The sequence below is a fragment of the Collinsella sp. TF08-11AT genome, from assembly GCF_003437035.1.
Classification (GTDB): Bacteria; Actinomycetota; Coriobacteriia; order Coriobacteriales; family Coriobacteriaceae; genus Collinsella.
This window is the reverse complement of the sequence record NZ_QSRL01000014.1, coordinates 429-55,690: the sequence shown is the minus strand read 5'-3', so window position 1 is coordinate 55,690 and position 55,262 is coordinate 429. Positions and strand designations below refer to the sequence as shown.

Sequence of the window (55,262 nt, the reverse complement as noted above, 5' to 3'; positions counted from 1 at the left end):
CGCACGGAGAGCACATTAAGTGCTCTCCGGCTCGTGCGGAACTCGCGATCGACCTTATATGTCTGCCGCCCGGCGGCGGGGCTCCTCGCACATCTCAACCTTGGCTGGGTTCTGGCTCAGTGGCAGTCGCTTCGCTTCTGCCCGCCTTGGTTGGTGTGGCGGTTTGGCGTTGGAGCGGTTCTTTTTCTGATATATGCTTGTTGCGGCTCTTCTTTTGGGAGGAGTCGCTTTTTTGTTGCTAGGAGGTTGGCCCGTGGCTGATGGTGTAATTCAATCTGAGCTGCTTTCTGCGGATTGGAATGAGGAATGGATGCGCTTGCAGGCTGGTCGGCGGCGGGCTGATGATTCTTTTGAATGGGATAAGCGGGCTCGGCATTTTCGGCCGTTGGAGACTGCCCCGTATGCCCGGGACTTTATGAAGCTGTTGGCGTTAAAGCCTGGTGAATCGGTGCTTGATATGGGGTGTGGGGCTGGGTCGATTGCTATTCCGCTTGCTCAGGCTGGGCATCCTGTGATTGCAGCCGACTTCTCCCCCGCTATGTTGGGCACCCTTGATGCCGGCATTGAGTATTACGGGCTCGAGGGGCGCATAACGCCGCTTGAGCTTGCTTGGGATGATGATTGGGATTTGGTTGGGCCGGTCGCGAAAGCGGTGGATGTTGCCTTTGCCAGTCGGTCGGTTACGACGACCAATCTAAAAGATGCGCTTGCCAAGCTCGACCGCACGGCTCGTCGGCGTTGTGCTGTCACGATGGTCGCCAACTCCAGCCCGCGCTATGATCTGCACTTGATGAACGCTATCGGCGCCTCGGTTACCTGCAGCAATGGCTTTGTGTACGCCTTCAACATCCTCATTCAGATGGGTGCGTTGCCGCAGGTTACATACTTTGAATCGCCTCGTCGCGATACCTTCGATAGCCTTGAGGCAGGCGTGGCGGATTTTTCCCGTATGCTCGAGCATGGCAACGAGGATAAGATCGACCGCCTGCGCGACTATATCGCTCAGCACATGATCGAAAACCCCCATGCCGGCGAGCCGGGCTCCAAGGGCGTGCCGCAGGGGCGCTATATGCTCGACCATATCCGTAAGGTTCGCTGGGCGTTTATTGCATGGGAACCGGTCTCTGCGCCCAGCTCATAGCCTGTTCGCAGCCCGCACCGCCCACTCACTCGGCATCCGCATTCTTTTTGAACTGGGCAAACGCGCTCCACACCGCGCCGTTCCTGCGCTATCGTGGGACAGCTCACGTAGATTAAGGCCCCGTCGCGGGGCGCCCCATACATAGAAAGCGAGAACCCATGGCACTGACAGGAGCCCAGGTCAAGCAGCTTCGCAGCATGGCCCATCACCTCAACCCCGCCATCATCATCGGTAAGTCCGATGTCAACGAGGGCACCGTCGAGCAGACGGTCGCCTACCTGGAGAAGCATGAGCTCGTTAAGTGCTCCGTGCTCGATGGCTCCAGTCTTTCCGCCCGCGAGGCCGCCGAAGAGCTCGCTGAGCGTTGCCACGCCGAGGTCGTCCAGGTCATCGGCCGCAAGTTCTCGCTGTATCGCGAGTCCTCGCGCAAGGACATCGAGAAGATCAAGCTCGTCTAAGAGTCAATGATCCGGCGAACCAACACATAGCAAGCTTACGGGTGCCCAAGTACTTCGGGCGCCCGTTTTTTATCGCTCGACCAGCACGCGATTGAGCCGCCCCTCCACCAAGCGCTCGTATAGACGCCGCGTCTCGGGCTCGGGCACGCCATTGACCTGCTCCCTCAGATGGTGCATATGCCCACTGTATAGCTCGACGATATCGCGCCTCCGCCCCGCCGCACTGTAGACACGCATGGCGCAGCGCACCATATCCTCACGCGCCGTTTCCTGTCGAAGACCCGACTCCGCCAGCCAAATCGCCGACTGCAGATCGTTTTCTTCTAGAGCGGCATTTGCTCCCTTAATCATGCAATCGATGTACTTTGACTGCATAATGCGTCGCATACGCAAAAAGTAGGTGGGATTACAGCCATTGGGAACATACAGCGGTCCGGCATAAAGCTGCTCAATCTTAAGGCACAGCTCAACTAAATGGGGCCCGCGCGCACCCGTGCGATTTCCCAAAACCTCGCGGCTTATCTGGTCAAACAGCCGTACATCGGTCTTGACGTAGTCGCCGTTGAGTCCGATGCATTCATTTTGGATGAGCACACACGACTTGCCATCCGGCGTCGGTCCCAAAGCCGACCGCAAGCGCGATATCGTCGAGTACAGGTTGTTGCGGGCGCTATTGAACTCGGCATGGGGCCACAACTCCATGGCCAGCGTCTCACGATCGACGAGCGCATCCATGCCCAGCGCAAGCCGCTCGGCAAGTGTCGCCGCCTTCTTGCGGCGCCACATTTTGTCCGTGATGGGAAACCCGTCGCGCTCGGCGCGGAACGCACCAAACATGCGAATCTCGATATGGTCGATGGTATCAACGGCTTCAACCTCGCCGGCCTGGAACAGGCGCTCGCCCTCCCCTTCCAGATCATCGCGCAGCGAGTACCGCGACAGCTCGCGCACGGGAAGCTTCTTGCGAATCCTGGTCGCCGGCTCGCCCAGACAATGCATGGCAAGGCGCGCAAAGAGCCGATACGATGGCTCCAGAATCCCCGCACGATTCATGGACATCCAGGCCGCAAGATCGCTGTCTCGGCCCGCACAGGCCAAATGCAGCGCCACCATCCAGGCCTCCGCTCCACCAACCTGCGTCTGGCTTATATCGAGTAGCTCCGCTTCCTCGCGCACCGAAACCATCGAGGTGTTACGCAGATACGCCGCGCGCTCCAACAGCAATGCGTTATCGCGCATGTACGCAATCGACTCCTCGGCAAGTTTGAGCACTTGGACCGCACGGAACTTTGCATTAACCGGCCGTCCCTCTGCCAGCGACTGCCAGCCTTCTAGCAACAGGCCAAACAGCTGAATCTGGTTGTCGCGCATGCGCACGGCAAAACGATCGAGCTCGTTGAATGCCGCGTCGTCGGTTACCGGCAAGCCGGAAAGGAGCCGCCGTGCCGCCAACACCATGCGCACCCAGATAGCCATCGCCTTAAGCCCACGTACGTCGAGCGCCTCCCGCACCACCGTCATCTCGTCGTCGCGCTCGTCGGTTCCCGTAAACGACCCGTCAAAGAGCTCCACCAGCATGCTATCGGCCCGTATAACAATCCCCGCGATGTCGAGCTCACAGTCGTAGGCCTTGCTCGTTTTGAGCTGCTGTAGAACGCCGCCGTCATCTCCCCGCTCGGTCAGGCAGCGCTTGACCTCGATATGCGCAGACAACATATCGAGTGCGGTATGGGATGTCTCGATTTCTGGCACGGCCAGGTTCGCAGGAAGCCCAAGCCCGTTGTCCCCATAGCAAACAGCCGTCAGTGTCCGGGCCACCGTCCATGAAACAGGGTCTATTTCACAGGCCGCCCGTTCGCCCCCGCGCTCGATGACCGATGCCATATAGCGAGCGAGCTTTGTATTGGACACGCTGACCGCTGCCAAATACACGCCAAGCGCCTCGGCAGGCGTTGGCTCTGGAGCCGGATCCTCGGCATCGATCGTGCCCAGCGCTGCTCGGCAGATATCGGCCCCGTGCCCCGTCAGAGCCAGATCGACCCCATACTGCCCAGCAAGTTCAAGGACCGCATCACGGTCCAAAAAGGCGTCCGCCAGGCCCATCGCCGCATCGCATCGGCCCGCCTTAAGCAAAATCCGGGCCGCCCTCGGAACAAGTTCGGGGCGAACCTCGGCCACCAACTTACGCAAGCGCAAGCGTCCGTTATCCTCCGTGCCCAGACACGTAAAACTCCGCTCGGCGGGGTCCAAGCCAAAGATCGGGTAGTCGCGTACGAAGTAGGACTGGTCGACCATCGATAGTCTCACCCCGCAAGCCTCGAGTTCTGCGATATTGCCCTCGCCCATCAAAATCATGAGACATGCCACGCAAAACAGCGCATTATTGTCGAGCGAAGCCAGATCGACAAGTGCCTCGCCATATACGTTGACAATCTCGTTTTCGAGCAGACCGGCTACGTCGCCTTGGCCATACAGACCCGTCTGCAATGCCGAAACGAGCTCGGGCACGCCCTGCGTGAGCTGATAAAAGTCGAGCGATGTGCTGATCGAAAACGCCGATGCCCACGCCGAATACTCATAGGCATGCACCTTGAGCATCTGCGCATTGATCTTAACCGAATCGCCCAGCCCATGAATCAGTTGACGATTTGAAGGACGGCAGGAGATAAAGACCCCTACCCCCATAGCGCGCAGGCCGCGAATCCTGTCGATGAGGTCTTCGGTATCGTGCTGATCGAGGTTTGGCACATTATCAATCGCGATAAGGGAGTGCGGTTTGTCTTTGAGTTCTTCGGTAACCACCTCGAGCTGCATAAACACCTCGCGCCCAGTGGCGCGATCGGCCTCGATAATCCGCACGGGGCCTCGCGTCGGGTCGCATTTAACCTCATGGGTGTACTGCAGCAGCACCGAGGTCTTCCCAAACCCGTCGGGCGCATAAAGAACCACGATGCCAGCCTTTCGGCCCTTGGCGATAAGCTCATTCATCAAGCGTTCGCGTCGCACCATATAGCCTCCGCCCAGCGGCATCAGCTCGAGGTCGTCTATACTGTCCAAATCGTTTACCATGCCCGCTCCTCAACTCGACCGTATGGACACTGTAACCGCAAGACCATACAAGCCGCGCTATGAATAGAGCGACCTTGTGTTCTAGGTTGTCTTTTGGTACGCAAGCGGCAAGTTTTTGTACAGCGAGGGCCGATTGTTATTAATCCCCCGACTAATCGGTCTTTAAGCAGGTAAATGAGCTTGTCAGCTTGTCCCATCTAAACGGCAGTGTAACGCAGATGAACAAGGTTCAGCTATGTCATTCAACTCGCCTAGCACCCGCTACCGTCTACGACCTTTTAGTGGCATTTTTGCATAGAATCTGGTATGGAATGAATCAAACTGTTGGGCATCCGGCATTCGTCAAGCTTGCGGCAAGATTTTGGTCAAGTGGGCGGAAAGGGATAGCAAAAAGGCCCCCGCAAAGCGGAGGCCTTAGGCAAGGCTATGTCGAGGTGCAGGATTCGCGCTACTCGCAGAGCGAAAGGGCGGCCTCGTCGGCAACGACAACGCAGTTGGTGTGCAGCTGCAGGATCGAAGCCGGGCACGCGGGCGTAACCGGACCATAGCACATGTCATGCACGGCCTGAGCCTTGGCCTCGCCGTTGGCGACGACCAGGATCATGCGGGCATACATGATGGTCTGGGTACCCATGGTGTAGGCCTGACGGGGAACGTCGTCGATGCTGTCGAACAGGCGGCTGTTGGCCTGAATGGTGCTCTCGGTGAGGTCGACACAGTGCGTGCCCTTGGAGAAGTGGTCATCGGGCTCGTTGAAGCCGATGTGGCCGTTGTTGCCAATGCCGAGCAGCTGCAGATCCGGGTAACCGGCGGCGGCGACGATCTTGTCGTACTCGGAGCAGGCAGCGGCGGCATCGGGGTTGGAACCGTCGGGCACATGCGTGTTGTTCAGGTCGATGTTGATGTGATCGAAGAAGTTCTCACGCATGAAGTAGTGATAGCTCTGGGGATCGTCGTGCGAAAGGCCGCGATACTCGTCCAGGTTGTAGGTGCTGACCTCGGCAAAGTCGACGTCGCCCTTCTCGTACCAAGCAGCGAGCTGCTTGTAGGCACCGATCGGGGTGGAGCCGGTGGCAAGGCCCAGCACACAGTCGGGCTTGAGGATAACCTGCGCCGAGATGATATTGGCGGCCTTGCGGCTCATATCCTCGTAGTCTTTAGCTTTAATGATCTTCATTACGCGTCCTTTCTCGTACAAGAGAGGCAAGGCTCCCCTTACAAGCACTTGCCCGCGGCCCGCGTCGGCCGCAACCAACGTGTGCGGCCACCAGGGCGAGGTCGCGTAATGTATGTGTCTCGTGTCTAGCCGCGTCGAGGCCCCTGCCCGTCCACGGTGACCCGAAGCCTTTTAGCTTCGGACAAATCCCATCTTGCCACGGAGGGCGTCCTCTTTCAAGGGCGCCCTCCATAAACGTGTTTGAATTGTAGGCTAATGGCCACGTGCACTTGCTAGCGCTCGCGAGCAACGATGAGCTGGTCCATCTCTTCGACATGCACGCCAACGGAGCCCTTGATGCTCGAGAACTCAACGGAGTTGCACACCAAGATGGGAACCGTCACATCGTAGCCCTCGGCAGCAATTGCCTCGCGATCGAACTCAATGAGCACATCGCCCTTATGGACGATGTCACCCACTTGCGCATGTACAGTAAAGTGCTTGCCCTCAAGCCGAACAGTGTCCAAACCAACGTGGATGAGCACGTCCAAGCCATCGACCGTGTTAAGCGCAACAGCGTGTCCCGTGGGAAAAATGGCCTCGACCTTGGCATCAGCCGGTGCAATCACACGCGTGCCGGTAGGCTGAATCGCCACGCCCTGGCCCAAAAGGCCGGTGGCAAATGTCTGGTCGTTTACCTCGGAAAGCGGAATGACGTCGCCCGAGATGGGAGCATCCAGCGTAAGGACTCGACCACGCATACCAAAAGACCTTAGGACTTTAGTGAACATGCTCCCCCTCGGACATACCAATCGACCAAAATAGCCTTAACAGTTTACCACTTGGCACTCGTTTTTGACCATTAGGGAAGTTCGCGCTTGACAACCTCGACGATGTCGTCGACAACGCGCTGGGTCAGCTCGTGCGTCTCGGCCTCGGCCATAACGCGGACCAGCGGCTCGGTACCGCTCGGACGCACCAGAATGCGGCCACGGCCGTCAAGCTCCTTCTCGGCAGCAGCGACGGCATCCCAGATGGGCTGGCAATCGTCCAGGCCGGCCTTGTTGTCCGAATGCACGTTGACGAGCACCTGCGGATACTTCTTCATGATGCCGGCAAGATCGGTGAGGGTACGACCGGTGCGCTTGAGCGCGGCCAGCAGCTGCAGAGCCGTCACCAGACCGTCGCCGGTGGTGTTGTGCTCCAGGAAGATGATGTGGCCGGACTGCTCGCCGCCGATGACGGCGCCATCCGCGAGCATACGCTCCAGAACGTAGCGGTCGCCCACGGCGGTCTGAACCATCTCGAAGCCCTGCTCCTTCATAGCGATGGAGAAGCCCAGGTTGCACATGACGGTCGAGACGATCTCGGAGTTGGCGAGCTTGCCGCGAGCGGCCAGATCGGAGCCGCAGATAGCCAGGATGTAGTCGCCGTCGATCTCGTTGCCCTCACTGTCCACGAACAGTACGCGGTCGGCGTCGCCGTCGTGGGCCAGACCGATGTCAGCATGGGTGCGCAGCACGAGCTCGCGCAGAGGCTCGAGGTGCGTAGAGCCGCACTCGACATTGATGTCGGTGCCGCAGTAATCGGTGTTGATGGCATGGACCGTGGCACCCAGGCGCTGCAGCGCGGCGGGCGTAGTCTGGCAGGAAGCACCGTGACCGCAGTCGACGGCAACGACCAGGCCATCGAGCCTCAGGCCATCAAGCGTATCGATGGCGTGGTCGACGTATGCCTTGCGAGCGTCCTTCATCTTGATAATGTGGCCCACGCCGGCGCCAGTCGGCAGCGTATCGGCAGCCATGGCTTCCTCGGACATGACCCAGGCGCTGATCTCCTCCTCGACCGCATCGGGAAGCTTCATGCCCTTGCGGCTAAAGAACTTGATGCCGTTGAACTCCGGAGGATTGTGCGAAGCAGAGATGACGATGCCGCCGTCGAGCTCATTTTGGACAGTGAGCAGCGCCACGGCCGGCGTAGGGATAACGCCGCAGCAATGCGGGCGGCCGCCCTCGGCCATAATGCCGGCGGTCAGAGCACTCTCGAGCATAGTGCCCGAAAGACGCGTGTCGCGACCGATGCAAATGTCCGGACCAAGGAACTTGGTCGCCGCACGGCCAAGGCGAAACGCGAGGTCACACGAGAGGTCGGCGTTGGCGACGCCACGGACGCCGTCGGTACCGAAGATGTTCTGGGGCATAGGATCGCTCCTTCCCAAGTAGGCAAAACACAGTCGCCCACTCTAGTCGAAAATGAAAAGCGGGACCCGCCGAGCAATCGGCAGGCCCCGCTTGTACATTGTATCTCGTAAGGAGATAAAACCTTAGCGCTTGGAGAACTGGGGAGCGCGGCGGGCCTTCTTGAGGCCGTACTTCTTGCGCTCGACCACGCGAGCATCGCGCGTAAGGAAACCGGCCTTCTTAAGGTCGGCACGGTAGTCGCCAGCGTTCAGAAGAGCGCGAGCGATGCCCAGGCGCAGAGCGCCGGACTGACCGGAGATGCCGCCGCCATCGCACAGAGCGATAACGTCGAACTGACCGGCGGTGTCGGTCACCTTGAAGGGAGCAAGGGCGTTCTCAACGAGCTGATGACGGCCGAAATACTGCTCGGCGTCACGCTTGTTGATGGTCACCTTGCCGGTGCCGGGGACGAGACGGACGCGGGCGACGGCGTTCTTACGACGGCCGGTACCCTGGTAGACAACGGTGTTCTCAGCCATCTTTAAGCCTCCAGCTCAATCTTCGTGGGGTTCTGGGCAGCGTGCGGATGCTCGGCACCAGCGTAGACCTTAAGCTTGGTCATCTGGGCACGGCCGAGGGTGGTCTTGGGCAGCATACCGCGAACGGCGCGCTCGATGACCTTCTCCGGGTGCTTCTCCATAGCCTGGCGGAAGCTCTCAGCCTTGAGGCCGCCGTTGTAGCCGCTGTGGCGATAATAGGTCTTCGTGTCGGCCTTGTTACCGGTAAGCTGGACCTTATCGGCGTTGATGACGACAACGAAGTCGCCGCAGTCGCTGTTGGGCGTGAACTGGGGCTTGTTCTTACCGCGCAGGATCATTGCGATCTGGGTGGCAAGACGGCCCAGGACAGCACCATCGGCGTCGACGAGAACCCAGTTGCGCTGGACCTCGCCCTGCTTGGCGTAGTGAGTCGATTTCGAAATCACTTAGACTCCTCCATGTACAGTACGTGTTGTTACAGAGATTCACGGGGCTCTGCAAGTAACCCGTCCATATTACCCCGCTCGCCGTACGAGTCAACAGGTATTTTGGCTCCGACCAGAGTTTCTGCACATGTCATCCACGAGCCGTGATTTTTCCAACTCTTTAGCTGTTGTCATTTTTTGAGGGTTCGCCGTCGCTAGCGCTCAACGAACTCTTGGATTTCCGCGAGCAGGCGCTTTGCCTCCTGACGGCCCTGGATATACAGGTCCAAAAGCTTTGCCGGATCGTGCTCGACATGGCCGACCTCGACCGGCTTTTGCGGAGCAACGACCAGCGCGCGGCCCTCACGCTCATACTTCCATAGATGCATGCGCTGGATGTTATAGCGGTCATGGCGCGTCTCGATAGCCTCGAGCAGGTAGGGGTAGTCGGCATAGCGAGCGCGTGCGGCGGGCATAAACTCGTAGGGCTTTTTCTCGTACGAGCGGTCCTGCGTGACAATGACAACCGCGCGATCGAAGCCCGCCTCCTCCAGCACGTGCTCGACGGGGACCGAATCGGCTACGCCGCCGTCGACGTATTTGTGCCCATCGATCTCGACCGGCGGCGTCACCAGCGGCAACGAGGTCGAGGCGCGCACGGCGTCGAGGTCAAGTACGGCGCTTTTGACCGGGAGGTACGCGGCGGTTCCAAAGAGCATGTCCGTCGCGACGGCGTACATCTCGATGGGGCTCGCGTCGAACGTCTCGTTGTCAAAGGGGTCCAGGCGGTCCTGGACATCGTTGAAGATAAAGTCGTAACCCACGATGGAGCCCGTGGACGCAAACGATGCGGCGCCCATGAAGCGGTTGTCGTTGCAGAAAGCCAGGTTGATGCGGTTGGCACGGCCGATCTGGTGCGACTTGTAGTTCACGCCGTTGAGGGCGCCGGCCGATACGCCATATACCGCCGGAATCTCGACGCCGGCCTCCATGAGAACGTCGAGTACGCCTGCGGTAAATTGCCCGCGGAAGCTGCCGCCCTCCAAAACGAGCGCGACCTTGCCGGCGTTCTTTGCCTTATCTTCTGCAGTCATGTTGACCTCCTGCGATTGCGTTTTGGCCTTCTTCTACCCAGTTTTGGGATGGAGGGCGCGCAGGTTTTTCGAGGCGGCAGGTGAAGCGGAAAGTGCGTCCCAGTTTGAGGCGGGATTCCGGGATGGACTTTCCGCTTGGACCGCCGTTAGGAAAGCGTGTCCCGTTCTGAGCGCGGATTCCGGGATATACTTTCCGCTAGCCATTCATTTGGAAATTGCATCCCATTCCGAATGAAGATTCCGGGATGCAGTTTCCGCTTGAGGCGTCATCCGGAAACTGCACCCCAGTCTGAGCCGGAATTCCGGGATGGATTTTCCGCCTGGGCCGCCGTTAGGAAAGCGTGTCCCACCCTGCGTTGCCGTAGCGTTTGCTTAACGTCCGCGCCCTAAACAGAGTTCGATTCTCCGCGGATGAAGGGGATCTGTCGGCGCGGGGCACAGCCAGCAGAAATGCCGTCGGCAGCACATCTGTTTTGGCTGGGGCTTTGCGCGGAGAATCCGCGTATTTGCTTCGCAAATCCGCACCGGCTTCGGCCGCCTGCCGGCGTCCTCGCCCGCGGGCTAAAAACGCTTACGCGTTTTCTTTACGCCCGCGCCCTGCACAGAGTTCGATTCTCCGCGGTGCGGACAAGAAATAAAAAGGCAGGTAGATATGAGTATCTACCTGCCTGTTACTTATGGTGGAGGCGCGGAGAATCGAACTCCGGTCCACGAAAGCCCCCTGATTGGCATCTCCAAGCTCAGTCGCTGGTTTTGTCTCGGACGCTTTGCGCGCAGCGACACGCTCGCGGCGTCCCAACCGGTTCGGTCTTAGCCCGCGCCATACCGATTACGTGCGCAGGAGCATTCCCCTAAAATGACGTCGCGCCGGTGTCGGGGAAATCACCGGGTTGACGCGCCGCTATAAATTAAGCAGCGAGAGCCATAGGCTCAAAAGAAGAGTTGTTGTCAATTCAATTTGACGGTACCCCTGTTTAACGAGGCGAGGAGACCTCGGCTTGCTTCCTCTCTCAGAGCTATCGCGTCGAAACCAGTCGCCCCCGAATGTTGGGAAAGTCTGGATGGCATTGGGCACGAGCACCCAACACCCGTCGACTTTTCAAGGAACATGCGGGGCGAGCCCCGCTTGTGGAGTGTTATCTTACCACGTTCTGAAAGCGGACAGCTGTTCTATGCACGAGCTGTGAAGACCCCAATGTGCGCCGCACTTCACACTTTTGCTACCGATCGCGTCACGTATATTTTCGCCAAGCAAAATTGACCCGTCGAAAGGACCGTTATGGATACCAAGCAGCAACTCGTCAATGCCCTCGCAGGCCTGGGCTCAACCATTACCGAAGCTATGGATGTCATCGAAGGCTTTGTCCCCTGCGGACATCCCGCCCTCACGGTATCGAACGCACTCGTCGCGCTGGACGTTGACGATGATGCAGCTCTCGCCCAGCAGCTTCAGACCGTCGAGGGCTTTATCGACCACGTGAGTGAGAACCGCGGCGTGGTCGCCTACCACGGCATCGAGGTCGAGCTCGCGGGTCCCAAAGCCGATCTGCTCGCAGCAATCCGCGAGGTAGGTGCCCTTATGCAGACCGCAGGCGTCAAGAACACCCAGGTCAACGAGTGGGTCTACCGCAGCCTGGCAGCACTCGACAGCTCCGACGAAAAGGCAGCCGAGCAGCTCGCAGAAAGTCCCGCCATTAAGGCCGAGCTTTTGTAAATAGCAGACGCGGGCCCCTTGGCGCATCGTCGTCCAAGAGGCCCGCAAACAGTTCGTGTCAACCGATAGCCGCGCCGCCGCGTTCGGCCAAAGCAAGAATCGGCATCATTTGACGAGGTGTCTTTGCTGCAAGATCGGCATGTTCGAGCGGCTTGCGATCGTTAGTTACCAAGTAATCGACCTGCGCGCGCTTGCACGCGGCGAGCACCAAGTTGTCTTCGTAATCGCGATGGAGCGCTAAGTATTTGTCGGCCAGCCAAAGGTCCGACGCATCTGCGCCCACGGCCGTGGCGTTTTCGGTCATGTTCCGAACAAACGCCGGCGCCGCATCGCCAATTGCACGGGCAGATGCCTCGTCGAGCGCTCCCCCACTGGCAAGAACGCTTCGCTTCAGCTCGTGTTGGACAACGTACAGCACGTCCTTGACGATATGCACCGGAAAGAACAGCAATGCCCCCGTCTCCGTCGCCTGTCCAATAAACGCACGCGCGGCAAGCGACTCGGCATGGTCGACGCAAAACGAATCAACCCATACGTTGGCATCCAAACGCAAAAGGCCTGCGCCCGGACGACACCGATGCCGTCTGGGCGCAGGCCAGATAACGTGGGCGAACACGTCTGCTAATGCAGGTAAGCCTTCGCGTTGCTCAGGCTGTAGGCAATCGTCGAGCCATTGTGCAGCAGCGACGACGTCTGCGGCGTAATCGTGCCGGTAATGCCGAGCGCCAGCAGCGCCGAGTTGGTGAGCATTACCTTGGAATACGAGCTTGTCAGACGGTCGATGAGACCCTGACTCATACGGCGCAGGCGTACGATCGCGGCGAGATCCGTGTCGGTCAGGATGATGTCGGCGACCTCCTTGGCAATGTCGCTTCCGCCACCCATCGCCAGGCCCACGTCAGCCAAACCGAGTGCCGGCGAATCGTTAACGCCGTCGCCCACCATGGCAACGTGGCGCCCCTCGCCCTTAATGCGCTCTACATACGCGTACTTGTCCTCGGGCAGCAGCTCGGCCTTAAACTCGTCGACTCCTGCCTCTCGCGCAATACGCTCGGCCGTGCGCTCGGAATCGCCCGTGAGCATAACGACATGCTTGACGCCCAGCGCATGCAGGTCGGCGATGGCCTCGCGCACGCCGGGTTTGAGCGGGTCCTCGATACCGAGCACGCCAACGACCGTGCCGTCGACCGCCAGGTACAGCGGCGACAAGCCCTGCATCTGGGACTCGATTTGCTCCTTAATGTCGGACTCAAGCTGCGCACCCTCGTCCTCGAATACAAAGTGCGCGGAACCGATGATGGCGCGACGCTCTTCAATGGACGAAGCGATACCGTGCGCCACGATGTACTCGACGGCAGCATGGCGCTCGCGGTGCTCGAGTCCGCGCTCACGTGCCGCATTGACCACGGCACGCGCCACCGGATGCGGAAAATGCTCCTCCAGGCAAGCGGAAAGGCGCAGAATCTCGTCCTCACTCCAGCCATCGGTGGTAAGCACGCAAGCCAGGCGCGGCTGTGCCTCGGTCAGCGTGCCGGTCTTATCAAACACAATGGTGTCGGCCTTGGCAAACGACTCAAAATACTTCGCGCCCTTGACCATAACACCCATCTTGGCAGCGTCGCTCATGGCAGTCATGACGGCGACGGAACCCGTGAGCTTGAGTGCGCACGAGTAGTCGACCATCAGCGCCGCCGAGGTCTTGATGAGGCTTCGCGTGGTGAACGCAACCAAGCCCGCAAGCAGAAAGTTCCACGGGACGATCTTGTTGGCGAGGTCTTCCATATGCGACTGGCCCTCGGACTTGAGCGAGTCGGCCGCCTGCACGAGCGAGACGATCGAGCGGAGCTTGGTCTGGGCCGTATTGGCGCGCACGCGCACCAAGATGTTGCCGTCTTCCACGACGGTACCGGCGAACACGTCGTCGCCCACGCTGCGCTCGACGGCCAGCGGCTCGCCGGTCAGGGTCGCCTGGTTGACCATAGCGCTCCCCTGCTCGACAACACCGTCGATGCAAATGGACATGCCAGTGCGCACGGCGACCAGATCGCCAGACTCAAGCTCGGTGGCGGCAACGCTTACCTCGATGTCGCCGACCACTTTTTGTGCCTTATCGGGTACGTCGAGCAGCGAGTTGATGAGCTCGTTTTCGCTCATGGCGCGGGTGTAGTCCTCGAGCAGCTCGCCCACGTTGAGCAGGAACATCGTCTGGCCTGCGGTGTCGACATCACGTTTGACGAACGAAATGCCGATGGCCGAAGCGTCGAGCACGGGAACGGTCAGGCGCGGCTGCGCGAGCTCACGGAGGGCGGCGCGCAAAAAGGTCATGTAACCGGCCACGACAAACACCGCACGCAGGGGCGTGGGCAAAAACCATCGGCGCGCATAGTGGGCGCCGATAAGTGTGGCAAGATCCATGACGAGCTTGTGCTTGCGTGGCTCGAGCTGCATCACGTAACCCGTCTTTGCGTCGGCAATGGCCTGAGCGTCGAGCGCACCGACGGCGGCCAGCACGGCATCGCGGTGCGGCTCGTCGTATTCGAGCGCCATCTGGCCAATACGGCCGTAGACGCGCACCTTGCGCACGCCGTCGATGTCGCCGCTGAGCTTAAGAAGCGCATCGAGATCGCTCTCTGGCACAGGACCCGCCAACTGAAGACGGGTCCTGCCGGGGATCTCGCTGATAATCGAGAATCTCATAGTTTGTACCTGGGAGCGTTACTCGGCTGCCTCGTCAGCAGCGGCCTCGCTCTGGGTGATGTAAGCAGCCTCGGCAACCATGTCGTCGACATTAGCCTTGGCCTGCTCGACCATGTCCTGGTAGCCGTTCTTGATGCGCATGCCGCACGCGATACCCTGCACGCAGGCATTCTTGACCGGAGCGCTGGTAAGCAGCTTGATGCCGGCCGTGCCAAGCAGAAAACCGCCACCAACAAGCAGGGTGTTAAACGTCGACTTTTTCATGTTGCTTCTCCCTTTTGCCGCATTGGACGCGGCATGGTGCTTCAGCACCCGAGTAAACAAGTTTGCTCGAGCACGCTTTTGAAATATCTCAATTTTATCTAACTATCTAGGTCAGCCATGGCTAACCTTTTGAAAATTAACGATGCGGAGTAACCGATTGTCAATGTGAGAAAGGGACTGTCCCTTTGCCCCTTCTTACAACTGCCAGGTAGCTGCTTCCTTTTGCAGCGCCACCATGCGGGCGAATTCTCCACCTGCCGCCTTGAGCTGCGCCGGAGTGCCCTGCTCGGCAACCACACCATCCTTGAGTACAACGATTTTGTCGGCATTTTCCACCGTACGCATACGGTGGGCAATAACGATAACCGTCTTACCCGCAAGCAGACGGGAGAGCGCCTGCTGAACCACGGTCTCGTTCTCCACATCCAAGCTCGCCGTCGCCTCGTCCAACAGCACGATAGGCGCGTCTTTGAGCAGCGCACGGGCGATAGAGATGCGCTGGCGCTCACCGCCGGACAGCTTGGAGCCGTTCTCGCCGATCATAGTGTCATAGCCCTGCGGCATGCGGCTCACAAACTCGTCGCAGTTGGCGGCACGCGCGGCAGCAAGCACTTCCTCATCGGTGGCATCGCGACGACCAAGACGGATGTTTCCCATCACCGTGTCGTCAAAGAGCAGCACGTCTTGGAACACAATGGCGTAGTCGCGCAGCAGCACCTCGGGATCCACGCTCGCAACATCCACGCCGCCCACGGTGACCGTGCCCGCAGTGGCATCCCAAAAGCGCGCGGCCAGGCGGCTCACCGTGGACTTACCGGAGCCCGAAGGACCGACCAGTGCCGTGACCTCGCCTTCCTTGGCGGTAAAGCTCACATCGGTAAGAACTTTCTCGCCGGCGCGGCCGTCCTCGCCCGCACCATAGCCAAATGCCACGTGATCGAACACCACATCGTGGCCTACGGGCTCAAACTGCTCGCTGCCCCGCGCCACGGGCTCTTCCATGATGGAACGCATGCGCTTGGCCGACGACTCGGCGGCAAACAGCTCGGACATCAGCATCAGCGCCTGATCAAAGGGCGCATAGATGCGGCTCACCATAAGCAGGAAGGCAAACATCACCAAAAAGTCGACCTGGCCGGAGGCGACCATCGCAGCGCCCGTGACCAACGTGGTGGCAATCCCCAGGCGCAGGATGGCAAAGGCGGAGTTGACCAAAAGCCCATTGGCGAGCTCGCCTTTGGTGGTCTCGCGCTCCTCGGCATCGATCACGGCGTTGAGCCCCTCAAGATAATGAGCCTCCTGGTTGGTGGCGCGGATCTCGCACACGCAGTCGAGCGTCTCCTGGATCGCCTCGGTAACCTTGACCTTCTCGGCGCGCACATGGTCGAACACCGGGGTCATGGGGCCGCGTGTCAGATACAGCACGGCAAAGGCCACGGGCACGCTCCAAAACGCCGCGATCGCCAGCTGCCAGCAAAAGAACAGCGACGCCACGAACACAATGGCGCTTGCGATGATGGCACCCCAAAGCTCTCCCAGCACGTGGCTGTAGGCGTGCTCCATGGCCTGGACGTCGCCCATGATGGTCTCGGTTAAATCGGCCAGATCACGACGGCCAAAAAACGACAGCGACAGCTTGCGCAAGCGCTCGGCGATCTCCATACGCTGCTTGCCGCACTCCTCGTAAAAGATGCAGTAGGTGTAGTAATACTGCTGCCAGTTAGAGGCAAAGAGCAACACGAAAAAGACCAGGAGGCCGCCCACAATCGGCAGGGCATCCGGCAGGTCAGCCCCGCTGGCGAGATGTTCGACAAAACCGCCCATGACCAGGAACAAAAAGCCCATGCCGGCCATAGTGATGAGATTGGTGAGCGTGGTCCAGAAAATGCCGCGCCTAACGCCGGCGATGCCTTTATCGGATAGGAAATACTTCTTTTGGAATGAGGCGAACATTTAGGCCTCGCCTCCCTTCGCGGCGGCGACATCAGCGGCCGCAGCAGTGATCTTCCAGCTCGCGGCCTGTTCGTATTCGGCCCACATCTTGGCGTACAGGCCGTTTTGGGACAGCAGCTCGGCATGGGTGCCAGTCTCCTGCACGCTACCTTGGTTGAGCACCACGATCTTGTCGGCCCCCACCACGGTCGAAAGCCGGTGCGCGATCATAATGACTGTGCGACCCGCCGCCAGCTTGCTAAAGGCACGCTGGATGAGCGCCTCGTTCTCGGGGTCGGCAAAGGCTGTGGCCTCGTCGAGCACCACGATGGGCGCGTCCTTAAGAATTGCGCGGGCGAGCGACACGCGCTGGACCTCACCGCCCGAAAGGTACGCCCCGCCGGCGCCGAGCATGGTGTCGATGCCCTGCGGGAGCTTGGCCACGATATCGTCGCACTGGGCCGCGGAGAGGGCCGCGCGCACTTCGTCGTCAGTGGCCCCAGGCTTGGAAGCGCGCACGTTATCGGCAAGTGTTTGGCGGAACAGCTGGTTGGTCTGAAACACAAAGGCGACCTGGCCCATGAGCTCATGCGGATCCATGTCGCGAACGTCTACGCCGCCCACAAGCACGCGACCCGAGGAAACATCCCAAAAACGCGGGATCAGGCTTGCGCAGGTTGACTTACCGCCGCCCGAGGGACCAACCAACGCAAGGGTGCTGCCTGCGGGAACGCTAAAGCTCACATGATCGACGGCAGGTGCTTCGGCACCCTCGTACGTAAAGCTCACGTCCTCAAATCGCACGTCGCCGCCGGCAGGGTGCTTGGGTTGCGCGGGCACGGAGAGCCGCTTGGAATCCATGACGCTTCGAATGCGAGCCAGCGAATCGGCACTCATCTGAGAGGCCTCGCCCACAAACATGAGCTTGGTCATGGCCGTCGGTACCACGGCCGAAAATATCGCGTAAAACGTGAAGTTGGCCATAAAATGCGCGAAGTCCGTCTCTCCCGGCGCCAACAGCAACGCCACGGGCAACAGGAATGTCACAAGACCATTGAGCGCGGTAAGGTTGAGTACCTGCGGACCTCGGCAAAACGTGCCCGCATAGCTTTGTGCCATGTCGGCGTATTCGGCGATCGCGTCGTGGAACGCCTTAAAGGAATAGACCGTCTGCTGAAACACCTTGACCACGGGAATGCCGCGTACGTATTCGGTACCGGTCTTGTTCATCTTGACCAGCGCGCCCATGTAGGCCTTCATGAACTCGGCGCCCTTGCCGCTCATCATGGTGGCCATGGCGCCAAGCGAAACGGCGACCGAGATAAGGCATGCCACGCCCAAGCGCCAATCGAGGGCGAAAAGCAGCACGAGCAGACCTGCGACCATGGCGGTGGCGCCGGCGATATCGGGTAGCATGTGCGCGAGCAGGGTCTCGGTGGAGGCGGCGCATCCGTCTACGATACGGCGCAGCTCACCGGTGGCGTGTGTGTCAAAGTAGCCAAGCGGCAGCTTAAGCAGGTGCTCGCTCGTAGCCTTGCGGATATTGGACGCGCAACGAAACGCGGATAGGTGTGTGCACATGAGCCCCACGAAATAAATCACGATGCTCACCAGGGCAAAACCGACGGCCCACCAACCATACATCGCGATGTCGGTGGCCTCGCTCCAGTTAGGTGCCACGGCGATCAGATCGCGCGCGACAAGCCAAATGCACACGTACGGGCCAAAGCTCAGCAGCTGCGAGAACGCCGAGAGGGCCATACCCAAATATGTTAGGAATTTACGGTCGCCGGCATATGCAAGCAGCTCGCCGATACCGCCGCCTTCCTTTTTTGATCCCTTTGCCATGAGATTCCTTTCTAACGGCTTGAGAGTTAACCGTAAGAAACTTATCATGGGCGTGTTAGCCAAGGCACACAATTGGGCCAGGCGTGGACGTTTTCGCAAATGAAGGGGACGCTTTTGCAAATACGGCGGGCAGCGACCGACATAACCGAGCTCTACGCACCGCAGTTTGAGCAGTTTGGCCTGGAGCTTACCGGCAAGGGCGCCGTCTTTACCGGCGAGGTGGCAAACGATCGGGCGCACGGACGCGCATGGATCATGCCCCTCTCCCCTGCCTGCATCGTCATGGAGCATTACATTACCCCGACGCACGATATGTACCTGGCCGAATACACACCCGAACCGTACGCGTGCGTGAGCGAGGTCAGCGCGCCCACGCTCATGTGCATGCCCGAAGCCGGCATAACGCCTGCGAACCTTAAACCCCTGCATGGACCGTGGCCAAACAATGCCGTGTGCAGCTTTATCCAAGATAACTGTGGCGAGGAGTTAAGCCCACTGTTTGCAGGGCGGCTCTATCACTCGCGCTCGGTGCTCTTTTTGCCTGGATATTTTGACGAGCTGGAGCACCGCTATCCCACCGAGTTCGCAGGGGTCTTTGAGGCGTTTGCCGAACCATGGCACGAGGAGGCGACGTCTGCCATCTGCCACACGTTGCGCCGGATTAACGAGGACCGCGCCCGCACCGCAGGCGGACACGTCTATATGCAGGGCATCGTGGAGACCATGGTCGCGGAGCTCGCCTGTTCGCGCGCGGCCCACAAGCAGGCGCAGCAGGCGGCAGACACACGCGCCAGCGTGACCATTGCCGAGGAAGCGACGAGCCTTGTAGAACACTCGCTCGACAAGGGCAAACATGTGGGTATCAACGAGGTGGCCGAGAGGCTCTACACAAGCCGCTCCAAGCTATGCGCCACCTTTAAGGCCCAAACTGGCGAGTCCCTGGGCGCCTACATCCGCAGACGCCGTATGGAGCGAGCACAGGACCTTTTGGCCGATAGCTCGCTCACGATAGCGCAGGTCGCAGAGCGTCTAGGCTACCCTCAGCAGGCCGCCTTCGCCCAAGCCTTCAAGCAACACACCGGCACCACCCCCACCGCTTGGCGCTCCCAACATATATAAAGAATGAGGGCGCCAACGGCGCCCTCATTCACCAAATTCCATTCAGCCTACCTGACCCGAACGGCCGAGTCGTTGCAGAACCCGGGAGCCCCGGCAGGGCGGGTGCTTGCTCAAAATGAGTTCCGCACGCAAAGAAGGCCACTTAATGTGGCCTTCGTCTTGCGCAGGACTGTTCGAAATTTTGAGGAAGCGCCCGCCCTGCCGGGGCTCCCGGGTTCCCGTTTACGAGAGCGACGTTCTCAGCAACTCGTTGAAGAGCTTCGGGTTGCCCTTGCCGCGGCTCGCCTTCATGCACTGACCCACCAAAAAGCCGATGACCTTCTGGTTGCCGTCGCGGTACTGCTGCGCCTGCTCGGCACAGTTTGCCAACACCTCGTCCACAATCGGCTGCAGCGCGCCGGCATCGCTCACCTGACGCATACCGCGCTCGTCGACGATCTTGTTGGGGTCGTCACCGGTCTGGGCCATAGCCTCAAAGACCCCGTGCGCTTGGTTGGAGCTGATGGCATCGGTCGCCAGCAGCTTGGCAAGAGCGGCCACCTGAGTCGGCGCGATGCCGGACTCGGCGAGCGACACGCCCGCGCCCTTAAGGTAGGCGATCATCTCGTTGACCAGCAGGTTTGCGACCGTCTGGGCCTCCTTGCCAGCCATACCAGCAGCAGCGGCCTCAAAGAACTCGGCAAACTCGGGGTCGCCGGCGATCTGCTCGGCGTCGGCCGCCTTAATGCCAAAGTCGGCCTCAAAACGGGCGCGCTTGGCATCGGGCAGCTCAGGAATCTCGCCACGGCAGCGGTCGATGAACTCATCGTCCAGATCGAACGGTGCCAGGTCGGGATCGGGGAACAGACGATAGTCGTCGGCCGTCTCCTTCACACGCATAACCACGGTGCGCTTACGGCTGGGCTCCCAGTGGCGGGTCTCCTGATAGATGATGCCGCCCTCCTCGAGCACCTCGGCCTGACGGCAAATCTCGTAGGCAAGGCCGTCGTGTAGGCTCTTAAACGAGTTGAGGTTCTTGAGCTCGGTCTTGGTACCCAGCTTGGTCTCGCCGCGGCGGCGCAGCGACACGTTGCCGTCGCAGCGCATGGAACCCTTCTCCATGGAGCAGTCCGAAATGCCCAGCGTCACAAAGATGCGACGGAGCTTCTCCATAAACAGGCGCGCTTCCTCGGGCGTGCGCAAGTCGGGCTCAGTCACGAGCTCAATCAAAGGCGTGCCGCAGCGGTTGTAGTCGACGAGTGACTCGGCCGCGGCGGTAATGCGGCCCTCGGCACCGCCCACGTGGACCATCTTGGCGGCGTCCTCCTCCATGTGGATGCGCAGGATGCGGATGGGCACCGTGTAGGAACCGTCATCGCGGCGCTCGGGCATCTGCAGGCTGGACGCATCATAGCTGGCCAGGTGACCGGCGCGCTGGTTGCCCTCGCGCATGGTCGACGTCATGGACGTGGACAGGCCCTCGGCGTTGGCCGAGGCGCTCGCCAGGCTCTGAGCCTCGGCCTCGCCAAACGCGCAGTCGGGGCGCTCGGCGGCACCGCGACCGGTCACATCCAGGTCCAGGTGACCGTACATGGCAAAGGCGACTGGACCCTGCGTGGTCTGGAAGTTCTTGGCCATGTCGGGATAGAAGTAGTGCTTGCGGTAGAACATCGAGTGGCGCTGGATCTCGCAGTTGGTGGCCAGACCCGCCTTGACGATGCTCTCGATGGCGCGCTTGTTGGGCACCGGCAGCGCACCGGGCAGGCCCAGGCACACCGGGCACACGTTGGCGTTGGGCTCGTCATCGTGGCTGAGCTTGCAGTTGCAGAACATCTTGGTATCGAGTGCGGTGAGCTCGGTATGGATCTCCAGACCGATCACGGCCTCCCAATCCTGCAGGACCTCGGAAAGCTCCTTCATTACAGCTCGCCTCCCTTCCCGGCAAAATCGGGCGCGACAGAAAGCGCGGGCGCACCCGTGGCGGTATCGGCAAAGCCGCGCTCCAAGGCGCGGGCAAACGTGAGCAGCTGACGGTCCTTAAAGGCGGGTCCCACCAGCTGGGCAGAAACGGGCAACTGAGTATCCTCGCCCAGGCCCAGCGGCACCGAGATGCCACCGTTGCCGCAAATGTTGAGCGAGATGGTGTACAGATCGGAGAGGTACATCTGCGTGGGGTCGCTGATCTCGCCAAACTTAAAGGCCGTGCGCGGCGAGGCGGGCATGAGGATGGTGTCCACCTTGGCATACGCGGCGTCGTAGTCCTGCGTGATGAGCGTGCGGGCCTTTTGCGCGGCATAGTAGTACTTGTCGTACACGCCCGAGGAGAGCAGGTAGGCGCCGAGCATCTGGCGGCGCTTGGCCTCGGCACCAAAGCCGTGGGCGCGCGAAAGCGAGCTCTGGTCGGACAGGTTGGCGCAGCCCTCCTCCTGATAGCCGTAGCGAATGCCGTCGAAGCGGGCCAGGTTGGAGAACGCCTCGGCCGGGCCGATGACGTAGTAGGCGGCGATGGCGGCGTCCAGGTGCGGCAGGTCGACCTCGACCAGCTCGGCGCCCTGGTTCTGCAGCTCCTGGGCGGCGCGCTGAACAGCGGCCTTGACCTCGGGCGTCAGGCCCTCGGCCTCCATAAACGCGGGGATAATACCCACGCGCTTGCCCTCGATGCTGTCGTTGAGATGCTCGGTAAAGTCGACGGCGCAATCCTGGCTGGTGCAGTCGTACGGATCGTGGCCCGCGCCGGTAAGCGCGTTCATGGCCAGCGCGACATCCTCGACCGTGCGGCCAAAGGGGCCCACCTGGTCGAGCGACGAGCCAAAGGCAACCACGCCGTAACGGCTCACTGCGCCATACGTGGGCTTAAAGCCCACCACGCCGCACAGCGACGCCGGCTGGCGAATGGAGCCACCGGTGTCCGAGCCCAGCGAGAGCGCGACCTCGCCCGCGGCGACGGCTGCAGCGGAGCCGCCCGAAGAGCCGCCGGGCACGCGCTCGGTATCCCAGGGGTTGTTGGTGCGGTGGAACGCCGAGCTCTCGGTGGAGCTGCCAAAGGCAAACTCGTCCATGTTGGCCTTACCCATGGGCAGGCAGCCGGCGTCGAGCATGCGCTGGACGCAGGTGGCGGTGTAGACGCTCTGGTAGTTCTCGAGCATGCGGGAAGCGCAGGTGGTGCGCGTGCCCACGAGGTTCATGTTGTCCTTGATGGCCAGCGGCACGCCCGCGAGCGGGGGCAGCGGCTTGCCTGCGGCACGGTCGGCATCCACGCGCGCGGCGGCCTCGAGCGCAAGCTCGGGCGACACCTGCAGGAATGCCTGGACCCCGCCCTCGCGCGCCTCAATGGCGGCGAGAGAGGCCTGGGCCACCTCGGTAGCGGTAAAGTCGCCGGCGGCAACGCCCGCGGCGATCTGGGCGGCGGTAAGGGAATCGAAGCTCTGCGCCATTACTCGCTCTCCCCCTCTCCCAAAATGGACGGCACACGGAAGTAACGGTCGCGCGCGCTGCCGGCGTTTTCGAGCGCAACGTCGAGCGGCAGGTCACGCTCGGGCTCGCGCAGGTCGTCGCCCATCACGTTGGACAGGCTTCCGATGGGATGGAACGTGGGCTCCACGTCGGGCAAGTCATATTGCAAGACGGGCTCGAGCATCTGGACGGCGTCGTTCATGTAGGACGTCATCTGGGTGAGCTCGTCATCGGTCAGTGCGATCTTTGCGTACTCGGCGATGCCGCGCACGTCTTTCTCGCTGAGTGCCATAGGCGCTCCCTTCCGCATAACAGATAAACCGCTCTAGTATACAAGGCAACGCCGCTTGGAGCAGGTGCTTTACCCAAATGCAGCGAAAACGTAACGAGGACGGCGGTTGGCAGGCTGCGGGCCGGCGGTTCTTCAGCGAAACCGCACCGTCCATAGCGAAAACCGTCTCGCCCACAACGAAAACCATCACAACATTCGACGCCTTTCGTCAAAATCGAAATTTTCATCGAATGTTGTGATGGTCTGGAAGCCCCGACCACCACAAAAATGCCTGTCCCCATTGTGGTGGTTCTGGAGAATGTCTTATGCCGAGGCCTTGGCCTTGCGGCGTTTGCGGACCGCGTGGATCACGATGTCCAGCAGCAACAGCACAATGGCTACGACCACGATGAGCACGGCAAACTCACGCTTGCCCCAGTGGCGGCCGGCCAGCGACTTTTGCTTGTCGACGTCCTTCTTGCTGTACTTGGTGCGCACGCAATGCACCAGCAGGCGATGGTCGTTCACGCCGTAGGGCGTGCAGGTAACGAGCGTCACCTTGTCGGCGCCGGGCTCGATGGTCAGCGACTCCATCTCCTCGGGCAGCACGACCTCGGAGTCCACCATCTTGTAGGCGAGCGTCTTGTTCATGGTGTGCAGCAGCACCAGGTCGCCGGGCTCCAGCGAGTGGATGTCGTCGAACATGCTCAGGTTGCGCATGCCCGAGTGCGCGGTGAGCACGCAATGCGTCGAGGTGCCGCCCACCGGCAGGCTCGTGCCCTCCAGGTGGCCGACGCCCGCCATGAGGACTTCCTCACTCGTGCCGTGGTAGATGGGCATGCTCACGTCGATGGAGGGGATTTCGACCCAACTCATCATGGGGTCGCGGTCAAAGATGAGCTGCTGGGCGTAGGGCTCGATCTGGTCGGCGGGAAGCTCGGTGGCCTCGCCCGCCAGCTGCTCGTTAAAGGAGCGCGCCTGGAGCAGGATGCGCTCGCGCTCCTCGGCAGATAGCGCGTCCACGGTGCTGGACACGGTGCTGATCTGGTTGAACACGCCCGAGGCCTCGAGCCGGTCCAAGATCCACGGCCAGGTCATTAGGCCCACGCCAATAAGGATGATGACGATGGTGATGAGCCGGTCGGCCCAGCGCGGCAGCCGCTTGCGACGGCGCTTGGGCTTTGGTTGAGGTTTGGGCTGAGGGCTTGAGCCGCCGTTGTCCGCGGCGTTATTGCTCTTCATATGTTTGGCGCCCTGCACCATCGCCGGTCACTCCTTTACAACTCATGTTGTCTAAACAAATAATAGCCGATTAGCGAGCTTCTACGGCGGGCAACGCAACCTGGCAGCATTGCGCAGCGCGAGCATGGGCCCGCATTTGCGTTTTAAAAATGTCCCGAATCGGCGGGGCGATTCGGGATACAATAGCTACAGGAAACGACGCACCCCGCGTAAGTACTTAGGAGCGCGGGCGACCAGTTTCCGACGTTGTTAAATGCCCGGGCCTCTAACCCCGGGCATTCTTATTTGCGCTTGTTACGGCGCAAATGCCTTCTACCGTCCGCACCGCGCGTGCGCCTACGGACCTTAAACCGAACCTCATACGAGTCAAGAAACGCGATGACGAACGTGCCCACCGCCGCGAGGGCGGCGAGCGCGTTAAGGAATTTCAGCATTTGGGGACCTCCGATCGAGTCGTCGGCCGCCCGCGCACGGGATGCGTCGCAAGGCTATTTTACTGCGAGTGCATGCACCCGCAGCTGGTAAACGCAATAATTGCAAACATCTGTTCGATATTCATACGCTTGATCCATCGGGCAATGGAGCCTGGCTGCGTTGTCCAATCAAAACCACCCCTAAAAGGGGCGGTTTGCTCTTAGGGTATAACCCTTGGATTTCCGGCACGCGTCTAAAGGCGCCGGCCCTCACGGGGTTCGGGCCGCACTGCAGGTTGACCCGTGGCGGGCCGGTCAAACCGGCGCTATTTGCGCCCCGGCCCCCTATCGAAGGGGTCCTCGTACTCCTTGACGCTCAGCCGGTCGAGCGCGATGTCGGCCTTCTCCTGCTCCCGGATGTACTTCTCGATCGCGGCCTCGTTCAGGCCGACGGTGGACACGCAGTGGCCCTCGGCCCAGAACTTCCTGTTGCCGAACTTGTACTTCATGTTCGCGTGCCTGTCGAATACCATCAGCGAGCTCTTCCCCTTCAGGCAGCCCATCACGCTGGACACGCTGTACTTCGGCGGTATCGCCAGCAGCATGTGGACGTGGTCGGGCATCAGGTGCCCCTCGATGACCTCTATCCCCTTGTACTGGCAGAGCTTCCTGAAGATCTCCCCAAGGTCGGACCTTATTTGGTTGTAGATGACTTTGCGCCTATACTTCGGCGTGAACACGACGTGGTGCCTGCACGTCCACTTCGTGTGCGACAGGCTGTAGGCCTTCTGGGCCATACGCCACCACCGCCCTCTCGACTCGGATTCCTTGCGGCCTGAACAATCGCAAGTGTCCGGCGAGGGGGCGGCTTTGTAAAGCCGGTTGTCCCCACCCGCATAGCGGGTGGTTTCTGATGCGGCGCGCTGCGCGCCCCGCACAGGCTAAAGCCTTTAAAAAGAACGGGGCAGACTCCAGTGCGGAGTCTGCCCCGAAAAGAGAATGGCAAAGCAAGGACGTAGATGGACAAGAAAAGTGTCCGCAAGTCTCATGGCCATCACATCCCACCTGCCAAGGAGATGGGTAAACGAGCGCTACTCCTGCTCGGACTCCTCAGCCTGCTTCCGGCTGCGGATGAGGTGCGCCACGCCGATGCACAGCACCGCGCCGCCAGCGATCCAAGTGAAGGTCACGCCATTGAGACCGGTCAGCGGGAGGCCGGAGCCCTTCTCATTCTCAATAGTAATGGGCATGACTGAACCATTTGCAGCACCAGGAGTGACCTCTTCAACTTTTTCACTGACGGCCAGCTTCGTCAATTTGCCGTTCTCATCGTAAGTCGGCGTCACGCTAATCTGGAAGGGGGCGATGGTGTTGTAGCCCGAAGGAGTGGTCGTTTCGGCAATCTCGTACGTACCCTCAACGAGACCGGGGATAAAGACCTTGCCGTTCGCGTTATCGGTCAAAAACTCAGAAGCCTCTTCCTTAGTCCCGACAAGGGTTCCGTCATTTTTCAACCATTTGCCAGCAGATTTAGAATCTCCGATATTAACGACCTTGACCTTAAAGCCGGCGACAAGTTTTTTATCCTGATTGCCTTGCTCAACTTTGGTAATATCCAGGCCAAAAACGTAGTCGGTGACTTCCTTTGGCGTAGAGGTGCCAGTGCCACTAGCCATGGGATTGTTGGAGTAGACAAGCTCGACCTTGTTGGTGTTGCCGGTGGTCGTGTATTCAGCATCGCTAGTAAGCTCGGCCTTGTAGGTCACAACGACCTTGGAAGTCTTGGTCAAGGTCACGTTCGAAGCCTTTGCAGCGGCCTTGAGGTCGTCAAAGGAAATCGTCAGGTCATGGCCTGCAACATTGTTGGACTCATCATAAGTATCCTCAACCTGCACACTGTAGTTACCTGCAGGCTTGACAGTCTTGTCGTCAATAGTCACAGCAACGGAATCTTTGTCGGCCTTCAGTCCAACGGAAAGGTGATCCTGGAACTTATATTTGTACGTGGCAAAGGTGTCGATGTTATCGGCAACGGTGCCGATCAGCTTATATTCGATCTTCTCGCCAATCTGCGAGTCGCTCACCTTTCCCCAGACATCGCCCTCACGAACCTGTTTGTCGACAGTGGGAATACTGGTCTTCTCGGTAATTGAAACCGCTTCATCTCCGATGACAGCGAAGATAGGGGCGGTGGCGGTTTTGGTGTCTGCGACAGTATGGGCGTCAGTCACAAAGAGCCAATAGCCGTGTGAAAGGTTGTTGGCAACACCATTCGAAGTGGCCGCGAGATCACTTGGATCATTCAGGTCGGTCACCTTAGCCACAGCAGCCGCAATCTTATATGCAGCAGAGTCAGATGCTACGCTAGTCGTTTTACCGGTGTGCATCACGTTCTTGCTAATCCAATCTGCAGCATCCTGGGCGGTTGCGATATTGGTGTCCTTATCGAATTCCCTAATCGCTTCCTTAACAGCAGCTTCAACCTTGTCATTGGCCCATGCGATATTGCTCACAAGCGTCTGACCGTTCTCATCCTTTGCCACATCAGCGTCAAAGATCTTGTAACCCTTGAATTCGGTATCGTTCCCCAACGCTTTTCCGATGGTCACTGAGCCGTTCGCGTCGCCCTCAGCAAACGCCATCGTGACGGGCGCCATAACTCCGCCGAAGCTCAGCGCTGCTGTGAGGCCGGCGGTTACTGCCAGGCGTGCGATGTTCTTGCTCATGCTCATCTTCTTTTCCTCTGCTTTCTGCCTGAATTCCATTTGACCTAAATCTGTCTGTCTGTGTCTTAGCATTTACTTCGCTACGTCTCGCCCCGCTCTCTGTGGGGCTGCCAGCTACTCTTTATGGCTGCCACCTCCCCGCTTGACCAGGAGCGCGACCACGATGAGCGCAGCTCCAGCGACCGCTGCGGCGGCCACGGCGTACATTGCCATATCGCCAGTCGAGGGCATAAAGCCTCCGGTGAAGATGCTAGGGGGCGTGCCGGCGGGCGTGTTGATGAGCGACGCCTCCAGGCTGCCCGTCGACCCGTCCGCGCTGTCGGCGCGCAGGGGCGACTCGGCCGTAATGGTGAGCTTGGGCTTGGCGGCCGCCACCTGGTCGACGTCCAGGCCCTCGGCCTTGACCGTCACGCAGCACGTGCCCTCAAAGGCGGTGTAGCCCTTGGGCGCCTTGAGCTCGCGGACCTCCAGCTTGCCCGAGTCCACGCCCGAGACGGTCACGCGGCCGTCCTCGCCCGTGGCGACGGTGGCCTTGCCCTCCGCATCCCACGTGCCATCGGCCGCTAGCGTGCGGCCGCGGTCGTCGGCGATGCTCAGGACCGCCCCGGCAAGCGGCTTGTCGCCGTCGCTGCCGCGCTTGGTGAGCGCGAGATCCCAGGTGTAGGCGCACGCATCATCGCTCGGCGTGCAGGTGAAGCCGGCATCGCTGAACGGGTCGGCAAAGGGAGAGCGCGGGTAACGCAGGTAGACCTCGTTGGGGTTGCCCTTCGCGATGCCGTGGTTGCACGCGCTGTTGAGCGGCGCATTGTACACGGCGACCACGCGGGCGCCCGCGGCGAAGGCGTCGGCCCCGCCGAGCGCGGCGATGAGGTCGCCGGTGCGCACGGTGAAGGTCTTGCCGTCGGCCGCTACCTTGGTGGCGCACTGGGCCGTGATGTCGGTCCAGCCCTTCGCGGGGTCGGTGCCGGCGCGGCCGTCCTTGCCGGTCTGGACCGCGTCAAAGCCGCCGTCCGCCCCCGCCGCCACGTACACGTGCATGCTCGCGGCCACCTTGGAGGGGTCGAGTCCCGCGCTCATGGTGTCGACGAACCGCACCGTATAGGTGTCGTAGGCGGCAAGGCCCGCCGGGACCGTGGCAGAGAGGCGCCAGTACAGGTCGTCGGCGACCGTGGCGTCGGCGGCCTTCTGCCAGGCGGCGGTGCTGTCCTCCAGCACGTGCTTGGCGACCTTGGGCGTCGCCGCCTTGGGCTTGACGGTGACGACGCCGCCGCCGACCAGGGCCATGATCGGCGCGGTGCCGGCCTCGCCCTGGGCGATGGCGTCGTCCTTAGCGACGATGAGCCAGTAGCCGCAGGGCAGCTCGGCCGTCGTGCCCGCGTTAAGGGCCACGGACACGGCGTCAGAGCTCTGGAGGGAACGAGCAAGCTGTGCGCTCAGCGCGCTCGTAAGGTGGGAATCGGTGTTGAGCCACTCGGCAGCTTCCTGCGCGGTGGTCTGGGAATTGGGCATACCGGCGCTGTGCAGCACAGGCAACACGGCATCGCGCGCGGCGTCGCTTGCCCAGGCGAGGTCGGTGGCGATCTTGGCGTCGCTGTCGCCGTCGACGACGTTGGCGCTAAAGATCTGGTAGGCGTCGTAGCTGCTCGCCACGGTGCCGCTCACCGTGATGGAACCGGTCGAGGTCGGCGCGGCCTGCGCGGATGCGGGGAACACAACCGCGCAGGTGCCGATCAGGAGGGCAAGCAGCGCAAACAAGATCGGGAAGGAGCAAACTTTCTTATTCACGACGCTCGCCTCCCTTCGCATTCGCCTTGCGACGAATGTGCATCCAGGCCGCAGCAGCGCAAAGCACCGCCGCGCCGGCAAGGTACGTCAGAGTGACGCCCGACATACCAGAAAGGGGCAAAGAGGTGGAGTAGGTGTTGGTGAAGGTGGGGTCATCGGTCTTGCGTACCGCGTCGTTGGCGTCGACCTCGTAGTAGGTCGGCGTGCAGTTCAGCGTGCCATGACCGTTGTCCGTTGCCGTCACCACGACCTTGAAAGTCTTGGTGTCGTTCTTGTAGCCTTCGTACTCGGTGCCTTCGTTCTCGTCGGCGGGGCATTCACGGATGTAGTAGGTGAACTTCGCCTGCTGATTGCTATCGAGCTCATCAACGCCTAGTGGGCCGATTTCTACCGGATCGAACGTTACTGTCTGAGGGTTTTCCGATCCAGAAGTATATGTATATATGGGCTGAAAAGTTTTCTCCGTGTTGTCGGAATTCTCAGCATACAGCTCGAACTTGAACTTCTTCATCTCGCCGCCGTCGACCTTCTTGGTCACCTGAGGTGTCCAAGAGCCCGTGGCTTTGTATGTATTAGTAAAGGTGTTGCCTTCGGTGATATCAATAGAGACATCGCTACCGTTAGGCGGAGTAAACGTATTCGGCTTATTATTCTTGAGATTAGTGACCGTTACATTCGTAACTAAATAGTAGATGTAATTAATATCCAGCACCGGCCGCGTTACGGTCGTAGTTGTAAGCTCAATCTTGTAGATGGTCTTGTCGTAGTACACGCCATCGACGCCATCGACGTGATTGCCGGGGTCCTCAACGAGGTAGTAAACGCTCGTTCCATCGGAGTTGAGCCTGCCCAAATCATAGACAAAGTTGCCCCTATCGTCGTTCCTGACCCCATCGCCAACTTTTGGACAGTTATTGAACTGCAAATTGTCATCTTGATCAAAGTAAGGGCCCTTACCACTCTCGTTCTGCTCCAAGAGCTGGAACTTGAATTCTCCCGCAGTAAGCGCGCGGCCCTCCAGTGCCTTAGTGCCGTTGAGCTTCATCTTGGGATACACGCTCACCTGCGTGGTGGAGCCGGCGACAACGTCGCCGTTGGTCATGATGCCGCCACCGTGAATGTTGGAGCTATTGCCCGTGATGAAAAGAGTCGCAGCTGCGGTAGCTGCATCCTTATCTTCCTGAGTCGGCGCCGAAGCAAGGCCAATCATGTACTTAGCCTGTGCGCCCTCGTACTTGCCGATAGACGTTTGCGTATTGTCGATCGTGCCCGACCAGTTGGCGGCTCCACCACCAAGCATCTGGCCAGTTACGGCTGCGACGTAGTCGTTGCTGGTACGTGCACGAATTAGGAATAGATCCTTATGGCCATACTGCTTGAACTTATCGGTTATTTCGCCACCCTGAACGCTTGTGGGCTGGTCTTCATTCTTACCATTGGTGCCGCCCGAGAGACAGGTGCCGTTCTCATCGCTATTGTCGAAAATCGCGATGCCCTCAGTATCGGTAATAGCGGTCTTGCCACTCGGGCAGGCAGCGAAGCCGCCACCGTAACCCTGGGCAGAATTATTGCTAATCTGCGTCTTGTATATCTTGAGCTTTGCGGAGGCAACGGGAGTAGAGCTGTTTCCTTCTTTCCAATCACCACCACCCTGCACGAAGATGCCGCCGCCACCCCAGTCGTTAGTGGTATTGGTCGTATTGTTGGTGATGTAGGCCGGCGAATTGGTTACCTTGAACTCAGCTTCGGTCGGCGCTGCAATGCGCACGCCACCGCCCTCAGAGTTTTGTGCAACATTGCTCGCGATCGTACCGCCCGAGAAGGTAAAGGAATCGAGCGGTTGGTGGAAAAAGCCAGCGTAAACGCCGCCGCCAGCCTCGGCGGAGTAGTTGCCCGTGATGTAACCGCCACTGATCTGCAGGCTACCCCCGTTATAAGCAGCGATACCACCGCCGCCGTGACAACCGAAGCCCTTGTGTTCGTCCTGCCCCTTTGTTATGTAATTGAACTGGCAATTGTTATTGGTCACATAGCCATCCGAGACGGTCACATCAGAGTCCTGCGCACAGATGCCCGCGCCATAACCCGGCAAATTCTCGAACGTACCGTTACCGGAAATCGTACCACCAGTACCGCCAGTCATGTTGATTGTAGAGCCGTAAGCGTTCACACCGCCGCCATTGGGAGCGTAGTTGCCCGCGATCACGCCACCGGTGAGGTTAAGAGTCGCGCCGCTGTTGTTCTTGGTGTCAAGTTCGATGCCTGCGCCATGGTTCATAGAGGTTGCACCGCAAACGTAGCCGCCGCTCATATTGACGATAGAACCTTCCTCGGCATAGATCAGGTGACCGACCTTCGCGTCCTGAGTCGTGGTCAGCACGCCGCTCTGAAGGTTAAACGTACCGCCCGCATAGACGTTGATGAGCTTCATCGCGGAGTCAGCTTTAGTGCCCACGATGGCGCCATTGATGTCAACCTCGTGCTTGTAGGTGGTCTCGGTTGTACGAGTTTTGTTTTCAGCATTCACGCTGGATTCGGTCACGTAATAAGTGAGTCTGAGGGGCAGGCCGTCTTGACCGTTACGTTCCACGGTAGCGAGCTTGCCCTGTCCGGCAGATTGCGCTGATTTTTTGTCCTCTGCCTGCCCCGAATCCTTGATAGTAAGGTTCGCACCATTGCTGACGCTAAAGAGCGGCAAACCGCTGTCCTCGCCCGAGTGCTTTATCTTGCAGCCATTAAGATCAAGGGTGATATTGCTACCGCTCTTATCGAGAAAAATCTCGTCGTTGCAGTCTAGGTCCTGCATCAATTTAAAACTGCCGGACTGATTTTCCGCAACGCTCTGAAGTTTCCCGCTAAGCTCAGCTCCATTGTTAATTTCCACAGCAGCCGTTCCGGCTTGCTCACCTTCCGCAGCCGCAACAACGGTTTTGTCATCCGAAGTCGCTGCACCCTCGTACTGCTGTTCTTCCTCGTTCTGCTGCTCTTCCTCGGACTGCTGTTCTTCCTCGGACTGCCCCTCAAGCTGGGCTTCGTCGCCAGTCTCGTCGCCCTCGGTCTCGTCACTATTCTGGTTTTCGGTATCCCCGTTGTTGGTGTTGTCTACATCAGTAGGCTTACTTGAGGAACCCCCCCCATCACAGCTTCCTCAGCAGAACCCGTCTGGGAATCGTTGGCAATGGCCTGCGAGATCGGAGGCATGACGAGCGACAGTACCAGGCTCAAAACGGAGGCTCCGCACAAAACGCCTGCCAGTACACGGCGCGTCGCTTTATTACTTTGCTTAGATTTGTCTGAATTTGCTTTCATCGATGTCTCCTCCCCAAGAGACCGCGATCCTGCTCTTTCACCATCAAACTTGGGCGCGCAACCTATAATTGCTCGCGCTCGATATGCATATTATTATTCTTTGTTTAAACAACGCAAGGCTAACAATGTCAATTTTACTTCGCGTTGCCTTAACTTCTTGACAATTATTCAAACTATGCGTTGTTTTTCGAGGGTTAAATTTCGGAAAGACGCTGGTAAACTCGTTAGCAAATCTAGATAAATGACACTTTACCATTGTTTGTACAACATTTTGTTTTAACCCGCTCAATCTGTGAACGGTCAAAATTGCGCCGTGAATGGCAGTATATCTACCTGCAAATATTAGTTTTGAGCTAATTGGTCAATTACTGCACAACCAGCGTGTGCCGACATGTTCATACATCGACACTTGAATGACATCGTATGTTACCGGCTGCAAATCTCCTCGCTACAAAAAAGCGTTCCAACAATCGACTGTTGGAACGCTTGGAAAACCACCACAAAGGCGCTCTGCCCTCTTTGTGGCTGCCCCCAGGCGCTACAGCAGATGTTCCTCGATAAAGATCGCGATGCCGTCTTTGTCGTTGCTCGCGGTTACAAAGTCGGCAGCGGAGCGGGTGGCATCGCTGCCATTTGCCATGGCCACACCCACGCCGGCGTCGGCCACCATGCAGGTATCGTTATCGGCATCGCCAAACACGCAGATGTTCTGAAGCTCCATGCCGTTGAGCTCCGCCACGCGCACAAGGCCGCGCGTCTTGGACACGCGCGGATCCATGAACTCGTAGAGCCGCTGCGTGGTTTGCAGAGCTGCCGCCTTAACAGTGTCATCGGCAAACGTCGACGCCCGCTCAATCACCCGCGGCATTACTTCGGGCGCCATGGTAAACATCACCTTGGGCTGCGGCTCGCGCAAAAACTCGGCAAAATCGACCACCTGGTAGGGTACGCCGTCGACACGCGACAGGTGCTCGACGCACGCATTGCTCTCGGGCGCATAGAGCACGCCGTTCCGGGGGCAAACGGGCGTTGCCGGCAAGCCTGCCATGTGCTCGCAGATGCGCGCGATGGTCTCGCCCGGCAGCGGATAGCTCAGCTCGTTGATGTCGTGCGCGCGGTCGATGACCTCGGCGCCACCGCAGCCCACCAGCACGTCCACCAGGCCTTCGATGCCCCAGAGCTCGTACATGGCCTCGGTCGCGTGGGCGTCGCGCCCGGTGCACAGGCCAAAGAGCACACCGCGCTCGCGCAGGGCGCGGATCGCCGCCACGGTGCGCGGGGACACCGTGTGCTGGCTCGTGAGCAGTGTGCCGTCGATATCGCAGAACACGGCTTTGATGTGGCTGAAGGTGGTGTCCATGGGGGCCTTTCTGGGTTGTGCGGCGGTGTGGGGTGTGGTCGTGAACGGCGTACATGGTATACCAAGGCGCAGGCGCGGCCCGTTAAAGCAAAAACCACCACGAAGGTGCCTGGCCCCTTTGTGGTGGCCGGACCCGCAGGGTGGCCTGGCCCGGGGCGCAAACCATCACAACATTCGACGTTTTTCGGCAAAATCGCGATTTTCATCGAATGTTGTGATGGTTTTTACTGCTTTGCGGCACGATCCAGATGCCGACGTCCAAACAGCAGCAGCGCCGCGGGAACCGCCGTCACGACCATGCCAGCCCCCACGAGCGTCTGTTGTACGCCAAATGTCGCCGCCAGCCACGGTGCAACCGCCAGAGGGGCCACGCCGGCGAACATGTTGCCAAAGCCCATGACCGAGTTGACGCGGCCGAGCTGCTCGAGCGGTGCCGTCGTTTGCACAATGGTGTTGTGGAGCGGGTTGACGACACCCCAGGCTATGCCCAGGGCGATCTGGCCGACGAGGGCCACGCCCACGTACGGCGTCCCCACATAGAGCAGGCTTCCCAGGCCCACGGACATAAGCGCCACGAGCAGTGTTTTAAGGTTGACCAGGTGCGGCGGCATCCGAAGCGCAACCACGGCGCCCAGCACCGCGCCCACACCGCAGGCCGACGAAAGCCAGCCCATCCACTCAACGCCGACGTGCAGGACATCGCGATAGAAAAACGACTCGAGCGGGTCAAAGGCGCCATAGCCAAAGTTCGAAAGAAAAATGATACAAAACAGCAGGGCGAGGACGCTGTTGGTAAAGACTGTCTTGATGCTGGCTGCGAAGGTAGCGCGGGAGGATGCGCTGGGGTTGGAGCTTTGTCCCGCACGCTCCCCTTCCTCTGCTGAATCGGCATCCGCATGCCCGGCGACATGGCTGGTCTGCGGCCTAAAGCCCCAACCGGCGACGAGCGCCAGGACGGTAAAGAGCATCATGAGCACAAACACCGCGCGCGACGACGCAGCCGCCGCGACAAAGCCACCCAGCGTGGGTCCGACGATGATACTCACATTTGAGAACATGGCGATGGCGGAGTTGGTGTCTTTGAGCTCGACGGGGTCGTTGGTGAGGTAGGCCGGATAGGATGTGGCGATGGGCTGGGCGAATCCCATCGTAAAGCCCAGAAACACCGCGCCGAGCAGGACGACGCCGGTCGCGCTACCAAAGGCGATGATTGTCGTGCCAGTTGCGAGCGTGCCGACGATGCTCAGCAAGAAATGGCGGCGCGGACCCCATGCGTCGAGCGCAGCGCCGCCCGCAAAGGATCCCAGGATCACGAAAACGTTCATGAACAGGACGGCCAGCGATGTCGCGACGACCGAGGCATCGTCTGCATAGGTGAGTGTTCCGATAACGCCAATAAAATAACTGGTCTGAAAGCCGGTGTAGATGAGAAAGCGCGTTGCCACCAGGCGTTTAGCCTGCGCGGACAGCGACGATTGAGGTTTTGAGAAAAGAGAGGCGAGCATGGAGACTCCTTGTTTCATACGAATGCGGACGGCGGGCATTCGCCACCGTCTGTCAAATCAATCTATCCGCATGAAACATTAAGGACACATCGAGCCCCTTCTCTCCGTTTTTCGCCCGTCATGAACTACTTGGTAGATTGTAAGGCATATCCCACACATCCACCAAAGCAAAAACCACCACAAAGGTGCTTGGCCCCTTTGTGGTGGTTGCGACGTTTACGCTGGTTGAGACTTGGCTAGGCCAGGTCGGCGCCGTTGGTGGCGATGACCTTCTTGTACCAGAAGAAGCTGTCCTTGCGGCTGCGGGCGAGCGTGCCGTTGCCGTCGTTGTCCTTGTCGACGTAGATGAAGCCGTAGCGCTTCTTCATCTCGCCGGTCGAGGCGCTCACCAAATCGATGCAGCCCCACATGGTGTAGCCCATCAGGTCCACGCCGTCCTCGATGGCAATCTCCATCTGCTTGATATGCTCGCGCAGGTAATCGATGCGGTAGCCGTCGTGAATCGCACCGTCCGCCTCGACCTCGTCCACCGCGCCCAGGCCGTTCTCGACGATCATCAGCGGCACCTGGTAGCGGTCGTAGACCTCCTCCAGGTAGTAACGCAGGCCCTCGGGGTCGATCGCCCAACCCCAATCGCTCTTCTTGAGGTACTCGTTGCCGGCGCCACCAAAGATGTTGCCCTGCTCCAGCAGCACCGGGTCAGCCGTGGCCGTGGCGCTCATGTAGTAGCTAAAGCTGTAGAAGTCGACCTTGCCGGCGGCCAGCGTGGCGGCGTCCTCGGGCGAAACCTCCACGTGCACGCCTTCGCGGCGCCACACGCTGGGCGCCCACGAGGGATACGCACCGCGCACCTGCACGTCGCCGCAGTAGAAGTTCATCTCGCGCTGCTGCTTTTGTGCGGCCAGAACGTCTGCCGGATTGCACGTGTGCGGGTAGCAGGCGTTGCCGGCGATCATGCAGCCGATCTTGTTCTGGGGATCGATCTGATGGCCCATGGTGACGCACTTGGCGCTCGCCAGGAACTGATGGTGCAGGGCATCGAAGCGCGCCTGCGGGTCGTCCCAGTCGCAGTCGCCAAAGGCCATGGGCGTGTCGGTTGCCTCGGGCACCATGCCGCCGCCCATCACGCCGCCAAAGCCGCCCATGAGCAGGCAATTGATTTCGTTAAAGGTGAGCCAGTAGCGCACCAGGCCCTTGTACTCGGTCATGACGGTGCGGGCGTAGTTGAGGTAGAAATCGATGAGCTTGGGGTTCTTCCAGCCTCCGTAGTTTTTGGACAGACCATAAGGCAGCTCATAGTGGCTAAGGGTGACCATGGGCTCGATGCCCTGCTCCTGACAGGCCTGGAACACACGGCGGTAGAACTCGATGCCGGCCTGGTTGGGCTCGGCCTCGTCGCCGTTGGGGAAGATACGGCTCCAGTTGATGGACATGCGGTAGCACTTAAAGCCCATCTCGCCAAAAAGCTTGATGTCGTCGAGATAGTGATGGTACATGTCCACGGCCTCGTGGCTAGGATAGTGGTACTGGGGCAGAATGCCGTCGGTAATGTGGCGCGGCTCGGAGACCGTGCCGCCGGTCATGATGTCGGGAACGCCGAGGCCCTTGCCGTCCTCGTTGTATCCGCCTTCGCACTGATTGGCGGCAGTGGCACCGCCCCACAGAAATCCATCGGGAAAAGCCATGTTGGCTCCTTTCGTACGTGTTGGGATGTTGCGTGGACGCCGAAGCGGCGTCCACGAGGTAATTTGCGTCCCGATCGGAGTTCGCGTTGAGTCGGCCGCCACGAAACCGGCCCATCTACTACGTTTAGTCGTGAACCCCCGACCACGCCGCAATTGTCAAAAATAAAACCGCAGGTAGACGGCTTGGCGGTTTTCGAAAAACCACCGTGTGGTTGGCCCCTACCACTTAAACGTAGTAGATAGGCCGGTTTCGTGGCGAGGCATGTTGCGGGACGCGCACGGACCGACCCATCGAAACTATGCCGGCTTAAGATATGCGGACGGAGCTGACGGAGACGACGTTTGCCCAGATAAAACCGACCAAAATAAATCTGTCCCTTATTGGCAGGTTCAAAACCATGCCGGTTTACGGGGCAGAACCAGTGCCCCTTGAGCATGCCAGAAACGGCAAGGACAAAACCGCAGGTAGGAGGCTTGTCAGTTTACGGAAAAACGGGGTATGGTCAGCACTCACCGTTTCAGCCCCGTAATCCGGCATGGTTTTGATTTTGGGCAGTCGCTCGGACGAGCGCATGGCATCTAGCCCCTTTGAAAAAAACCGGCGGGGCGCTCCCCCCGCCGGCTTGGTACCGAGTCTTTGTCGTTTGGGCTACTTGGCAGCCTCGGGCTTGTAGGTGGCAAACTCGATCGCAAAGCCCACGGCGGCACCCACGAAAGAGGCAACGATAGCCCAGATCATGTGGTTGATGCCGTTAACACCGGAGGGGTCGATGAAGGACAGCCAGTTGAAGACGCCCAGACCACCGGACATGTACACCACGGCGCCGGAGAGACCAATGATGAGGCCGCCCACAGCAGAACCGATGCTGGCGTTGATGAAGGCCTTCTTATCGGGCAGGGCGACACCGTAGATAGCGGGCTCGGTGACACCAAAGAAGAAGGCGGAGATCATGGCCGGCAGCGCGATACCGCGGAACTTCTCGTCCTTGTTCTTGAGATACATGGCGAAGAGCACGGCGCCCAGCGAGAAGGAGTGGGCGATAACGGAGCCCAGGATGTAGTCGTGGCCCAGAGTGGACAGGTTGACCAGCGCGATGGGCACGAGCGACCAGTGGAAGCCAAAGATGACCAGGCACATCCAGAAGGCACCGACGAGGGTGCAGCCCAGGAGGGAGCCGATCATGGGCAGGCCAAACAGCAGCGCGAAGAACTCACCAAGCAGGTTGGTGATGAGCGTGGCGATGGGGCCAATGACCAGATAGCCAAGGGTGACGGTAACGGTGACGACGATCAGCGGGGTGAAGAACATCTTCATAGAAGCGGGCATCCACTTCTTAACCCAGTGCTCGAGGGTGGAGCCAAACCAGACCATGAGCAGGATGGGGATAACGGAGCTGGTGTAACCCGAGGCAGGCATGATGAGCGGCAGGCCCAGGAACGTGGTGTACCAAGAGAAGGTGCCAGCAAAGCCGAGCTCGACGGAGCCGACAACCTCGCCCGAGGTCAGGGCAACCATGGTGGGATACACCAGGGCAAAGGCGATGGCCATGCCGTTGAACTCGCTCATCTTGAACTTCTTGGCCGCGGTAAAGCCAAGCACCACGGGCAGGAAGTAGAACATGCCGTCAGCGACGGTGTAGAGCAGCGTGTAGGCGCCGTCGTTGGCAAAGCTCGGGACCAGGAAGGTAGCGAGCGCCAGCAGGCCCTTCATGATACCGGCAGCGGCGAAGGTGCCGAGCATGGGGGCGAAGATGCCCGAGATGAGGTCGATGATCACATCGGTAACGCCCTTGGGAGCGGCATCGTCGTCATCGGCGTCGACGGCGCCGCCGTCGCTAAAACCGCCGGCCTTGAGAACGGCGTCGTAGACGTCCTCGACGATGTTGCCCACAACAACCTGGTACTGGCCGTTGGCGTGCATGACCTTGATGACGTTGGGCAGCTCGGAGATTGCCTCGTCATTGGCCTTCGACTCGTCCTTGAGCTTAAAACGAACACGGGTAATGCAGTGTGCGACGCATTTGACGTTGGACTTGCCGCCAACCAGCTCTACGATCTGGGCAGCAAGATCGTCGTATTTACCTGCCATGATCTGTCCTCTCTTTTCCAAATTTCGACAAAAATATCCCCTACCGCGAGCCGGTACCTTGCCCGCAGTTAGAAACCAAAAAGAATTGTTGCGATTGCCGCCGGGCTGGCGGCTTTACTCACTCGGTCTGCGAAGCCGATCGCAGACGGTTGATATGCATCATCAGATACAAGAGCTCCTCGTCCGAGCAGCTCTGCTTGAACTCTTTCTCGAACACGCGGTTGATGGCGTACGCACACTGGTAGGCCTCGGGAAAATCGCGGGCGGCCTGCATAAACAGTGAGGAGTTCTCGGTCTGCGTGCAGCTGCCCTTAACAAGGCGGCGAACCAAAAAGCGCAGGTGCGCAAGAAAGCGAATGTAGCAGTACGACGCCGTGTCGAGCGAGCAGCCGAGCTGCTTTTCCACGGAATGGGTTACCTCGTCAAGCACGCGGGTGCTCTTCATGATGAAGTCCATGTCCTTGGCGCGGCCCATGCCGTCGACCTCGGCGTTAACGATGTGGAGCGCGATGCTCGTGGCCTCGTTCTGACCCAGCTTGGCGCCGGTGTGCTTTTGCACGATGGCGAGCGCGGCCTGACCGATTTCGAGCTCACGCGGGTAGATGAAAGCCACCTCATGCTCGAGCGGGTTGGGAGCGCTGATCTGGTCGTCGTCGCGCTGAACGGCAAACTGCAGGTGATCTGCCAGGATAAAGGGCAGGCCACCGGACAGCTTGCAACCGAGCTGCTGGGATGCGAAGCAGGCAATGTCGCTTGCCGCGAGCAGAACGTCGTCGGGAAGTGTGCCGACCATATCCTGCAGGCTCTCGGGAACGTTATAGAATTTGCGCTGGATGAGCGACTCATCGGCAAGCTCGTAGGGCATCTCGTGAAAACCGATGCCCTTGCCAAAGACAACAACCTCTCGGCCGTCATCGCTGGCGGCGAGAGCAACGTTATTGTTGATCTTCTTTACAATGAGCATGAAAAAACTCCTCGGACATCGGCGCTAGACGACGGGGCGATATTCCTCGTCTTCTATTATGCGCAAGTGATGCCTCCCGAGGAGTAACAAACTTGTGAGCACGTGGGCGATTGTAGGATGAAACTTGCATGCAGCGTAAGCCCCATTGGTGCGAAAGTCCGCTGAACGGTAGGAAATCGCCTGTAAACGGCAAAACCACCACAAAGGTGCCTGGCCCCTTTGTGGTGGTTTTGGCTGATGCCCCGATGTTACTCGCGCGGGGTGCCGTAGGGGTTGTACAAATCTGCAAGAGCAAATGTGCCGGTAGTAGCATCAAAGTCGAGTTCGAGCACACAGCAGTTGCCAATGCGGTGCTTCATCTTGAGCGGCTCCACGCCCACGCCGCGCATGACCTGAGCCGCTGCGGCGCCATGGCTCACGCACAACACGCTCTCATGTCCAGGGCGCTGCATGAACTCGGTGATGGTCGCCATCATACGCTCGCGAAACTCGACTTCGCCCTCGCCGTCATACTGCTTGTAAAAATCGCCGTACGGCAGGCGCGGATTCAAATCCTCGCTCGCGCCCTCAAATTTGCCAAAGTTCCACTCCTTAAGGCCCTTGACGCGCTCGTAAGGCTGACCGGGGAACGCAAGCTCAAGCGTGTCGCACGCACGCTCGGACGTCGAACTGTACGCATGGTCAAACGTAAGGCCACGCCCTCGCAGGGTCGCACCGACAGTTTTAGCCTGCTCGATTCCCAGCTCGGTGAGCGGCGAGTCACACCAGCCCTGCTTGCGACGAAGCAAGTTAAAGAGCGTTTGACCGTGACGCATAAAGTACAGTTTTGACATGAGGCCTCCGTGATCGCAATCGTTTGTCAGCGATTATGACACCTTGAGCTAACTTTAAGTCAAAGCTTTTTTGCAAAAACCACCACAAAGATGCCTGTCCCTTTTTGGCAGGTTATGGCAGCGCAGCGAGCCGGTTCCAAGTGCCCCAGGTCGCCCCGAAAGAGGAGCGACGCGTACTTTGGTACGCGAGCGACGGCTTGAGGGGCGAGATGGGGTGCTTGGGGCCGGCGCAGCGTCGAGCCTTAAAGGTGATCTTGGATCAGATCGCAGATGGCTCGGGCGTCGTTGATGTTGATGGCTCGGGTCGCAAAGCCGGCGTCGAAGGCCTGACGCGCCAGGGCCTCGTTGCAGGCAAGGGCCAGCGTGTGACCGTCGACCAGGTCGAGCGAGCTCTTGCCGCGCAGACGGTCGACACCGGAGCGCGCGACCACGATGTTGTCGAAGCCCTCGGTCTTGTAACCCTCGATGATCACCACGTCGACATCGTTGTAGCGCGACAGCAGCTCGCGCGCGGGCATCTCGTCCTCCTCGCGCGTGTCGGCGTACTCCGCCCAGCGCGTGGCGCAGATGAGGCCCACGTGCTTGGATCCGGCCTGGTGATGGCGCCAGGTGTCCTTAGCGGGCACGTCGATATCAAAGCCGTGGTGCCCGTGATGCTTGAGCGAACCCACGCGCAGGCCGCGGCGGGTGAGCTCGGCAATGACCTTCTCGACGAGCGTGGTCTTGCCCGAGTTTTGGTAGCCGATAAACGCGATCGCGGGGACGGCCGGGGTCAGGGCCGCAGGCGCGACGGCGACGGGTGCGCTCGCGATCGCGGCACCGTCAGCGGCCACGGCCTCAGCAGCAGCGGCCTGACGCTCTGAACGATCCCACACGCCCGAGCGGCCACCTTCCTTGTGCAACAGGCGCACGTCGACAATCTCCATGCCGCGATCGACGGCCTTGCACATGTCATAGATGGTCAGGCACGCGGCGCTCGCGCCGGTCAGGGCCTCCATCTCAATACCGGTCTTGCCCGTCACGCCGGCTGTGACCAGCACATGAAAGCCGACCTGCCCGTCCGCGCGCGACGGCGCCCAGCCCTCGGGCACGTCCTCGACGGGCGTCCCCGCCGGCGCGATGGGCGCAATGTCGCACTTACTCTTGGTAATGAGCAACGGATGGCACATGGGGATGATGTCGCTCGTGCGCTTGATGGCCATGATGCCCGCCACGCGCGCGCAGGCAAGCACGTCGCCCTTTTTGGCGCGGTCCTGCAGCACCATGGCTTGCGTCTCGGGATGCATGAGGATGGTGCCCTCGGCGATGGCGATACGATGGGTCTCGGCCTTGTCGGACACGTCGACCATGCGTACCTCGCCCTTGGCGTCCACGTGCGTCAGCTCGTCGCGACGGGCATCACGGGTGGGCTCGGCTGCAGCGCTGGAAGTCGGCTGTGCGGCAGTGACAGCATCGCCAGCCGCAGCCGTGACTTTGCGGGCAGACATCGCGGCCCTGCGAGCGGCCTTGGTGGCATCGGCGTACCTGCTCTTGGCCATATGATCATCCTCCGATTTGGGACATAAATCGTTGCGTGCCCTCAATTATCGCGTGTTCCTGCGGTTTGTGGGCCACGGCATCGCGCCAAATCGAAACTACCTGCATATCATCACCACGGCGCAGGGCATCGCGCACCGAATACTCGGCGTCACTGAACAGGCACGGACGCACGTTACCGTCGGCCGTCAGGCGCAGACGGTTGCAATTCGCGCAAAAATGGTTGGACATGGCGCTGATGAAGCCGACCGTTCCCGCCGCACCCGGAAAGTGCCAGTACCGCGCAGGACCCGCGCCGGCAGGAGCGTCGTTGATGTCGAGCGGCTCGAGCTCGCCCAGTCCCGCCGCGGCGGCCCCGGCATTGATGCGCGTCCGCAGCTCGTCGCTCGGCACGGTGTCGCTCGCATCCCACAACTCGGGATTGAGCGCGGGCGCATGCGGGTCCACAGCGCAATGCGAGCTCGTGTGTTCGTCGCCAATGGGCATGTATTCGATAAAGCGCAGGTGGATGGGACGGTCGAGCGTGAGCCGCGCGAGGGCCGCCACATCTTGGTTGAGCCGGCGCACCACAACGCAGTTGACCTTAACGGGCTCAAAGCCCCAGGCCAGCGCCGCGTCGATGCCAGCCATGGTCTGCTCGAGCCGACCCAGGCGCGTAATCTTTCCAAACAGCGTAGGGTCGAGCGTGTCGAGCGAGATGTTGACGCGGTTAAGGCCGGCATCTTTGAGCTGCGGTGCCAGCTTGGGCAGCAGGGCGCCATTGGTGGTAAGCGAGATGTCCTCGATCTGCGGAATCGCGCGGATGTCGCGAATGAGCGGAATGATACGGCGGCTGACCAGCGGCTCGCCGCCCGTCAGGCGTACGCGGCGAATGCCCTCCCCCGCTACCAGGCGCACAAAGCGGGCGATTTCCTCGGCACTGAGCAGCTCGTCGTGCGCGCGGGGTGCCACGCCATCGGCCGGCATGCAGTAAATGCAGCGGAAATTGCACTTGTCGGTAACGGCAATGCGCAGGTAGTTGATATCGCGGCCAAAGCCGTCATGTTGCACGCGCCCGTCCACGCAGCCCTCCCCTCACGCGGCGTTTTATTCTTCGGAAAACATAATACTCCACGGGAGAATCATGCCGACACCCGTACGACAGGACAGGTCGCTTCGAGCAAAACGGACTTTCCAAGCCCATCCTCAGCACGCAAACCATCACAACATTCGATGCTTTTCCCGTTTTTGGCAAAAAACGCCGAATGTTGTGATGGTCTGCCTGCCCACGGCACCCCGTAGAAGGACCAAAACGCCCCTAGAGGCCGCCGTCCCAGTGCCGAATCACGAATTCCCGCAGGTCATTCTGCCGCTTCTGGAACGCTTCGCTTCGATCGCACTTGAGACCCATAGCGAGCGCGATGGCGTTCATCGCCCGGTGCAATTGCAGCTGATGGGCAAACTGAGTCCCGGTGAGGACGATCATCCTAAAGCCCAGCGCGCTCAGCACGGCCATACGCTCCGCATCCGACGCGCTGCGTTGTTTATCAAGATGGTCCGAGCCGTTGTATTCAATCCCCGTACCGCTCGCAGGCGCATATACGTCGACCTTGAAATACCCGGCCTTTGCGAGATACTTGAACTCGTTGGGAACATCGACCCGATGGTTGAGCTCAACCTTGACGTATCCAAGCCCTCCCTGGGAACGTTTTGCTACGACCATGATTGCGGTGGCCGTCTCCATGGGCGACCGCGCGCCATCGTGTACGCGCCTGAGCACGGCGGCCGCGCGTACAGCCCCCTGACGAGATCGGTTCTCATTGCAATAGGCAATCAAATCGGCAACGGTATACCTCTGCCCCATCTCGATATAATCGCCTGTCGACAGATGATTCAAATGGTATCGGGCACAGATTTCGTAGCCATATTCCAGCTGCTCGGGCTCGCTCATCCACGAACCCGCTTGGACAAAGCACATGGCCTCATCAACCACCAGAAGGCCCTCTGCCACCTCGATAAGATGGCTTGGAGGTACCGGCGCTCCAAACACGTGGCACCTAAATCCAGCCGGCGTCGAGCGCTCAAAATCGAAGTTGACGAGCGTATCGATATGATCGAGCTCTTCTCGTGGAATACCAAGCGAAACCAGATAGTCGATAACGATCCCAACTGCCGTTGAAGCCCTCAGCCCCTTGGCATCGAGTCCCAATTTGGGCAGGCTCGCGGTCGGCTCCGCCTCGCTAGCAAGCGAGTCCTCATCGTATAGGCTGCTTGCTCGCGAGAGCGGCTCGGACGGGCGCGCCACGTTGTGGTACAGCCAGGCAGTCTTATGGGACAGGACGATCGGCAGGTCCATGAGCCCTCCAATGGAGTCGGATAACCAACCTTATTCCCCTGCCCACGGGTCCGCACACCTTCGTGCGCAAGAAAGCGATTCCACCCGATCGAGTGGCAGAAAAACCATCACAACATTCGATGCTTTTCCCGATTTTGGCAAAAAACGTCGAATGTTGTGATGGTTTGAGGCGAGGTGAGAGGCACGAAGGGGTCGAAGCATCGTGCTCGAACGGGTTAATCCAACTCTTTTAAGCCATGCGCCAGCTGCCAGTACTCGCCGTGCTGGGCGAGCAGCTCTTCGTGGGTGCCGCGCTCGATGATGCGGCCGTGTTCGAGGACCATGATGGCGTCGGCGTCGCGGACGGTGGACAGGCGGTGCGCGATCATAAACGTGGTGCGTCCGCGCATGATGCGGTCCATACCGCGCTCGATGAGCTTTTCGGTGCGCGTGTCGATGCTCGAAGTGGCCTCGTCCAGGATGAGCACCGGCGGGTCGGCAACGGCCACGCGCGCGATGGCGAGCAGCTGGCGCTGGCCCTGCGACAGGTTGGCGCCGTCGGCCGTGACCGGCGTGTCGTACCCTCTAGGCAGGCGGCGGATAAACGAATCCGCGCAGGCCGCCTCGGCAGCGGCGCGCACCTCCTCGTCGGTCGCGTCGAGCTTGCCAAAGCGGATGTTCTGCGCAATGGTGCCGCTAAACAGGTGCGTATCCTGCAGCACAATGCCGAGCGACCCGCGCAGGCTGGCCTTGGCAATGTGCTTGACGTCGATGCCGTCGTACGTGATCTCGCCGTCATCGACCTCGTAGAAGCGGTTGATGAGGTTGGTGATGGTCGTCTTTCCGGCGCCCGTCGAGCCCACAAACGCGATCTTTTGCCCCGGCTTGGCAAACAGGTTGAGGTCCGTGAGCACACGGGTGCCCGGCACGTAGGAAAAGTCCACGGCATGGAAGCGCACGTCGCCGGCAAGCGGGACCAAGCCGCACGTGAGCTCGGTACCGTCGGCAGCCACCGCACGGCCCGACTCATTAACGGCAGCCACATCATGCAGATGCCCGTACGCGCCCACGCCCTGGCCCTCGGGAATCTTCCATGCCCACACAGCGTCGCCCGTCTGCACCAGCTCCACGCAGCCCTCGTCCACCTCGGGCTTAAGGTCCATGGCGGCAAACAGGCGCTCGGCACCGGCCAGCGCGTTGAGTAAGAAATTACCCAACTGCGTAAACTGGTTGATGGGCATGGCCGCCTGGCGTACAAAGACCAGATAGCTCGCGAGCGCACCTACATCGGCGAGCCCCTTGATACAGAGCATGCCGCCCGCCACGGCGACGATGGCATAGTTGACGTAGCCAATCACGACGGTCATGGGCACCATGGAGTTGGCATAGCTCACGGCGGCGGTGCCGGTGCGGCGAAGCTCATCGTTGCGGCAGGCGAAGCCGACGACATTCGCTGCCTCGTGGTTAAAGACCTTGATGACCTTTTGGCCCGAAACCATCTCTTCGATATATCCGTCCAGGTCGCCAAGCGATGCCTGCTGGGCGGCAAAAAAGCGCTTGGAACGCATGCCCGAGTAGCGCGCATACAGCACAATGGCCGCGTCGCACACGAGCGTAATAATCGTGAGTTGCCAGTTAAGGATGATGAGCATGGCCGTGGTGCCCACAACCTGAATGGCGGCCTGAATCACGTTGGCAAAGCTGTTGTTGAGCGCCTCGGAGACGGTGTCGACGTCGTTGGTAAAGAAGCTCATGATGTCGCCCGAGCGCGTGCTGTCAAAATAACTGAGCGGCAGCGTCTGGATGTGCGCGAACAGGTCGCGACGAATATCGGAGACCACGCGCTGGGCCGCGCGCACCATAATCTGCGAGTAGCCCAGAGCCGAGAGCACGCCCGCGGCGTAGATGATCGCCGTCAGGATGACCTGCTTGGCGAGCAGTTCCTCCCCGCCCGTGGCCAAACCGTTAACGATGGGGCGCACCATGTAGGTGCCGGCGAGGCTCGCGATGGCGGCGACGGAGGCGAGCACGCCCACCGCGAGCAACGAGAACTTGGCATGCCCCATGTAGGAGAGCAGGCGGCGAAGCGTCTGCGTCAGATTGGTGGGACGGGCCTGAGCGGATGTCTTAGGCATGGCGCTCACCCCCTTCCAAGGTCGATCCGCTGGGGACGGAAGAAAACGGATCGTTCGCGCAGCCATCGTCGCTGCCGTCACCGGCGTCCGCATCCCCCGCAAACTCCATCTGCGAGGCGTAAATCTCCTGGTAGATGTTGTCGCCCGCCAGCAGTTCCTCGTGCGTGCCCACGCCATGGACACGACCGTCGTCCAACACCACAATGCGATCGGCATCCATGACGCTCGCAATGCGCTGTGCGATGACAATCACCGTCGTATTGGGAATCTGAGCGATATGCTCGCGGATCTTGGCGTCGGTCGCCATATCGACCGCGCTGGTCGAATCGTCAAAGATGAGCACACGCGGATGCTTGAGCAATGTACGCGCGATGCACAGGCGCTGCTTCTGCCCGCCCGAGACACCGGCACCGCCCTGGCCCAGATAGCCGTCCAGCCCGCCGATGCGATCGAGGAACTCATCCACGCACGCCGCGCGGCAAGCCGCGAGGAGCTCATTGTCCGACGCCTGTGGATTGCCCCACTGCAGGTTCTCGCGCACGGTACCCGTAAACAGTACGTTCTTTTGCAGCACGATACCCACGGCGTCGCGCAGGGCGGCCAGGTCGTAATCGCGCACATCGCGCCCGCCCACGAGCACGGCGCCTTCGGTGGCGTCGTACAGGCGCGCGATTAGCTGCACAAGCGAACTCTTGCCCGAGCCCGTGCCGCCGAGCACGCCCACCGTGGAGCCCGCCTCAATGCAAAGGTCAATATGCTCGAGCACATCCTCGGCAGCATCCGCGCGGTATTTAAAAGAAACGTCGCGAAACTCGATACTGCCGTCCGCTGGCGCCGCAGTCGCGAGGTCTCCCGCAGGATTGGCGATAAAGGGCTCTTCATCGACCACCTCTGCGATACGGCCCACACTCGTAAGAGCGCGCGTGAGCAGCAAAAACACGTTGGAAATCATCATGAGTGAGTTCATAATCAGCAGCACATAGCTCATAAAGCCCGTGAGCGAGCCCACGCCCAAGCGACCTTCGATGATCATGCGGCCGCCAATCCACAGGATCGAGAGCGCAGCCACGTACATCGAGAGCTGGAACACCGGCAGGTTGAGCACGGCGGTGCCGAAGGTCTTGGTCGCCGTGCCGGCGAGCTCGGTATTGACGGTGTCGAACTTGTCGCACTCGTGCTCGGCGCGCACGTAAGCCTTCACGGCGCGCACGGCGGTAAGGTCCTCTTGCACCACGCCGTTGAGGTGGTCCATCGAGGTCTGGAGTTGGCGGTAGAGCGGGCTCACGCGCACGGTAATGATACCGAGCACGATGGCGAGCATCGGCAGAATGACGGCAAAGACCGCCGCGAGCTCGCGCGAGAGCGCAAAAGCGTAGACGAGGCCCATGACCAGATTTACCGGCCCGCGCACCATGGGGCGGAAGCCGTTACCTACAGCGTTTTGAATCACGGTGATGTCGGTGGTCATGCGAGTGACAAGCGAGCTGGCGTCGTAGTTGTCCAGATTGCCAAAAGCGAGCGTCTGGATCTTGCGATACTCCGCCTCGCGCAGGTTAGCGCCCAGCCCCGAGGCGACGCGAGCAGACGTGCGTGCATAGCCCAAGCCAAGTACCAGCGAACATGCGGCGCATACCAACATATACGTGCCCTGCAACAGCATGTAGTTGATGTCGCCCGCGGGCACGCCCACATCGATGATATTTGCCATGATGACCGGGATAAACAGCTCGAGCGCCGTCTCGGCCGTCACAAAGAGCACGCCGAGTATGGCATCGCGGCGGTATGTCCCCAGATAGGAAAACAAAATCTTGAGATTGCGCACGCAGATTCATCCCCCATCAAACGTTGTTCGCAAACCCACGTATTATGGCGCGCCGTGCGGCGGTGTCAAGTGATGCGAAATCGATTTCTGCAAGGCTAGTGCAGACGCCATGCTCACAGGGCGCACGTCCGTATTCAATTAGAAATGAACGCGAGCGTGACTTTTTCGCCCTGCCGCCAACACAAACCTTGACTCTACAATCGTTGTAGGGTTTTCACTACACTGGTACGTAAACGACCCAAGCCAGAAAGTGCCCCGACCATGGAACACGACCTCACACGCGGCAATGTCCTCAAGACCATCGCGGTCTTTGCCCTGCCCTATATGCTCTCGTACTTTTTGCAGATGCTCTACGGCATGGCCGATCTGTACATGATGGGGCAGTTTAGCGGCGCTGCCGGCATCACCGCCGTGGGCAACGGCGCACAGACGCTCTATATCATTACCGTGACGCTCGTGGGCCTGGCCATGGGAACGACGGTCATCGTCGGCCACGCCGTGGGCTCGCGCCGCTTCGATCGCGCCGAGACCGCCATCGGCAATACCATCACGCTCTTTATGGGTGTCTCGGTGGTACTGGCCGCTGTCCTGCTCGCGCTGTGCCCGCAGATCGTGGCGCTCATTGGCACTCCCGCCGAAGCCGTCGAAGGCACTGCCGCCTACCTGCGTATCTGCTTTATCGGCATTCCCTTTATCGCCGCGTACAACATTCTTTCGGCCATCTTTCGCGGGCTGGGCGATTCGCGCTCGCCCATGTACGTGATCGGCGTGGCGTGCATCATCAACATCGCGCTCGATTTTCTGTTTATCGGCCACATGGGGCTCGGCCCCGTGGGCGCAGCGCTCGGCACGGTGACCGCGCAGACGGCCAGCGTTGCCCTCGCGCTCGTGTGGCTCAAGAGCCGTCGCACAAACATCCACGTTAAGCGCAGCGACCTGCGCCCCCAGCCCGAGGTGCTCGGCAGCATTCTTAAAATCGGCGTGCCCGTGGCTGTGCAGGACGGCTGCATCCAGGTGGCGTTTATGTTTATCACCGTCATCGCCAACCACCGCGGTCTGGTCGACGCCGCCGCCGTGGGCCTGGTCGAGAAGATGATCAGCTTTTTGTTTATCGTGCCGAGTTCCATGGGCGCTACCGTCAGCGCGCTCACGGCACAAAACGCCGGCGCGGGCAAGGGCGACCGCGCGCGTCAGGTGCTCAAGGATGCCATGACCATCTCGGTGGTGTACGGCTGCCTGATCACGGTGCTGATGTGGCTGGTGGCGCCGGCGTTTATCGGCTTTTTTGCCAAGGACCCCGCGGTGGTCGCAGCCGGTACCGGCTATATGCACAGCTATATTTTCGACGCGATTTTTGCCGGCATCCACATTTGCTTTAGCGGCTTTTTCGCTGCATACGGCAAGAGCTACATCGGCTTTGCGCACAACGTGCTGGCCGTGGCGCTCATTCGCGTGCCCGGCGCCTGGCTGCTGTCGAATGCCTATTCTGACACGCTGTTCCCCATGGGCATCGCCTCGCCGTGCGGCTCGATTCTGTCGGCGGTCATCTGCGTGATTGCATTTACCGCGCTCAACCGCCGCGGGGCTTTTGACAAGTTAGCAGCGTAGCGGGGCGACACGAAATCGCCCTCGTCGACGACATCATCAGCGACGACCCCGCGACCTACGTGACGCAGATCACGGTGCCGGTTGCCCCAGCAAAGTAAGAACCGCCCGGAAGGCATCGTGCTTCCGGGCGGTTCTTACTAATCATCATCCAGCAACTCGAATCGATTTCTAGATATCACCAATGCGGCATAATCTTGGCTTTGGTGAAAAACATGGGCAACTACAACGTCCTCGTTATCGTAGTAATAAAGCATTACATAAGAATTAACGAGGCAAGCATGGTAACCAAGCACTGCAAGCTCGGGCAATTTCGATAAACCGTAGTCAACTACGCCACTTTGAAGATGCTGGAGTTGGCTACGGTATTTATCAAGAAAGTTTCGGGCAGTAAAAACACCATGCCCTAATAAATAATCAACGATATCGTCAACCTCTTGTTCAGCTGTAGGCAGAATTTTGACGTTATAGGCCATATTTTGCCTCAAGGTCATCGAGGGCCTCAAAGGCATCACGCGCCGTGCCGGCAGCACGCTCCCGCTCGGCCACAGCTATACGAGCCATCAGACGAGCCTTAGCCTGTTCCTGAACCATGAGGTCGTAGTCCTCGGATCGAAGTACAACAAATTTGCTATAGCCGTTTTTTGTAACAGTCACTGGACCAGTAGTAGTTTCAACGAGCTCCGAGAATTTCGCGGTGTCCCGCATATCTTTAATTGGAACGCAAACGGGCATGTTCAACTCCAATCATAATTATGTACATAATTATGAAGTATAGCTCAGCTAACGAGCGTCGGCTACAGAAGATCTACCACACTGGAGACAGTCCCCCGATATGGCGGTTCTACTCCTCCGGTATCGGAAACGCACGGATGAACTCTGCGGGCGAGAAGGTCTTGATGGTTGAGCGCACAAAAGCGGCGCGATCGCGGGTGATGATAAAGTCCACGCCGGCACGCTCTGCCATCGCACGGATACAGCCGTCCTCGAAGTCCGGCTCATCGGAATAGGCGGAGGTAAAACAAGCTTCTTGGTCGAGAGGCTCTAACGAGTAGCTCTTAAGGCAGTCGCGTACCACCTCGCGGGCGCGCGCCTCGCCGGCCTGTTTGGTGAGAATGTAGTACGCGTCCTTGAGAGAACAAGCCGAAACAACGCCCTCGATAAGCCCCACGTCGACGAGCCCCTTGATCGCTTGCGCCGACGCATGTTCCGGCCGGCCCGGAAGCACGCAATCGAGCAGAAAATTGGTATCGAGAAATGCTCTCATAGGTAGCGCTCCCTCGCAACGCGCTTTTCATCTTCAACTGTCATCGTATCGAGCGGCGTTCCTTTTGGCATTTTGGCTACGATATCGAGATACTCCTGGTAGTCCTCATCCTCCGCGAGCATTTCGCGAATCTCCTTCCAGGTGATCTTGGGATGCCACATCGTACCCACGTCGCGCTTGGGCTTGTCCGAGCCGCGCGTCGGCTTTGCGCCCCCGCGCTCCTGGGTAGCGTCATATTCCACTGCAACCGGGCCTTGATAGTCGAGCGGCACGATCTTGAACAACGGCTTGCTCCGCTTGAAGACCACAACTTCCTCGCCCTCATTGGCAACCTTTTCGGCCACCTGCGTAAGGTTTTGGCGCAGTTCCGAAAACGCGACGGTAACCATAGCGGCTCCTCTCAACATATATCTTCGCTGCTTAGTATACACGTTAATGTTAATGTTAGCGTATATAAAAATCACCACAATGGGGGCAATCAACCATTACGGGCACCTCTGCTTTGTATGAATCTCTTATCGCTCCGAGACGGTACCGATCCGCAGGATCACCCTCAGCAACCTACATGACGCAGATCACGGTGTCCGTCACCGCACCCAAATAAAAACCTCCCGGAAAGTATCAGACTTTCCGGGAGGTTATCCAATTTGATTATCGGCACCTTAAGCCTGGGGCACCTCACCAGTAGCTAAGATCTGCTCGAGCGCGTCCTCGTCCAGCACGGGCACGCCCAGCTGCTCGGCTTTGGTGAGCTTGGAGCCTGCTTTGGGGCCGGCGACCAGATAGCTCGTCCTCTTTGACACGCTACCCGAAACCTTGGCGCCGAGCACCTTGAGCGCCGCGCCCGCCTCGTCGCGAGTGCGGTTGACGAGCGTGCCGGTGAGCACGAAGGTCAGACCCGCGAGCGGTTGTGCATCGGCGAGCTCGCCCGCCACGCCCGCGTCGGCTGCGGCTTGTGCATGCGCGGCGCCCAAGTCGACCTCGAGCGACAGGCCCGCCTGGTGCAGGCGCTCCAGCACGGCAAGGTTTTCGGGCACGGCCAGGAACTGCTTGACGCTCGCCGCAATCTTGGGACCGATGCCCTCGCACTCGGCGATATCCTCTTCGCTCGCCAAGATGAGCTTGTCAATCGACAGGAATCGCTCGGCAATGACCTCGCCCACACTCTTGCCCACGTGGCGGATGCCCAGGGCAAACAGCACGCGACCGAGCGGCTGGCTCTTGGACTTGTTGAGCTCGGCGATGATTTTCTCGGCCGTCTTGAGGCCTACCGGAATGGGGTCGCCCTTCTTGACGCCCTTTTTGCTATTGGAGCTGGCATAGGTGCGCCCTGTGTCCAGTCCGGCGATGTCGTCAACCGTGAGCTGGTAGAAGTCCGCGACGTCGTGAATCAGCCCGGCGGCGATCATCTTGTCGACGATCTCGTCGCCCAGGCCGTCGACGTCCATGCAGCCGCGGCTCACCCAGTGGAGCAGGCGCTCCTTGAGCTGCGCGGGGCAGTCGATGGACACGCAGCGGTAGGCCACCTCGCCGTCCTCGTGGACCACGGGGCTACCGCACACGGGACAGGCCTCGGGCATGTGCCAGTCGACCGAATCGGCCGGGCGCTTGTCGAGCACGGGACCCACAACCTCGGGGATCACGTCGCCCGCCTTGTGCACGATGATGGTGTCGCCCTCGCGCACGTTTTTGCGGCGGATCTCGTCGATGTTGTGCAGCGTGGCGCGCGCGATGGTGGAACCGGCGACCGTCACCGGGTCGAACTCGGCGACCGGCGTGAGCACACCGGTGCGGCCCACCTGGATGCGAATCTCGCGCAGGATGGTCTGCTTTTCCTCGGGCGGGAACTTAAAGGCAATGGCCCAGCGCGGTGCGCGGGCGGTAAAACCTAGGTCGAGCTGCTGCTGGAAGCTGTCAACCTTTACGACCACGCCGTCGATGTCGTAGTCCAGGTCGCCGCGGTGCTCGAGCGCCTGGGCACAGAACTCGTGGACCTCGGCCGGCGTGGCGCAACGAGCCACGTTGGGGTTGACGCTAAAGCCGGCGTTGCGCAGCCAGTCGAGAAATTCGCGCTGGCTGTGGACGTGCAGCGGGTCGGTATCGGCGATGGCGTAGATAAAGGTGGCCAGGTCGCGCCGCGCCGTGACCTTGGGATCCTTCTGACGCAGGCTACCGGCGGCAGCGTTGCGCGGGTTGGCGAAGGGGTCGCGGCCCTCGGCATCGGCCTCGTCGTTGAGGCGCACAAAGCTGCCCTTAGGCATATAGACCTCGCCGCGTACCTCAATGGTGCGCTCGCGGTCGGCGCCCATGTGGGCGAGCGCCGGCTCGGACAGGTGCATGGGCACATCCTTGATGGTACGGACGTTGAGCGATACGTCCTCGCCCGTGGTGCCATCGCCGCGCGTGGCCGCGCGCACAAAGGTGCCGTTTTGATAGGTAAGCGCCACGCCCAGACCGTCGATCTTAAGCTCGCAGGTATAGGTGACGCTGCCGGCACCGAGCGCATCCTCGGTGCGTTGAAGCCACGCGTCGAGCTCGTCCAGGTCCATGGCATCGTCCATGGAATACATGCGCGCCATGTGCGTTACCGGCGTAAACTGCTCGCTCACGTATCCGCCCACACGCTGGGTATAGCTGTCGGGCGTCACCAAATCGGGGTAGGTCGCCTCGATTTCCTGCAGCTCAACGAGCATTTTGTCGAAGGCGGCGTCCGTGATCTCGGGCGCATCGAGCATGTAGTAGCGGTACGCGTGGTAATCGAGCTCGTGGCGCAGCTCGGCCGCGCGTGCTGCCGCCTGGGCACGGGCATCGGCCGGTGCGGCGGCATCCGCGCTCGCGGGCGTTTCGGTATCGATGTCCACGCCGTCACCAAACAGGCTCGATTGCTCCATAGCGGCACTCCTTCGCTCGATTTCAAACGGATACAAGAGTACCACCGGTCGCAACGGGGCCGAATAGCGGTCTCAAACCGCACCGAATCGGCAGCCGCCGGACCGGACTGGACAGTTAGTTCAGATACGTATAATTCTGCGAGCCTGGTCGTGTTCAGACGTCGCCATTCCAGCCAATTTGGCCGCCCCGGGGGTTGCACGACCGGCTCGTCCCCTTTCTAAACTCCCATCCGAACCCCTCCCCCATCCCAAACAGCTCAAAACGCATGCTGAACCGCCTCGGGTTTATACGTATCTGAACTAACTGTCCAGACCATTCCGAACCTTTGCCAGCGCGTCCACTTCTTTTTTGAAAAGAGTTGCGTATGGCGTATACACGAGAGAGATATGGAGGTGCAGTGACAGAAAAAATTTATCTTAACAGGGTTGCTTTTGGGAATTT

Annotated in this window: 42 protein-coding genes and 1 other RNA gene; 5 read left to right on the top strand and 38 right to left on the bottom strand. The window is 60.0% G+C overall.

What is annotated here, in order from left to right:
- The first annotated feature begins 457 nt into the window (after positions 1-457).
- Positions 458-1,141, top strand: coding sequence for a hypothetical protein (locus tag DXC79_RS08670; protein WP_117635903.1), 684 nt, complete (start codon positions 458-460; stop codon positions 1,139-1,141).
- A 158-nt stretch (positions 1,142-1,299) separates the two neighbouring features.
- Positions 1,300-1,599, top strand: a complete 300-nt coding sequence (locus DXC79_RS08665; protein WP_006234690.1) for a YhbY family RNA-binding protein — start codon at positions 1,300-1,302, stop codon at positions 1,597-1,599.
- Between the two features lie 69 nt (positions 1,600-1,668).
- Here DXC79_RS08665 and DXC79_RS08660 read toward each other — a convergent pair whose 3' ends face one another.
- The 8 genes from DXC79_RS08660 to ssrA form a co-directional block, all read right to left on the bottom strand.
- Positions 1,669-4,668, bottom strand: a complete 3,000-nt coding sequence (locus DXC79_RS08660; protein WP_117635900.1) for a BTAD domain-containing putative transcriptional regulator — start codon at positions 4,666-4,668, stop codon at positions 1,669-1,671.
- 448 nt (positions 4,669-5,116) lie between these two features.
- Positions 5,117-5,845, bottom strand: coding sequence for a glucosamine-6-phosphate deaminase (gene nagB / locus DXC79_RS08655; RefSeq protein ID WP_055251013.1), 729 nt, complete (start codon positions 5,843-5,845; stop codon positions 5,117-5,119).
- Between the two features lie 272 nt (positions 5,846-6,117).
- Positions 6,118-6,585 carry a PTS glucose transporter subunit IIA gene (locus DXC79_RS08650; protein ID WP_369831898.1) on the bottom strand — a complete coding sequence of 156 codons (468 nt, stop codon included), beginning with the start codon at positions 6,583-6,585 and terminating at the stop codon, positions 6,118-6,120.
- Positions 6,586-6,686: 101 nt separating this feature from the next.
- On the bottom strand, positions 6,687-8,024 hold the full coding sequence (glmM, locus tag DXC79_RS08645) for a phosphoglucosamine mutase (protein WP_117635898.1): 1,338 nt from the start codon (positions 8,022-8,024) through the stop codon (positions 6,687-6,689).
- 123 nt (positions 8,025-8,147) lie between these two features.
- The gene (gene rpsI, locus DXC79_RS08640; RefSeq protein ID WP_022094634.1) at positions 8,148-8,543 is read right to left on the bottom strand and encodes a 30S ribosomal protein S9; all 396 of its coding nucleotides are present in this window, start codon (positions 8,541-8,543) and stop codon (positions 8,148-8,150) included.
- Between the two features lie 2 nt (positions 8,544-8,545).
- On the bottom strand, positions 8,546-8,989 hold the full coding sequence (gene rplM / locus DXC79_RS08635; protein ID WP_022094635.1) for a 50S ribosomal protein L13: 444 nt from the start codon (positions 8,987-8,989) through the stop codon (positions 8,546-8,548).
- A gap of 194 nt (positions 8,990-9,183) precedes the next feature.
- Positions 9,184-10,062 carry a patatin family protein gene (locus tag DXC79_RS08630; protein ID WP_117635897.1) on the bottom strand — a complete coding sequence of 293 codons (879 nt, stop codon included), beginning with the start codon at positions 10,060-10,062 and terminating at the stop codon, positions 9,184-9,186.
- Between the two features lie 678 nt (positions 10,063-10,740).
- Positions 10,741-11,104: a transfer-messenger RNA gene (gene ssrA / locus DXC79_RS08625) on the bottom strand.
- 237 nt (positions 11,105-11,341) lie between these two features.
- Between ssrA and DXC79_RS08620 the strand changes: the two genes are divergently transcribed.
- Positions 11,342-11,776: a hypothetical protein gene (locus tag DXC79_RS08620; RefSeq protein ID WP_117635896.1), complete on the top strand. Its 435-nt coding sequence runs from the start codon at positions 11,342-11,344 to the stop codon at positions 11,774-11,776.
- A 58-nt stretch (positions 11,777-11,834) separates the two neighbouring features.
- Here the strand turns inward: DXC79_RS08620 and DXC79_RS08615 are convergent, their stop codons facing one another.
- The 5 genes from DXC79_RS08615 to DXC79_RS08595 all read right to left on the bottom strand — a co-directional run bounded on the left by DXC79_RS08615 (position 11,835) and on the right by DXC79_RS08595 (position 18,517).
- On the bottom strand, positions 11,835-12,323 hold the full coding sequence (locus tag DXC79_RS08615; protein ID WP_158551005.1) for a PIN domain-containing protein: 489 nt from the start codon (positions 12,321-12,323) through the stop codon (positions 11,835-11,837).
- A gap of 74 nt (positions 12,324-12,397) precedes the next feature.
- Positions 12,398-14,413, bottom strand: coding sequence for a heavy metal translocating P-type ATPase (locus DXC79_RS08610; RefSeq protein WP_233503089.1), 2,016 nt, complete (start codon positions 14,411-14,413; stop codon positions 12,398-12,400).
- A gap of 78 nt (positions 14,414-14,491) precedes the next feature.
- Positions 14,492-14,737: a DUF6110 family protein gene (locus tag DXC79_RS08605; protein ID WP_055250999.1), complete on the bottom strand. Its 246-nt coding sequence runs from the start codon at positions 14,735-14,737 to the stop codon at positions 14,492-14,494.
- A gap of 195 nt (positions 14,738-14,932) precedes the next feature.
- On the bottom strand, positions 14,933-16,690 hold the full coding sequence (locus DXC79_RS08600) for an ABC transporter ATP-binding protein (RefSeq protein WP_117635893.1): 1,758 nt from the start codon (positions 16,688-16,690) through the stop codon (positions 14,933-14,935).
- Positions 16,691-18,517: an ABC transporter ATP-binding protein gene (locus DXC79_RS08595; protein ID WP_199408683.1), complete on the bottom strand. Its 1,827-nt coding sequence runs from the start codon at positions 18,515-18,517 to the stop codon at positions 16,691-16,693.
- A gap of 114 nt (positions 18,518-18,631) precedes the next feature.
- On the opposite strand from DXC79_RS08595, the gene DXC79_RS08590 reads away from it, so the two are divergent.
- A complete protein-coding gene (locus DXC79_RS08590) occupies positions 18,632-19,636 on the top strand; it encodes a helix-turn-helix transcriptional regulator (protein WP_158551004.1) in 1,005 nt (334 codons plus the stop codon).
- Positions 19,637-19,858: 222 nt separating this feature from the next.
- Here DXC79_RS08590 and gatB read toward each other — a convergent pair whose 3' ends face one another.
- The 20 genes from gatB to DXC79_RS08490 all read right to left on the bottom strand — a co-directional run bounded on the left by gatB (position 19,859) and on the right by DXC79_RS08490 (position 49,057).
- On the bottom strand, positions 19,859-21,535 hold the full coding sequence (gene gatB, locus DXC79_RS08585; RefSeq protein ID WP_117635891.1) for an Asp-tRNA(Asn)/Glu-tRNA(Gln) amidotransferase subunit GatB: 1,677 nt from the start codon (positions 21,533-21,535) through the stop codon (positions 19,859-19,861).
- Entirely contained in the window at positions 21,535-23,049 is a 1,515-nt protein-coding gene (gene gatA / locus DXC79_RS08580; protein WP_117635890.1) for an Asp-tRNA(Asn)/Glu-tRNA(Gln) amidotransferase subunit GatA, read from the bottom strand. The genes gatB and gatA overlap by 1 nt, the downstream gene beginning before the upstream one ends.
- Positions 23,049-23,360 carry an Asp-tRNA(Asn)/Glu-tRNA(Gln) amidotransferase subunit GatC gene (gene gatC, locus DXC79_RS08575; protein WP_055250987.1) on the bottom strand — a complete coding sequence of 104 codons (312 nt, stop codon included), beginning with the start codon at positions 23,358-23,360 and terminating at the stop codon, positions 23,049-23,051. The genes gatA and gatC overlap by 1 nt, the downstream gene beginning before the upstream one ends.
- A gap of 303 nt (positions 23,361-23,663) precedes the next feature.
- Entirely contained in the window at positions 23,664-24,581 is a 918-nt protein-coding gene (locus tag DXC79_RS08570) for a class C sortase (protein ID WP_158551003.1), read from the bottom strand.
- Between the two features lie 739 nt (positions 24,582-25,320).
- On the bottom strand, positions 25,321-25,791 hold the full coding sequence (gene tnpA, locus DXC79_RS08565) for an IS200/IS605 family transposase (RefSeq protein ID WP_117635888.1): 471 nt from the start codon (positions 25,789-25,791) through the stop codon (positions 25,321-25,323).
- A 294-nt stretch (positions 25,792-26,085) separates the two neighbouring features.
- Entirely contained in the window at positions 26,086-27,720 is a 1,635-nt protein-coding gene (locus DXC79_RS08560) for an isopeptide-forming domain-containing fimbrial protein (RefSeq protein WP_158551002.1), read from the bottom strand.
- Positions 27,721-27,834: 114 nt separating this feature from the next.
- Positions 27,835-29,505: an isopeptide-forming domain-containing fimbrial protein gene (locus DXC79_RS08555; RefSeq protein ID WP_158551001.1), complete on the bottom strand. Its 1,671-nt coding sequence runs from the start codon at positions 29,503-29,505 to the stop codon at positions 27,835-27,837.
- Positions 29,498-32,389 carry a Spy0128 family protein gene (locus tag DXC79_RS08550; RefSeq protein WP_147327495.1) on the bottom strand — a complete coding sequence of 964 codons (2,892 nt, stop codon included), beginning with the start codon at positions 32,387-32,389 and terminating at the stop codon, positions 29,498-29,500. Before DXC79_RS08550 ends, DXC79_RS08555 begins: the two co-directional genes overlap by 8 nt.
- 218 nt (positions 32,390-32,607) lie before the next feature.
- The gene (locus DXC79_RS10015; protein WP_147327494.1) at positions 32,608-32,814 is read right to left on the bottom strand and encodes a hypothetical protein; all 207 of its coding nucleotides are present in this window, start codon (positions 32,812-32,814) and stop codon (positions 32,608-32,610) included.
- 538 nt (positions 32,815-33,352) lie between these two features.
- Complete coding sequence (locus DXC79_RS08540) at positions 33,353-34,174, bottom strand: HAD family hydrolase (RefSeq protein WP_117635883.1); 822 nt, start codon at positions 34,172-34,174, stop codon at positions 33,353-33,355.
- A gap of 224 nt (positions 34,175-34,398) precedes the next feature.
- On the bottom strand, positions 34,399-35,679 hold the full coding sequence (locus DXC79_RS08535; protein WP_158551000.1) for an MFS transporter: 1,281 nt from the start codon (positions 35,677-35,679) through the stop codon (positions 34,399-34,401).
- Between the two features lie 236 nt (positions 35,680-35,915).
- On the bottom strand, positions 35,916-37,364 hold the full coding sequence (locus tag DXC79_RS08530) for a glycoside hydrolase family 1 protein (RefSeq protein ID WP_117563637.1): 1,449 nt from the start codon (positions 37,362-37,364) through the stop codon (positions 35,916-35,918).
- A gap of 649 nt (positions 37,365-38,013) precedes the next feature.
- A complete protein-coding gene (locus tag DXC79_RS08525) occupies positions 38,014-39,453 on the bottom strand; it encodes a PTS transporter subunit EIIC (RefSeq protein ID WP_117635881.1) in 1,440 nt (479 codons plus the stop codon).
- Positions 39,454-39,571: 118 nt separating this feature from the next.
- On the bottom strand, positions 39,572-40,417 hold the full coding sequence (locus DXC79_RS08520; RefSeq protein ID WP_117635880.1) for a PRD domain-containing protein: 846 nt from the start codon (positions 40,415-40,417) through the stop codon (positions 39,572-39,574).
- A 248-nt stretch (positions 40,418-40,665) separates the two neighbouring features.
- Positions 40,666-41,250 (bottom strand): histidine phosphatase family protein, encoded by a 585-nt coding sequence (locus DXC79_RS08515; RefSeq protein ID WP_117563640.1) that lies wholly within the window; start codon positions 41,248-41,250, stop codon positions 40,666-40,668.
- A gap of 242 nt (positions 41,251-41,492) precedes the next feature.
- A complete protein-coding gene (mobB, locus tag DXC79_RS10290) occupies positions 41,493-42,788 on the bottom strand; it encodes a molybdopterin-guanine dinucleotide biosynthesis protein B (protein WP_117583354.1) in 1,296 nt (431 codons plus the stop codon).
- A gap of 4 nt (positions 42,789-42,792) precedes the next feature.
- Positions 42,793-43,848 carry a GTP 3',8-cyclase MoaA gene (moaA, locus tag DXC79_RS08505; protein WP_233503088.1) on the bottom strand — a complete coding sequence of 352 codons (1,056 nt, stop codon included), beginning with the start codon at positions 43,846-43,848 and terminating at the stop codon, positions 42,793-42,795.
- A gap of 235 nt (positions 43,849-44,083) precedes the next feature.
- Positions 44,084-45,121, bottom strand: a complete 1,038-nt coding sequence (locus DXC79_RS08500) for a hypothetical protein (protein ID WP_117635879.1) — start codon at positions 45,119-45,121, stop codon at positions 44,084-44,086.
- A 215-nt stretch (positions 45,122-45,336) separates the two neighbouring features.
- A complete protein-coding gene (locus tag DXC79_RS08495; protein WP_117635878.1) occupies positions 45,337-47,235 on the bottom strand; it encodes an ABC transporter ATP-binding protein in 1,899 nt (632 codons plus the stop codon).
- The gene (locus DXC79_RS08490; RefSeq protein ID WP_117635877.1) at positions 47,228-49,057 is read right to left on the bottom strand and encodes an ABC transporter ATP-binding protein; all 1,830 of its coding nucleotides are present in this window, start codon (positions 49,055-49,057) and stop codon (positions 47,228-47,230) included. Before DXC79_RS08490 ends, DXC79_RS08495 begins: the two co-directional genes overlap by 8 nt.
- Before the next feature lie 261 nt (positions 49,058-49,318).
- Here DXC79_RS08490 and DXC79_RS08485 point away from each other — a divergent pair, with 261 nt between their 5' ends.
- Positions 49,319-50,665: an MATE family efflux transporter gene (locus DXC79_RS08485; protein WP_117635876.1), complete on the top strand. Its 1,347-nt coding sequence runs from the start codon at positions 49,319-49,321 to the stop codon at positions 50,663-50,665.
- A gap of 137 nt (positions 50,666-50,802) precedes the next feature.
- On the opposite strand, the gene DXC79_RS08480 is transcribed toward DXC79_RS08485, so the two are convergent.
- The 5 genes from DXC79_RS08480 to ligA all read right to left on the bottom strand — a co-directional run bounded on the left by DXC79_RS08480 (position 50,803) and on the right by ligA (position 54,820).
- Positions 50,803-51,138 carry a type II toxin-antitoxin system RelE/ParE family toxin gene (locus DXC79_RS08480; RefSeq protein WP_158550999.1) on the bottom strand — a complete coding sequence of 112 codons (336 nt, stop codon included), beginning with the start codon at positions 51,136-51,138 and terminating at the stop codon, positions 50,803-50,805.
- The gene (locus DXC79_RS10265) at positions 51,128-51,370 is read right to left on the bottom strand and encodes a type II toxin-antitoxin system prevent-host-death family antitoxin (RefSeq protein ID WP_255413270.1); all 243 of its coding nucleotides are present in this window, start codon (positions 51,368-51,370) and stop codon (positions 51,128-51,130) included. The genes DXC79_RS08480 and DXC79_RS10265 overlap by 11 nt, the downstream gene beginning before the upstream one ends.
- Positions 51,371-51,506: 136 nt before the next feature.
- On the bottom strand, positions 51,507-51,929 hold the full coding sequence (locus DXC79_RS08470; protein ID WP_117635873.1) for a PIN domain-containing protein: 423 nt from the start codon (positions 51,927-51,929) through the stop codon (positions 51,507-51,509).
- On the bottom strand, positions 51,926-52,318 hold the full coding sequence (locus DXC79_RS08465; RefSeq protein ID WP_158550998.1) for a type II toxin-antitoxin system Phd/YefM family antitoxin: 393 nt from the start codon (positions 52,316-52,318) through the stop codon (positions 51,926-51,928). Before DXC79_RS08465 ends, DXC79_RS08470 begins: the two co-directional genes overlap by 4 nt.
- Before the next feature lie 273 nt (positions 52,319-52,591).
- Complete coding sequence (gene ligA, locus DXC79_RS08460; protein ID WP_117635871.1) at positions 52,592-54,820, bottom strand: NAD-dependent DNA ligase LigA; 2,229 nt, start codon at positions 54,818-54,820, stop codon at positions 52,592-52,594.
- Positions 54,821-55,262 lie beyond the last annotated feature (442 nt).

Coding starts and splice junctions, on each gene's coding strand:
- DXC79_RS08620 (WP_117635896.1), top strand. CDS start 11,342: ATGGATACCAAGCAGCAACTCGTCAATGCCCTCGCAGGCCTGGGCTCA.
- DXC79_RS08480 (WP_158550999.1), bottom strand. CDS start 51,138: ATGGCCTATAACGTCAAAATTCTGCCTACAGCTGAACAAGAGGTTGAC.
- DXC79_RS08660 (WP_117635900.1), bottom strand. CDS start 4,668: ATGGTAAACGATTTGGACAGTATAGACGACCTCGAGCTGATGCCGCTG.
- DXC79_RS08520 (WP_117635880.1), bottom strand. CDS start 40,417: ATGCTCATTGTAAAGAAGATCAACAATAACGTTGCTCTCGCCGCCAGC.
- mobB (WP_117583354.1), bottom strand. CDS start 42,788: ATGGCCAAGAGCAGGTACGCCGATGCCACCAAGGCCGCTCGCAGGGCC.
- rpsI (WP_022094634.1), bottom strand. CDS start 8,543: ATGGCTGAGAACACCGTTGTCTACCAGGGTACCGGCCGTCGTAAGAAC.
- DXC79_RS08600 (WP_117635893.1), bottom strand. CDS start 16,690: ATGTTCGCCTCATTCCAAAAGAAGTATTTCCTATCCGATAAAGGCATC.
- DXC79_RS10015 (WP_147327494.1), bottom strand. CDS start 32,814: ATGAAAGCAAATTCAGACAAATCTAAGCAAAGTAATAAAGCGACGCGC.
- gatB (WP_117635891.1), bottom strand. CDS start 21,535: ATGAAGGAGCTTTCCGAGGTCCTGCAGGATTGGGAGGCCGTGATCGGT.
- DXC79_RS08595 (WP_199408683.1), bottom strand. CDS start 18,517: ATGGCAAAGGGATCAAAAAAGGAAGGCGGCGGTATCGGCGAGCTGCTT.
- DXC79_RS08650 (WP_369831898.1), bottom strand. CDS start 6,585: ATGCGTGGTCGAGTCCTTACGCTGGATGCTCCCATCTCGGGCGACGTC.
- DXC79_RS08485 (WP_117635876.1), top strand. CDS start 49,319: ATGGAACACGACCTCACACGCGGCAATGTCCTCAAGACCATCGCGGTC.
- DXC79_RS08515 (WP_117563640.1), bottom strand. CDS start 41,250: ATGTCAAAACTGTACTTTATGCGTCACGGTCAAACGCTCTTTAACTTG.
- tnpA (WP_117635888.1), bottom strand. CDS start 25,791: ATGGCCCAGAAGGCCTACAGCCTGTCGCACACGAAGTGGACGTGCAGG.
- DXC79_RS08570 (WP_158551003.1), bottom strand. CDS start 24,581: ATGAAGAGCAATAACGCCGCGGACAACGGCGGCTCAAGCCCTCAGCCC.
- DXC79_RS08665 (WP_006234690.1), top strand. CDS start 1,300: ATGGCACTGACAGGAGCCCAGGTCAAGCAGCTTCGCAGCATGGCCCAT.
- DXC79_RS08535 (WP_158551000.1), bottom strand. CDS start 35,679: ATGCTCGCCTCTCTTTTCTCAAAACCTCAATCGTCGCTGTCCGCGCAG.
- DXC79_RS08470 (WP_117635873.1), bottom strand. CDS start 51,929: ATGAGAGCATTTCTCGATACCAATTTTCTGCTCGATTGCGTGCTTCCG.
- glmM (WP_117635898.1), bottom strand. CDS start 8,024: ATGCCCCAGAACATCTTCGGTACCGACGGCGTCCGTGGCGTCGCCAAC.
- DXC79_RS08605 (WP_055250999.1), bottom strand. CDS start 14,737: ATGAAAAAGTCGACGTTTAACACCCTGCTTGTTGGTGGCGGTTTTCTG.
- DXC79_RS08630 (WP_117635897.1), bottom strand. CDS start 10,062: ATGACTGCAGAAGATAAGGCAAAGAACGCCGGCAAGGTCGCGCTCGTT.
- DXC79_RS08530 (WP_117563637.1), bottom strand. CDS start 37,364: ATGGCTTTTCCCGATGGATTTCTGTGGGGCGGTGCCACTGCCGCCAAT.
- nagB (WP_055251013.1), bottom strand. CDS start 5,845: ATGAAGATCATTAAAGCTAAAGACTACGAGGATATGAGCCGCAAGGCC.
- DXC79_RS08560 (WP_158551002.1), bottom strand. CDS start 27,720: ATGAGCAAGAACATCGCACGCCTGGCAGTAACCGCCGGCCTCACAGCA.
- DXC79_RS08465 (WP_158550998.1), bottom strand. CDS start 52,318: ATGGTTACCGTCGCGTTTTCGGAACTGCGCCAAAACCTTACGCAGGTG.
- DXC79_RS08500 (WP_117635879.1), bottom strand. CDS start 45,121: ATGGACCTGCCGATCGTCCTGTCCCATAAGACTGCCTGGCTGTACCAC.
- ligA (WP_117635871.1), bottom strand. CDS start 54,820: ATGGAGCAATCGAGCCTGTTTGGTGACGGCGTGGACATCGATACCGAA.
- DXC79_RS10265 (WP_255413270.1), bottom strand. CDS start 51,370: ATGCGGGACACCGCGAAATTCTCGGAGCTCGTTGAAACTACTACTGGT.
- DXC79_RS08525 (WP_117635881.1), bottom strand. CDS start 39,453: ATGGCAGGTAAATACGACGATCTTGCTGCCCAGATCGTAGAGCTGGTT.
- gatA (WP_117635890.1), bottom strand. CDS start 23,049: ATGGCGCAGAGCTTCGATTCCCTTACCGCCGCCCAGATCGCCGCGGGC.
- DXC79_RS08540 (WP_117635883.1), bottom strand. CDS start 34,174: ATGGACACCACCTTCAGCCACATCAAAGCCGTGTTCTGCGATATCGAC.
- DXC79_RS08670 (WP_117635903.1), top strand. CDS start 458: ATGGGGTGTGGGGCTGGGTCGATTGCTATTCCGCTTGCTCAGGCTGGG.
- gatC (WP_055250987.1), bottom strand. CDS start 23,360: ATGGCACTCAGCGAGAAAGACGTGCGCGGCATCGCCGAGTACGCAAAG.
- DXC79_RS08495 (WP_117635878.1), bottom strand. CDS start 47,235: ATGCCTAAGACATCCGCTCAGGCCCGTCCCACCAATCTGACGCAGACG.